The sequence below is a fragment of the Sulfitobacter sp. W027 genome (assembly GCF_025143985.1).
Classification (GTDB): domain Bacteria; phylum Pseudomonadota; class Alphaproteobacteria; order Rhodobacterales; family Rhodobacteraceae; genus Sulfitobacter.
Genome location: NZ_CP083564.1, coordinates 2716355 through 2773085, shown reverse-complemented (window position 1 = coordinate 2773085; position 56731 = coordinate 2716355). Strand labels below are relative to the sequence as shown.

At 56.6% G+C, this 56731-nt stretch carries 54 protein-coding genes and 4 pseudogenes (2 of these 58 cut by a window edge); 40 read left to right on the top strand and 18 right to left on the bottom strand.

Annotated features, from left to right (window positions below):
* Both K3759_RS13685 and K3759_RS13680 read left to right on the top strand, forming a co-directional pair.
* Positions 1 to 134: the final stretch of a benzoate/H(+) symporter BenE family transporter gene (locus tag K3759_RS13685; RefSeq protein WP_259982606.1), read on the top strand. The gene continues 1126 nt to the left of window position 1, outside the view; the window shows 134 of its 1260 coding nt (coding positions 1127-1260); its start codon lies beyond the left edge, outside the window; its stop codon occupies positions 132 to 134.
* Between the two features lie 622 nt (positions 135 to 756).
* The gene (locus K3759_RS13680) at positions 757 to 1650 is read left to right on the top strand and encodes an alpha/beta fold hydrolase (RefSeq protein WP_311199008.1); all 894 of its coding nucleotides are present in this window, start codon (positions 757 to 759) and stop codon (positions 1648 to 1650) included.
* Positions 1651 to 1879: 229 nt separating this feature from the next.
* On the opposite strand, the gene K3759_RS13675 is transcribed toward K3759_RS13680, so the two are convergent.
* Entirely contained in the window at positions 1880 to 2512 is a 633-nt protein-coding gene (locus tag K3759_RS13675; RefSeq protein ID WP_259982604.1) for a tyrosine-type recombinase/integrase, read from the bottom strand.
* Positions 2513 to 2752: 240 nt separating this feature from the next.
* Positions 2753 to 3670 carry a LysR substrate-binding domain-containing protein gene (locus tag K3759_RS13670; RefSeq protein WP_259982602.1) on the bottom strand — a complete coding sequence of 306 codons (918 nt, stop codon included), beginning with the start codon at positions 3668 to 3670 and terminating at the stop codon, positions 2753 to 2755.
* Positions 3671 to 3820: 150 nt separating this feature from the next.
* Between K3759_RS13670 and K3759_RS13665 the strand changes: the two genes are divergently transcribed.
* A complete protein-coding gene (locus K3759_RS13665; protein WP_259982600.1) occupies positions 3821 to 4096 on the top strand; it encodes a DUF4242 domain-containing protein in 276 nt (91 codons plus the stop codon).
* Between the two features lie 336 nt (positions 4097 to 4432).
* On the opposite strand, the gene K3759_RS13660 is transcribed toward K3759_RS13665, so the two are convergent.
* The 3 genes from K3759_RS13660 to K3759_RS13650 all read right to left on the bottom strand — a co-directional run bounded on the left by K3759_RS13660 (position 4433) and on the right by K3759_RS13650 (position 6935).
* A complete protein-coding gene (locus K3759_RS13660) occupies positions 4433 to 5230 on the bottom strand; it encodes a fumarylacetoacetate hydrolase family protein (protein WP_259982598.1) in 798 nt (265 codons plus the stop codon).
* 100 nt (positions 5231 to 5330) lie between these two features.
* A complete protein-coding gene (locus K3759_RS13655; protein ID WP_259982596.1) occupies positions 5331 to 6125 on the bottom strand; it encodes a cyclase family protein in 795 nt (264 codons plus the stop codon).
* 15 nt (positions 6126 to 6140) lie between these two features.
* Positions 6141 to 6935, bottom strand: a complete 795-nt coding sequence (locus K3759_RS13650; protein ID WP_259982594.1) for an alpha/beta hydrolase — start codon at positions 6933 to 6935, stop codon at positions 6141 to 6143.
* Between the two features lie 276 nt (positions 6936 to 7211).
* Between K3759_RS13650 and K3759_RS13645 the strand changes: the two genes are divergently transcribed.
* The 11 genes from K3759_RS13645 to K3759_RS13595 all read left to right on the top strand — a co-directional run bounded on the left by K3759_RS13645 (position 7212) and on the right by K3759_RS13595 (position 19141).
* Positions 7212 to 7835: a TetR/AcrR family transcriptional regulator gene (locus K3759_RS13645; protein WP_259982592.1), complete on the top strand. Its 624-nt coding sequence runs from the start codon at positions 7212 to 7214 to the stop codon at positions 7833 to 7835.
* Between the two features lie 250 nt (positions 7836 to 8085).
* Entirely contained in the window at positions 8086 to 9720 is a 1635-nt protein-coding gene (locus K3759_RS13640) for an NAD(P)/FAD-dependent oxidoreductase (protein ID WP_259982590.1), read from the top strand.
* Positions 9713 to 10603 carry a 3-hydroxyacyl-CoA dehydrogenase family protein gene (locus K3759_RS13635; protein ID WP_259982588.1) on the top strand — a complete coding sequence of 297 codons (891 nt, stop codon included), beginning with the start codon at positions 9713 to 9715 and terminating at the stop codon, positions 10601 to 10603. The genes K3759_RS13640 and K3759_RS13635 overlap by 8 nt, the downstream gene beginning before the upstream one ends.
* 9 nt (positions 10604 to 10612) lie before the next feature.
* Positions 10613 to 11788: an acyl-CoA dehydrogenase family protein gene (locus K3759_RS13630; RefSeq protein ID WP_259982587.1), complete on the top strand. Its 1176-nt coding sequence runs from the start codon at positions 10613 to 10615 to the stop codon at positions 11786 to 11788.
* Complete coding sequence (locus K3759_RS13625; RefSeq protein ID WP_259982585.1) at positions 11789 to 13330, top strand: long-chain-fatty-acid--CoA ligase; 1542 nt, start codon at positions 11789 to 11791, stop codon at positions 13328 to 13330. It begins immediately after the preceding gene.
* The gene (locus K3759_RS13620; protein ID WP_259982583.1) at positions 13327 to 14103 is read left to right on the top strand and encodes an ester cyclase; all 777 of its coding nucleotides are present in this window, start codon (positions 13327 to 13329) and stop codon (positions 14101 to 14103) included. The genes K3759_RS13625 and K3759_RS13620 overlap by 4 nt, the downstream gene beginning before the upstream one ends.
* Positions 14100 to 14876, top strand: coding sequence for a crotonase/enoyl-CoA hydratase family protein (locus K3759_RS13615; protein ID WP_259982581.1), 777 nt, complete (start codon positions 14100 to 14102; stop codon positions 14874 to 14876). The genes K3759_RS13620 and K3759_RS13615 overlap by 4 nt, the downstream gene beginning before the upstream one ends.
* 66 nt (positions 14877 to 14942) lie before the next feature.
* Positions 14943 to 16070 (top strand): C4-dicarboxylate TRAP transporter substrate-binding protein, encoded by a 1128-nt coding sequence (locus K3759_RS13610; protein WP_259982580.1) that lies wholly within the window; start codon positions 14943 to 14945, stop codon positions 16068 to 16070.
* Between the two features lie 17 nt (positions 16071 to 16087).
* Positions 16088 to 16630 carry a TRAP transporter small permease gene (locus K3759_RS13605; RefSeq protein ID WP_259982578.1) on the top strand — a complete coding sequence of 181 codons (543 nt, stop codon included), beginning with the start codon at positions 16088 to 16090 and terminating at the stop codon, positions 16628 to 16630.
* Positions 16623 to 17927 (top strand): TRAP transporter large permease, encoded by a 1305-nt coding sequence (locus tag K3759_RS13600; protein WP_259982576.1) that lies wholly within the window; start codon positions 16623 to 16625, stop codon positions 17925 to 17927. The genes K3759_RS13605 and K3759_RS13600 overlap by 8 nt, the downstream gene beginning before the upstream one ends.
* 29 nt (positions 17928 to 17956) lie before the next feature.
* On the top strand, positions 17957 to 19141 hold the full coding sequence (locus K3759_RS13595) for an acetyl-CoA C-acyltransferase (protein ID WP_259982574.1): 1185 nt from the start codon (positions 17957 to 17959) through the stop codon (positions 19139 to 19141).
* 703 nt (positions 19142 to 19844) lie between these two features.
* Here the strand turns inward: K3759_RS13595 and K3759_RS13590 are convergent.
* Positions 19845 to 20183, bottom strand: a complete 339-nt coding sequence (locus K3759_RS13590) for a hypothetical protein (RefSeq protein WP_259982572.1) — start codon at positions 20181 to 20183, stop codon at positions 19845 to 19847.
* Positions 20184 to 20390: 207 nt separating this feature from the next.
* Here K3759_RS13590 and K3759_RS13585 point away from each other — a divergent pair, with 207 nt between their 5' ends.
* Positions 20391 to 21284 carry an alpha/beta fold hydrolase gene (locus K3759_RS13585; protein WP_311199008.1) on the top strand — a complete coding sequence of 298 codons (894 nt, stop codon included), beginning with the start codon at positions 20391 to 20393 and terminating at the stop codon, positions 21282 to 21284.
* Positions 21285 to 21513: 229 nt separating this feature from the next.
* Here the strand turns inward: K3759_RS13585 and K3759_RS13580 are convergent, their stop codons facing one another.
* Positions 21514 to 22146, bottom strand: a complete 633-nt coding sequence (locus tag K3759_RS13580; protein ID WP_259982568.1) for a tyrosine-type recombinase/integrase — start codon at positions 22144 to 22146, stop codon at positions 21514 to 21516.
* A gap of 258 nt (positions 22147 to 22404) precedes the next feature.
* Here K3759_RS13580 and K3759_RS13575 point away from each other — a divergent pair, with 258 nt between their 5' ends.
* The gene (locus K3759_RS13575) at positions 22405 to 23376 is read left to right on the top strand and encodes an MBL fold metallo-hydrolase (RefSeq protein ID WP_259982567.1); all 972 of its coding nucleotides are present in this window, start codon (positions 22405 to 22407) and stop codon (positions 23374 to 23376) included.
* A gap of 57 nt (positions 23377 to 23433) precedes the next feature.
* Here K3759_RS13575 and K3759_RS13570 read toward each other — a convergent pair whose 3' ends face one another.
* From K3759_RS13570 to K3759_RS13555, 4 genes and pseudogenes are all read right to left on the bottom strand, one after another.
* Entirely contained in the window at positions 23434 to 23946 is a 513-nt protein-coding gene (locus tag K3759_RS13570; protein WP_259982565.1) for a hypothetical protein, read from the bottom strand.
* A 122-nt stretch (positions 23947 to 24068) separates the two neighbouring features.
* Entirely contained in the window at positions 24069 to 24437 is a 369-nt protein-coding gene (gene tnpB, locus K3759_RS13565; protein ID WP_259982564.1) for an IS66 family insertion sequence element accessory protein TnpB, read from the bottom strand.
* A 481-nt stretch (positions 24438 to 24918) separates the two neighbouring features.
* Positions 24919 to 25365: pseudogene (locus K3759_RS13560) on the bottom strand (electron transfer flavoprotein subunit beta/FixA family protein); the annotation flags it as partial.
* 29 nt (positions 25366 to 25394) lie between these two features.
* Positions 25395 to 26831, bottom strand: coding sequence for an aspartate ammonia-lyase (locus K3759_RS13555; protein ID WP_259982562.1), 1437 nt, complete (start codon positions 26829 to 26831; stop codon positions 25395 to 25397).
* 277 nt (positions 26832 to 27108) lie between these two features.
* Here K3759_RS13555 and K3759_RS13550 point away from each other — a divergent pair, with 277 nt between their 5' ends.
* Genes K3759_RS13550 through argE form a run of 6 tightly spaced genes read left to right on the top strand, consistent with a single transcriptional unit; the run spans position 27109 to position 34357 of the window.
* Positions 27109 to 28386, top strand: a complete 1278-nt coding sequence (locus K3759_RS13550; protein WP_259982561.1) for an NAD(P)/FAD-dependent oxidoreductase — start codon at positions 27109 to 27111, stop codon at positions 28384 to 28386.
* 15 nt (positions 28387 to 28401) lie between these two features.
* The gene (locus K3759_RS13545) at positions 28402 to 28818 is read left to right on the top strand and encodes a RidA family protein (RefSeq protein ID WP_173487692.1); all 417 of its coding nucleotides are present in this window, start codon (positions 28402 to 28404) and stop codon (positions 28816 to 28818) included.
* Positions 28815 to 29489: a DUF1028 domain-containing protein gene (locus K3759_RS13540; RefSeq protein WP_173487691.1), complete on the top strand. Its 675-nt coding sequence runs from the start codon at positions 28815 to 28817 to the stop codon at positions 29487 to 29489. Before K3759_RS13545 ends, K3759_RS13540 begins: the two co-directional genes overlap by 4 nt.
* A 14-nt stretch (positions 29490 to 29503) precedes the next feature.
* Complete coding sequence (locus K3759_RS13535) at positions 29504 to 31000, top strand: aldehyde dehydrogenase (protein WP_259982559.1); 1497 nt, start codon at positions 29504 to 29506, stop codon at positions 30998 to 31000.
* Positions 31001 to 31058: 58 nt separating this feature from the next.
* On the top strand, positions 31059 to 33128 hold the full coding sequence (locus tag K3759_RS13530; protein ID WP_259982557.1) for an FAD-dependent oxidoreductase: 2070 nt from the start codon (positions 31059 to 31061) through the stop codon (positions 33126 to 33128).
* Positions 33125 to 34357, top strand: a complete 1233-nt coding sequence (gene argE / locus K3759_RS13525) for an acetylornithine deacetylase (protein ID WP_259982555.1) — start codon at positions 33125 to 33127, stop codon at positions 34355 to 34357. The genes K3759_RS13530 and argE overlap by 4 nt, the downstream gene beginning before the upstream one ends.
* On the opposite strand, the gene K3759_RS13520 is transcribed toward argE, so the two are convergent.
* Complete coding sequence (locus tag K3759_RS13520; RefSeq protein WP_259982553.1) at positions 34292 to 35227, bottom strand: LysR family transcriptional regulator; 936 nt, start codon at positions 35225 to 35227, stop codon at positions 34292 to 34294. The two genes, argE and K3759_RS13520, sit on opposite strands and share 66 nt — an antisense overlap.
* A 346-nt stretch (positions 35228 to 35573) precedes the next feature.
* Here K3759_RS13520 and K3759_RS13515 point away from each other — a divergent pair, with 346 nt between their 5' ends.
* The 8 genes from K3759_RS13515 to purU all read left to right on the top strand — a co-directional run bounded on the left by K3759_RS13515 (position 35574) and on the right by purU (position 43733).
* A complete protein-coding gene (locus K3759_RS13515; protein WP_259982551.1) occupies positions 35574 to 36647 on the top strand; it encodes an ABC transporter ATP-binding protein in 1074 nt (357 codons plus the stop codon).
* Positions 36648 to 36742: 95 nt separating this feature from the next.
* Positions 36743 to 37567 (top strand): ABC transporter permease, encoded by an 825-nt coding sequence (locus K3759_RS13510; protein ID WP_259982550.1) that lies wholly within the window; start codon positions 36743 to 36745, stop codon positions 37565 to 37567.
* Positions 37564 to 38367 (top strand): ABC transporter permease, encoded by an 804-nt coding sequence (locus tag K3759_RS13505; RefSeq protein WP_259982548.1) that lies wholly within the window; start codon positions 37564 to 37566, stop codon positions 38365 to 38367. Before K3759_RS13510 ends, K3759_RS13505 begins: the two co-directional genes overlap by 4 nt.
* Positions 38368 to 38399: 32 nt before the next feature.
* Positions 38400 to 39416 carry an extracellular solute-binding protein gene (locus K3759_RS13500; protein ID WP_259982546.1) on the top strand — a complete coding sequence of 339 codons (1017 nt, stop codon included), beginning with the start codon at positions 38400 to 38402 and terminating at the stop codon, positions 39414 to 39416.
* Between the two features lie 50 nt (positions 39417 to 39466).
* A complete protein-coding gene (locus K3759_RS13495) occupies positions 39467 to 41116 on the top strand; it encodes an amidohydrolase (RefSeq protein WP_259982544.1) in 1650 nt (549 codons plus the stop codon).
* Positions 41100 to 41474: a GMC family oxidoreductase N-terminal domain-containing protein gene (locus tag K3759_RS13490; RefSeq protein ID WP_259982541.1), complete on the top strand. Its 375-nt coding sequence runs from the start codon at positions 41100 to 41102 to the stop codon at positions 41472 to 41474. Before K3759_RS13495 ends, K3759_RS13490 begins: the two co-directional genes overlap by 17 nt.
* Positions 41475 to 41678: 204 nt before the next feature.
* Complete coding sequence (locus K3759_RS13480) at positions 41679 to 42710, top strand: GMC family oxidoreductase (protein WP_259985643.1); 1032 nt, start codon at positions 41679 to 41681, stop codon at positions 42708 to 42710.
* 138 nt (positions 42711 to 42848) lie between these two features.
* The gene (purU, locus tag K3759_RS13475) at positions 42849 to 43733 is read left to right on the top strand and encodes a formyltetrahydrofolate deformylase (protein WP_259982538.1); all 885 of its coding nucleotides are present in this window, start codon (positions 42849 to 42851) and stop codon (positions 43731 to 43733) included.
* Between the two features lie 284 nt (positions 43734 to 44017).
* Here the strand turns inward: purU and K3759_RS13470 are convergent, their stop codons facing one another.
* Positions 44018 to 44425, bottom strand: coding sequence for a hypothetical protein (locus tag K3759_RS13470; RefSeq protein WP_259982536.1), 408 nt, complete (start codon positions 44423 to 44425; stop codon positions 44018 to 44020).
* Positions 44426 to 44446: 21 nt separating this feature from the next.
* On the opposite strand from K3759_RS13470, the pseudogene K3759_RS13465 reads away from it, so the two are divergent.
* A pseudogene (locus K3759_RS13465) lies at positions 44447 to 44719 on the top strand (transposase); the annotation flags it as partial.
* 559 nt (positions 44720 to 45278) lie between these two features.
* On the opposite strand, the gene K3759_RS13460 reads toward K3759_RS13465, so the two are convergent.
* Positions 45279 to 46190: an AraC family transcriptional regulator gene (locus K3759_RS13460; protein ID WP_259982534.1), complete on the bottom strand. Its 912-nt coding sequence runs from the start codon at positions 46188 to 46190 to the stop codon at positions 45279 to 45281.
* A 128-nt stretch (positions 46191 to 46318) separates the two neighbouring features.
* On the opposite strand from K3759_RS13460, the gene K3759_RS13455 reads away from it, so the two are divergent.
* Positions 46319 to 47152 carry a cysteine hydrolase gene (locus K3759_RS13455; protein WP_259982533.1) on the top strand — a complete coding sequence of 278 codons (834 nt, stop codon included), beginning with the start codon at positions 46319 to 46321 and terminating at the stop codon, positions 47150 to 47152.
* 400 nt (positions 47153 to 47552) lie between these two features.
* Here the strand turns inward: K3759_RS13455 and K3759_RS13450 are convergent, their stop codons facing one another.
* Positions 47553 to 47879 (bottom strand): YnfA family protein, encoded by a 327-nt coding sequence (locus K3759_RS13450; RefSeq protein ID WP_259982532.1) that lies wholly within the window; start codon positions 47877 to 47879, stop codon positions 47553 to 47555.
* Between the two features lie 109 nt (positions 47880 to 47988).
* Positions 47989 to 48408 carry a helix-turn-helix domain-containing protein gene (locus K3759_RS13445; RefSeq protein WP_173487732.1) on the bottom strand — a complete coding sequence of 140 codons (420 nt, stop codon included), beginning with the start codon at positions 48406 to 48408 and terminating at the stop codon, positions 47989 to 47991.
* A gap of 70 nt (positions 48409 to 48478) precedes the next feature.
* Between K3759_RS13445 and K3759_RS13440 the strand changes: the two genes are divergently transcribed.
* The 7 genes from K3759_RS13440 to K3759_RS13410 all read left to right on the top strand — a co-directional run bounded on the left by K3759_RS13440 (position 48479) and on the right by K3759_RS13410 (position 53567).
* Positions 48479 to 48886, top strand: a complete 408-nt coding sequence (locus K3759_RS13440; RefSeq protein ID WP_259982530.1) for a mercuric transporter MerT family protein — start codon at positions 48479 to 48481, stop codon at positions 48884 to 48886.
* Positions 48887 to 48901: 15 nt separating this feature from the next.
* The gene (locus K3759_RS13435; protein ID WP_259982529.1) at positions 48902 to 49207 is read left to right on the top strand and encodes a periplasmic mercury ion-binding protein; all 306 of its coding nucleotides are present in this window, start codon (positions 48902 to 48904) and stop codon (positions 49205 to 49207) included.
* A 370-nt stretch (positions 49208 to 49577) separates the two neighbouring features.
* Positions 49578 to 49862 (top strand): mercury resistance system transport protein MerF, encoded by a 285-nt coding sequence (locus K3759_RS20295; RefSeq protein WP_259982527.1) that lies wholly within the window; start codon positions 49578 to 49580, stop codon positions 49860 to 49862.
* Positions 49859 to 49996 carry a hypothetical protein gene (locus K3759_RS13425; protein ID WP_259982526.1) on the top strand — a complete coding sequence of 46 codons (138 nt, stop codon included), beginning with the start codon at positions 49859 to 49861 and terminating at the stop codon, positions 49994 to 49996. Before K3759_RS20295 ends, K3759_RS13425 begins: the two co-directional genes overlap by 4 nt.
* A 1-nt stretch (position 49997) precedes the next feature.
* Positions 49998 to 51428 (top strand): mercury(II) reductase, encoded by a 1431-nt coding sequence (merA, locus tag K3759_RS13420; protein WP_259982524.1) that lies wholly within the window; start codon positions 49998 to 50000, stop codon positions 51426 to 51428.
* Entirely contained in the window at positions 51418 to 52152 is a 735-nt protein-coding gene (locus tag K3759_RS13415; protein WP_259982523.1) for an alkylmercury lyase family protein, read from the top strand. Before merA ends, K3759_RS13415 begins: the two co-directional genes overlap by 11 nt.
* Before the next feature lie 56 nt (positions 52153 to 52208).
* Complete coding sequence (locus tag K3759_RS13410; RefSeq protein WP_259982521.1) at positions 52209 to 53567, top strand: NAD(P)/FAD-dependent oxidoreductase; 1359 nt, start codon at positions 52209 to 52211, stop codon at positions 53565 to 53567.
* Between the two features lie 456 nt (positions 53568 to 54023).
* Here K3759_RS13410 and tnpC read toward each other — a convergent pair.
* Both tnpC and tnpB (K3759_RS13400) read right to left on the bottom strand, forming a co-directional pair.
* Positions 54024 to 55635 (bottom strand): annotated as a pseudogene (gene tnpC, locus K3759_RS13405) (IS66 family transposase).
* A gap of 62 nt (positions 55636 to 55697) precedes the next feature.
* On the bottom strand, positions 55698 to 55946 hold the full coding sequence (gene tnpB, locus K3759_RS13400; RefSeq protein WP_409202487.1) for an IS66 family insertion sequence element accessory protein TnpB: 249 nt from the start codon (positions 55944 to 55946) through the stop codon (positions 55698 to 55700).
* Between the two features lie 356 nt (positions 55947 to 56302).
* Here tnpB (K3759_RS13400) and K3759_RS13395 point away from each other — a divergent pair.
* Positions 56303 to 56731 (top strand): annotated as a pseudogene (locus tag K3759_RS13395) (IS3 family transposase) (its annotated part continues 216 nt past the right edge of the window); the annotation flags it as partial.

The following is a 56731-nucleotide window of genomic DNA, read 5'->3' as shown; positions in this document are numbered from 1 at the left end:
TGATCGTAGCGATGTCGAACGTGTCGTTCCTCAGCATCAGTGCGCCCTTCTGGGCCCTGGTCGCAGGTGCCGCGGTGTCGATGCTGAACGAACGGGTGGTCATATCCAAGCCTGTGGCCACTCCGGCATCCTGAAGAACGATGCTATCTCGAACGAGCGATCCAAAGGGGGGGTGCCAGCGCCCCCCCCACAACTGTTTTATTGGTCGCCACCGCGATCCTGTCGAACTGGCGGCAAGGAGATAGATATTTGATTTCGTTCAGTGCGCTGGCGTTCCGATAACATGGTGCGTTAGCTTGTGTCGTCTGGTCGCAGTTCGTTGTCTTCCGCTACCCGAACGCGATGTCGAACCAATTCAGATCGGACGGCTGAGGTTTGTTCACAGCAATAGTCCAAGAGTTGCAAGGGACTTTGCCGTCGCGCATTCCGAGTTCCAAGGCTGGCTTGCAACTCTCCCAGAGCAACTTCATGTCTTTTGCAAGGGCGAGAAACGACCGCTTTCCACTCTCTGTCCCTGACGACTTTCGCATTTGCAGCGCAAATCGAGCACTCGAGCCGAACGGAAGGAAAGTCCGCACACCACCAGTTCGCCTCCGCCTTAATTTCGCGCCCGCAGCGAAGGTCCGAAATGACGGGCCGTGTCGCAGCGGAAGCAGGGCCCGGTCAAAGGCCGCAATGGGCCGTTCTTGACTGCGGCGAGACGACCGCACAGGGATCAGGAATTGATATCTGTGCGCGGGGGCGGCGGCGGCGGCGATGCGCAGGAGGACCGGAACATGCGCGTCCGCTGCATGCCGCCATCGGCACGACGACCCGTCGGTTACCAGCACAACCGGCGGAACCAGTTCCGCTGCCAAGCGTTCCTTGAGCATGGAATTGAATTGTGAACGTCACGGTGCCGGACCACCCTTGCTCCTGGTTCACGGGTTAGGTGGAAGCGTCCGGTCCTGGGACGGCATCCTGCCGATGCTTGCTCGCGAACGCGAAGTCATATTGGTCGATCTGCCTGGGCACGGGGGGTCTCCGGCTCTTTCGGGGCGCCAGACGATTGCCGCCTATGCGGATGCGCTCGAACACTTCATCGACCGGAACGGGCTCGCCGACATTGATACCGTCGGCAGTTCCGTCGGTGCGCGGCTGGTGCTGGAACTGGCACGGCGCGGCATCGGCGGCCACACGGTCGCTTATGATCCGGGTGGTTTCTGGCGCGGCTGGGAGACGGCGTGGTTCCGCTCGACGCTTGCCGCCTCGGTCCGGCTGGTGCGCCTCCTGCGGCAGCGCATTCCGGCGCTCTCGCATAGCCGTGCCGCGCGTGCCGTTCTGCTCGCGCAACTGTCGGCGAAGCCCGGTGCCCTCGATCCCCTGCTTGTCCAGAACGAACTGACGGCCATAGCCGAGACAGACGTGTTCGACGCGATGCTGCGCGAACTGGCGCGTGGTCCGTTGCAGGAGGGGACCGCCACACCTCCGGGCCGCGTGACGATTGGCTGGGGCCGTCAGGACCGTCTCCTGCTGCCGCGTCAGGCGGAGCGCGCACAAGCGGCCTTCCCCACCGCGCGGTTGCACTGGTTCGAGCGGTGTGGCCACTTCCCGCAGTGGGACCGCCCGAAGGAGGCCGCAGAGGTCATCTTGAAAACGATAACGAGATAAGGCGCGGATAGCGGATATGACCTCTCACGCGCGGTCCAGCTTCTCGAGAAACTGCATGATGAGACGGAGATAACTCGAGCGGATGCTTCCTTTGTCCGCTCCGCCGACCTTCACCTTCGAAAATGATGCGCGAGGGATGAATGGCCGATATCTTGAAGCTGCATCGCAGCGTTCGATCATCAAGGTAATGGCAGGTCTGGGCCGGCCGCGACAGACCGGCCCCTGGCGCTTAGATCTCTACCGACTCTGCAATCGGGAGCGCATCCTCCAGTTCGACGCCGAGGTAGCGCACGGTGCTGTCCATCTTTGTGTGGCCAAGCAAGAGCTGAACTGCTCTAAGATTGCCGGTCTTCCGATAAATCTGCGCAACCTTGGTGCGACGCATGGAATGGGTGCCGTAGGCGCTCGGCTCGAGACCGATGGAGGCCACCCAGTCCCGGACGAGGCGAGCATACTGCGGCGTCGAAATGTGCAGCCGTTCGTGGAACCGCCCCGGCCAGAGATGCTCCGACCCAACCATGAGCGGGGATTCGAGCCAGGCTTCGATTGCTTTCCGAGTCCCTTCGGTAATCTCGAAGCTCACGGGCCTGCTTGTCTTGCTCTGGACAATCTCAGCGCGGTGCCTGACCTGCCCCGCGGCGTAGACGTCGGCGACCTTGAGCCGCACCAGGTCGCAGCCACGCAACTTGCTATCGATGGCGAGATTGAAGAGCGCCAGTTCTCGGGTCCGATGGGCGATCTCCAATCGGACCCGGATCGCCCAGACATGCTTCGGTTGCAGCGGTCGTTTCTGGCCGACGATGCGCCCCTTGTTCCAAGCGGGACGGCAGGCACGGATTGCTGGTAGGTTGGCGGTAGGCATAGCGGTTCCTCCAATCCACCGGTCCCGCCACGTCTTCGGCGTTTCGCCGACGGCCAACTTTACAATCGATCTGCGGCGAAAGTCGGCTTCGAGCCCAAAGCGACCAATGCTGCGCGATGTCCGAATGTCAGCTCTTGGCGGAGCGGCCAAAAACATAAAAACGTTGATTCAGGTGTTGTAGGGGAGTTGTTATCCGCACAATCCGGCGGGGTCACACGCTCTCTCTTTGCGCAATCAGGATTACAAGCTTTCAAATCGCTCGATTTCGCTGCGCGTTTCGCTTGCCATGTTGCGGAGCCATGCGGCAAATCTTTGCACTTGGGGTCGCTTTGCGGCATCGGGGCGAAGCTGCATCCTGTAGGGATGCGGTGCAGTGATGTGCTGAGACCCAGGGAAGGGATTGACGATCGAACCGCTTTCTAAATCGCTCAGCACCAAAGACAGACCACACACAAAAAAGCCCACGTTCTGCCGCACCGCTTCTAATGCAACCCGGGCATTTGGATAATGAACGCCACGATCTGGGCCGCTTTCGCGATGACCGAATTTTTGAAACCACTCGACCCACCCAGGATGATTTAAACTTTCTCGCTGGACCTTCAAATGCAGGAGCGGCATTCCCTCCATCTGGAGAACAGGGTCCCAATCTGCAATACGGCGCGGGTTGTCGGGACCGGTTACTGGCAAAAAAGTGTCGGTAAATAATGGCTCACCAGACCCTTCTCCGTAGTCGATACGTATATCAGGCGCGCCTAATCTCAGAGGAACATCCCCCGCCCCGTTTATGCAGAACAGGATGTTAGGATGCGCTTCACGGAAGGCATCGATACGTGGTGCCAACCAGAGCTCGGCCCAATCCGGGTCCGCAACAATCTGTATTTCGCTAACGCGTTGGAAATCGAGCGTATCAGTCACTCGTTCGAGTGCTGCAAAGGCCAACTGCAAATCAGCAAGAGCGTGCTCAAGCTGAGGTGTCGGCTGCAATCCAGATCGCCCCCTCAGCAAGAGATCGGCACCTAGAAAGTCTTCCAATGTTCGAACGCGCTGTCCAATTGCAGCAGGCGTAATGCCCAACGTGTCTGCAGCAGCTTTTAGCGAGCCCTTACGAATAGATAACTCGACCGCTTGGAGTGATTTCAGATGTGTTAAAGTGACCATTAATAAAGTTTATCTTTAGTTCACAAAATAACAACTGCGATTACGATAGAAAACCGTTACCAGACTAAAGAAAATTGAGTTTTGATATGCGCTGACGGTCGTGCATGGTCATGGGGCGACTTCATTTCAACCAACAAAGGAGATCAAAGAATGGAACGCTTCATCATCGAACGCGACATTCCCGGCATTGGCGAGTTTTCTCTGACTGAGCTTTGCGGCGCTGCCCGCGCCTCAAATCAGGCACTGGCCACTATCGGCCCGAGCATACAGTGGCAACATTCTTATGTTGCGGCCCAGAAGACGTTCTGTGTCTATCTTGCCGAGAGCGAGGAAGAGATCAACAAACACGCCGAACTGAGCGGCATTCCCGTGTCGAACATCACAAAAGTTTCGCAGATCATCGATCCATTGACGGCAAACAACTAAACTTCGGATGATTTCGGACACACCGACGACGATTTTCGAATGGTCGACGGAACTTTTTAGCTTCGGGCCGACAGAGCCAAGCTGTTTTTCAGTTCACAACTCTTACGTTCGTGTCACTGGCAACAAACACCAACATCAACCGGCCCCGAAAGCAGCCATTGGTGCAAGTGCAGCGAATTGACGCTTCGTCCCGCACAGCTGACTTTCACCAAACGAGAGTGCTGCACGATGTTTGAATGGCCGGTCTCGGGAAGTCGCAGTGCGGCATCGAAGTCGGGCCTGAATGTCCGGTTAGGGCCGAAACCGCTCGCGCTGCCTCGGTGATCTATCCGGCTGTTACCTAGTCTTGATAATGCGGTTGCTCAGTGTGCCAATGTGCTCAATCGTCAATTCCATTAAATCCCCATCTGCCAACTGCCGCCCCAACTCTAACCCGCATCCGGTGCCAACTGTGCCAGAACCGATCACCTCACCGAGATGGAGCGTTTCGCTGGCCGAAATGTGCGCGATGATCTTTGCAAAGTCATGCCGCATGTCACGTGCGTTCCCGCCACCCCAATGCTGCCCATTTACCGAAACACACATCTCAAGTGTAGCAGGGTGAGGCACTTCGTCCGCGGTCAGAATATAAGGTCCCAGTATATTGCCCGTATCGAAGTCCTTGCCCTTGGCCGGTCCGAGTTGTCCGGCCATTTCCAGCATTTGCGCGTCTCTTGCGGTCATGTCGTTGAAAATGGTGTAGCCGAAAATGTGGTCCGGGGCGTCTTCCAGGCTGATGTCTGAACCGCCTTTGCCGATCACGATCGCCAGTTCAAGTTCGAGGTCCATATGGTTGCTATAGGCGGGCCAGCGCACATCTTCCCCGTGGCCAATCACCGAAAAGCGGTTGGATTTATAATAAATCGGCTGGTCGTACCAAACCGGCGGAATGGCAAAGTCTCGTCCGGTCATCTCACGGGCTCTTGCGAAGGCGTTGATGAGATGTTCCTCGAACACCAAGCAATCGCGCAGTTGTTCGGGGCGGGGCAGGGGCGCGAGAAATGTAACTTCTGTTTCTTCAATCCGCGGCGCGGTGTCGAGGGCGGCGCGGGCAGTTTCTAGCCCCAGTGCGCCGCTGGCAATCAGGGTCATCATATCCGGAATGCCACAAGCCGCTGTCAGGTCCACCAGCCCGCCGTCCGCAGCGGCTACTACGATTTGTCGGTCTGCGTGGACCACAGTTCCCAGACGCATCTTACTGCTCCTCGATAATCGCGACAGCGCGGGTAAACCCGGCAGATGCGCGCTTTATTTTGTAAGGGAAACAGGAGATTATAAATCCGTGGTCGGGCAATTGGTCGAGGTTTGCAAGCTTTTCCATGTGGCAATAGCCGATTTCCATCGATGCCCGATGCCCTTCCCAGATGATGCTTGGGTCCCGGTCACTCAGCCACCTTTGCGCAGTCAGACCGAATGGCGCATCCCAAGACCACGCATCGGTGCCCGTCACCCGTACTCCGCGCTCCAACAGCCATAACGTTGCGTCGCGCCCGATACCGCAGCCGGTGTGAATATAATCCTCCTTGCCGTAGTGCGTCGCGGCGGCGGTATTGACGACTACGATATCCAGTGGTGCAATCTCATGGCCAATACGCTTCAACTCCGCTTCGATATCTCCGGGAGTTGCCACATAGCCGTTCGCCAGATGGCGAAAATCCAGCTTGACCGCATTCGAAAAACACCATTCCAGCGGCACTTCATCGATGGTCGCGGCAGGTTCGCCCCCCTCCACGATCGCCCGGTTCATTGTGGAATGGTGATGATAGGGTGCATCAAGATGGGTGCCGTTATGGGTGGCGATCTGCAGACGCTCGATCGCCCAGCCTTCGCCTGCGGGCAATTGATCCTTTTTTAGGCCCTCGAAGAACGAGGCAACCTGCCCGCTGGTCTGCTCGTGATCCAGATATTCGATCTGCGGTTGAATGAGCGGGGGATCCGAGATGAGATCGGCGTCCAGCGCCACAGATATATCGATGAACTTGCGGCGCATCTCAGGATCCTTTGTTTAGGGGTGGGTGCCGAGGGCGGCCTGGAGCCGCCCACAGACAAAATTGAAAGCGGCTTCCGTAATCGGTGATACGGCAGGCAGTGACAGGAACCCGTGGATCATACCGGGAAAACATTCGCTGGTGAAATCTACCCCATGCGCGCCCAAACGCGAGGCGAGTGCCTCACCCTCATCCTTCAGAAGATCATATTCCGCCGTGGCAATCGTCGTGGAAGGCAAGCTCTCCAGATGCGCTTCATGCAGCGGCATGAACTCGGAGGCCGATTCTTGAGATGCCCCAAGGTAGCAGAACCAGAACCAGCGCATAGCCTCTTGTGTCAGCAGGGGGCCGTCGGCCAAAGCGCGTTGGCTCACGGAGGCGCAGTCGGGATCTAGCGCCGGATAGATGAGGGCGAGATGGCGCAGCGGGAAGGCATCGCGCGCTGCGAACTTAGCCACACTGACGCAAATGCCTCCCCCCGCACTATCCCCACAAAGCGCAGTATTTGCCGGATCGATGCCATAGGTATCCGCATTTGCGATGACCTCGCGAAGGACGCCGTAAGCGTCTTGGGCGGGGCCGGGGAATCGCGTCTCGGGCGCTAGTCTATAGCCGACGCTGATAACCGCTGCCCCTGTCCGGGCTGCTAATCGACGACAGATCCCGTCATGCGTTTCAATGCTGCCCCAAACAAATCCGCCACCGTGACAAAAAAGGATCGCGGGCAGCACCGGCGCCTCATGGGGGCGGTAGTGCCGAAAACGGATATCGCGCCCCGGCAAGCGAGCAACCTGATCTGTTACCGATGCCATTTGCGGCGCGTGGCCCTGCACCATGGCGGCATCTGCCGCGCGCCGCGCTTGCTCTATAAGGACATGCGGTGGGGGAGGTCGAACAATGTTGCGCGGGTCCGATAGTAGTTCTGTAAAGCAGGGATCAATCGGCATGATGTACATTTCAGTTCTGGTAAGTATCAATTGTTACCAGTAAGTATGACTGCAATCTTTGCTTCTGCAAGTAAAACCCTGTTGGGATGCGCGCGCTTGTTCCGGCGGGAGGGCCAACGTATGGCTTTGGGAGGTATGTGGATGAAAGCGAATGCGGTGCGACAAACCAGACTGAAAGTCCGCGAGGAAGTGATCGCGTTGAAGCGGCAGCGGGTGCTGGACGCCGCGACCGAGCTCTTTTACGAGAAGGGGTACACCAACACGACCTTGGATGAAATCGCCTCCCGGCTTGGGGTGACCAAACCCTTTATCTATACCAATTTCGGATCCAAATCTGATCTTCTCGTGGCGATCTGCCGGATTGGGGTGCGCAATGCCCTGGCCGAGATTGATCGGGTCCTGGAACATGGCGAGCCGTCGATCACGCTGCTAAAACGCTTCGTTCCACGATATGTCTCTTCGGTCTTGAAATCCCAAAAGAACATCGCGATCAACATTCGCGAGGAAAAAAACCTGCTGCCGGAACATGCCGAGGAATTGGCGGCGCTGCGACACAAGTTCATGGTACGAATCGAATCCTTGCTGACGACCGCGTGCAAGAACGAGGGAATCAATCTTAGGGATCCCCGAGTCACCGCCTTCGCAATAGTGGGTGCGGTCAGTTGGTCGACATTTTGGTTCAATGCGGGCGGGCCCCTGAGCGCCGATGACGTGTCAGAAAAGATGACGGATATCATTCTGAATCTGGTTAATAGCACCGTCTGATTTGACTGTTGCTGATACATATTATTGTTTCTTATCAATAAACTGCACAGCTTGAAAAACTCTGGCTGCGCTCGTATTTCGGGCTGAAGCACCTATACTTCGCCCCCCCTTCAATGCCGCGCCCTCCAAGTCAGTTTTTCGGCCCCCCCAAAAGAAAATTTTCTTGAAATATACTCATCAGTAGTATTTTCTAATTATCAGTAATCTTATGGTTCGGAAGAGTGCCAATGCCACCTGGGGAGGGGTGCAGATGATGCAGATCGAAACATTGATCGTCGGAGCGGGCCTTGCCGGCTTGCGTGCGCTGCATGCGCTTCGCGAGGCTGGGATCGATGCGAAAGTTCTGGAAGCATCAGATGAGATCGGTGGCGTTTGGAACCATAACCGCTACCCCGGTGCCCGCTGCGACGTGGAAAGCTACGACTACTCCTACAGCTTCTCCAAAGAGCTTGAGCAGGAGTGGCGATGGACCGAGCGCTATCCGACGCAGCCGGAGATCTTGCGTTATATCAACCATGTCGCTGACCGGTTTGACCTGCGCCGGGACGTGGTTCTTAATGCCCGTGTCACCGAAGCCTTCTATGACGAAGCCGCCGCGCACTGGGTTGTAAGAACGCAGGACGGTCAGACATGGCAGACGCGTTTTCTAATGTTGTGCCTGGGGCAACTTTCTGCGCCTAAATTGCCGGATTATCCCGGCCAATCCTCCTTTGAGGGGCAGGTGGTCGTCAGCGCGGAATGGCCCAAGGGCGGGGTCGATTACGCAGGCAAACGGGTTGCGATCATCGGCACGGGGTCATCCGGCATGCAGATGACACCGATCATCGCCCCCGAAGCCGCCCATCTAACTGTTTTCCAGCGCACGGCGAATTACAGTGTTCCGGCCGCCAATGCGCCGCTGACCGAGGAAGAAGACCGCGAGGTCAAGGCCAACTATGCCGTGCGTCGCGCCCTGATGCGCAATTCGCCCACTGGTCTGGGGTTCAAACCGGAAAAGATCGCGACCCTCGATGTGCCTGAAGCGGAGCGTGAGCAGGCTTTTGAGCGAGCATATCAGCGCCTTGGCTTCGGCTTTGCACTGACCTATCCGGACATTTTGCTCAACGCAGAGGCCAATAAGGTCGCTTCCGCATTCCTGCATCGCAAGATCGGCGAGCGGATCAAAGACCCGAAGACCCGCGATAAACTAATCCCCCGCACCCATCATTTCGGTACCCGCCGGCCCTCTGTGGACAGTGGCTATTTCGAGGCTTTCAATCGCGACAATGTCACGCTTGCGGATGTGAAGAAATTTCCGATCCTCGAGTTTACCGAGACCGGCATTCGCACGGCAGAGGCGTACCACGAATTCGATATCATCATCTTCGCCACCGGCTTTGATGCACTGACCGGATCACTGCTCAAGCCGGCCATCCACGGACGCCGCGGCACCTTGCTGAAAGACAAATGGGCGCAGGGCCCTCTGACACATTTAGGTGTGGCGACTGCTGACTTCCCGAACCTATTGATCGTCGCTGGTCCTGGCAGCCCGTCGGTTCTGTCGAACGTCATGGTGTCGATCGAAGAACAGGTAGATTGGTTTGTCGCGCTGCTGGCCGGAATGAAATCGCGCGGAGAGGTTGAAATCGAGGCGACTGAGCAAGCCGAACAGGACTGGACCGCCCACGTGCAGGAACGCGCACTGGAAACGCTCTATATGACGGCCGATAGTTTCTATAACGGCGGCGAGGTGGCGGGAAAGCCACGGGTGTTCATGCCATATTCTGGCGGCATCCGCAGCTACCGTCGACTGTTGGAGACCTGCGCCGCAGAGGGATACTCCGGCTTTGCCCTGCGCAAGACGCCCGCTGCGGCTCAAGATGCAGGGGTACAGCAAGATGCATGATGTAGCGCAGCACGCGGCGCAGCGGATCGGCGTAGTGGGGGGCGGCACCATGGGTGTCGGGATCGTCTATGTCTTTGCAATGGCGGGCTTTGAGGTTTTCCTGGTCGAGCCGGATGCCGGGTCCACCAAGCGTGCCCTCGCAACATTGCGTGAGACCGCCACAGGTGCCGTCAGCCGGGGCAAGATGACGGTGGCAGCCGCAGAGGCCAACCTTGCGAGGGTGATGACCTTGGACAGCACGGATGGATTGCCTGAAGCCCTTGATCTCGTCATCGAGACAGTCCCGGAGAAACGCGCACTGAAAGAAAAGGTGCTTGGCCAGATCGCGGGACGCACGCCCAAACTGATCGCCAGCAACACCTCTGCCATGTCGATTGATGAATTGGCCAGGGCGGTTCGGGATCCGGAAACCTTTCTTGGAATGCATTTTTTCAACCCCGTATGGTCGCTGAAACTGGTCGAGGTGATCCGCGGAGCACAGACAGATGAAGCCAGTGTCTCAGAGGCCTGTGCTTTCGCTGAAGCCATCGGTAAATCCTCTGCCGTCGTCACAGACACCCCCGGCTTTGCTACCAGCAGGCTGGACCTCGTTCAGGCACTCGAAGCAATCCGCATGGTCGAAACCGGCGTCGCGCGTGCCGAGGATATCGACCGAGCCATCACCACCGCCTATCGCCACCCGGTCGGCCCCCTGCGCCTGAGCGATATGGTGGGTCTCGACGTCCGGCTGGATATTGCGCGGCAACTTGCAGGCATATTGGGGGCGCATTTCGAGCCGCCTCAGCTGCTGCAAGATATGGTTGCACGGGGAGAGCTCGGTCAAAAGTCGGGTAAGGGTTTCTACGACTGGCCGCTTCCCGAAACGAATTCCAAGACAGGATAGGCATCAGATATGGCACGCGTTTTCAACTCTTCACTCGCGGATACCGCCGAACATCACCAGATGCTCCGCGACAGTGTCGGCAAACTGGCAGGCAGCTTCGGACGAAAGTACTTTCAGGACGTTACAAAGCGGAAGGGCAAACCGATCGAGCTGTGGAACGCCCTTGGGGAGGCAGGGTTTATCGGCGTACATGTTGCCGAGGAATACGGCGGCGGTGGTGGCGGCATGGCCGATTACAACGTTATCGTCGAGGAAGTTGCGGCCCAGGGCTGTCCAATTCTGTCGCTGGTCATCGGTTCCATTTGTGCGCCAATCATCCAAAACCACGCTAGCCAAGCAATGAAGGACGACTGGTTGCCCGGTCTCGCCAGCGGAAAGAAACGTCTGGCTTTCGCTATCACCGAACCCGATGCCGGGTCGAACACCCACAAAATCTCTACAGTCGTCAAGAAAGACGGGGACGGCTGGCTGCTGAACGGCGCGAAATATTGGACCTCTGCGGTGGATGAGGTCGATGCCATCATGGTCGTGGCCCGCGACGAACAATTGGATGTCGATGGGCGCGGCAAGCTGTCGTTGTTCCTTGTGCCGACTGATGCCGAAGGGATTAGCAAAACGCCGATCGAAACGGCTCTGCATGTGCCCGAAACCAGCTTCATGCTCTATTTCGACAACGTCAAAATCCCGCCGGAAGCTTTGGTGGGGACCGAAGGACATGGGCTGAAACATTTGTTTTCGGGCCTCAACCCCGAACGCATTTGCGCATCGGCGATCAACAACGGCATCGCGCGCTATGCCATCGAAAAAGGCGCGTTGCAGGCCGGGGAGCGGAAGGTTTGGGGGGTGCCCATCGGGGCCCATCAAGGCGTCGCCCATCCGCTCGCCGCCGCGTATGTCGGGGTGCAACAGGCCCGCTTAATGACAGCGCGCGCCGCGCAGCTCTACGATGAAGGGTCAGCAGAGGCCGGCGAGGTTGCCAATATGGCGAAATTTGCTGCTGCAGATTCCTCACTCGTGGCGCTGGATCAAGCCATTCAGGTCCATGGGGGCAATGGAATGGCGCTGGAATACGGGCTGGCTGACCTGTGGTTTATCGCGCGTCTTCACAAGACCGCGCCCGTCAGCCGGGAAATGGTGCTGAACTTTTTCGCCCAACATTCGCTAGGACTGCCCAAAAGTTATTGAGTGAACCGTCAGATCAGGGAGGGGAAGATCATCGACACGTTTGCAAATATCATGCGCAATCATGCGCGGGTCCGCCCCGACGCGGCGGCCCTAACCTTTGACGGCAAAACGCAAAGCTTTGGCGCGCTGGACCGGCTTAGTTCTAAATGTGCGAACGTGCTGCTGTCAAAAGGGGTGGAGCAGGGTGGCCGGGTGGCGATCCTCTCCAAGAACCGCGCTGAATATTTCGCGATGATTTTTGCGGCCAACAAGATCGGTGCCACCCTTGTCTGCCTGAACTGGCGGTTATCAACGCGCGAGATCAAAGAGATTTTGGTCGATGCCGCGCCATCTCTGCTGCTGATCGATGAGACCGGGGCCGCCGCTTTGTCCGATGGAAACTTTGAAGGTGAAACGCTCCATTTCGGCGCAACCTTCGAGGCGCTATGCGAGACAGCATCCGAGACAGACCCCGGATATGAGGGCCGTGCCGATGATGTGGCGCTTATCCTATACACTTCCGGCACAACCGGTATGCCCAAGGGCGTCATGCTGACGAACGAAGGCATGTCCTACACGCGCAATCTGGCCGAGGCTTGGGGTATGACGGACCGCAGCGTCAATCTTGTTGCCATGCCGCTTTTTCACGTTGGCGGATGTGGATACGGCAGCAGCACTATGCTTGCGGGGGGGCATACCGTCTTGATGGCCGAGGTCGACATCGCCGCGATTATCGAGCTGATCCGCCGCCATGCGGTTACACATACCTTTCTAGTCCCTGCCGTGGTCCAGTCCCTGCTCAATGCGCCTGAGGTGGCCGGAGCCGACCTGTCGAGCATGGAACTGTTGATGTATGGCGCAGCACCGATGGGCGACGTTCTGCTGCGCCGTGCGATGGAAACTCTGGGCTGCGATTTCATCCATGCCTATGGCATGACCGAAAGCTCCGGCACCGTCGTATGCCTAGGCCCCGAGTTGCACGACCCGGACGGGCCGAATGCCCATCTGCTGAAATCCTGTGGCGTGGCGATGCCCTGGGTCGAACTACGGGTTGTCGATCCGGGGACGGGGGCGAATATGCCAACCGGCGAAGTGGGGGAGGTCTGGCTCCGCAGCCCGATGATAATGAAGGGCTATTGGAGAAACGCCAAGGCAACCGCAGAGGCCATTGTGGATGGCGGTTGGTTTCGCACGGGCGACGCGGCTTATCTGGATGAAGCGGGCCACATGTTTCTCTTTGACCGGTTCAAAGACATGATCATTTCAGGCGGCGAGAATATCTACCCTGCCGAGATCGAAAACGTATTGAACGGCCATGAAGCTGTCGCTCAGGTCGGTGTTATCGGCGTTGCCCACGAGCGTTGGGGTGAAACACCGCTTGCGATCGTAGTGCCGAAAGAGGGCGCGCGTGTCACCGATGAAGAATTGCTAAGCTTCACCCGCAGCCACTTGGCCCGCTATAAATGCCCTTCACGCATCGTTTTCGCCGAAACTTTACCGCGTAACGCCTCTGGTAAATTGCTGAAAGGGGAGCTGCGGAAGACCTATGGGGGAGCGATATGACAGACACTCTGTCGCTTCTGCGCCGTTGGGTGGTCGGCTACTTTAATGGCCAGGACAAAGGCGTGGCCCGCGAGATTTGCTCCCCCGACTACGCGCTTTCGATTGGAGACGTGGTGTTTGCGGGGCGCGATGATGCCTGGCTGCCTGCCGTCGATGTGCAGATGAAGGCTTATCCGGGCATGGGCATGACCGTGCATCAGGCCCTGGTCGGCGACGATTGGGCCGCGATCTGGTTCAGCGAGCATGGATCTACAAGTGGCAAAGCGGCAGTTTGGTCGGGCGTAGGAATCTACCGCAGCGACGGGCGGGTTCTGACCGGTTGCGTCGCACAGGAAGACTACATGACCCGGCGCCGTCAGTTGAAATCCGGTCGCGCCGATCCCGTAGAATCGCCTGCAGCGGCCCCGTGGGACACAGCGCCCCAAGCCCGTAACCCGGAAGCGGAAGCAGTTGTTTTGAAATGGGTGGAAGGCGATTGGCCGCGCTTTCCTGACGCGGTTCGGTGTGATGACGATTATCTGACTGGAACGGCGCTGGCCTTCGAGGTGGCGGATACGCAAGTGGGCGAAATGCTGTCGGCGGGAGATCATGTGGCTTTTAACGTCCGCCAGACCGGCCGCTATCTGGGCGGGTTGCCCGCACCCGCCTCTGGCCCTGTTGCGGAAACATTGGACGTCAATGGGATCGTGCGGGTGGAGAATGGCCGCGTTGTCGACGGCCGCGTGATCCGGGACCGTATGGGACTTTGGGCGAGAATGAGGAAGGCGGCATGACCGATATACCGGCAGAAAAGGTGATCGTGACTCGCGAAGGCGCTTTGATGATCGTGACAGTAAACCGGCCCGACCGGCGCAACGCGATTGACCATGAAACATCCTGCGCGATTGCCGAGGCAATGGACCTTCTGGACAGCGATCCGGCGCTCTCCATCGGCGTCCTTACCGGCGCGGGCGAGCATTTCTGTGCCGGGATGGACCTCAAGGCCTTCATTGCTGGTGAGCGTGTCGAACTCGAAGGCCGTGGCCTTGCCGGACTAACACAGAGTCCGCCTTCCAAGCCGCTGATTGCTGCGGTCGAAGGCTATGCACTGGCAGGTGGTTTCGAAATCGCACTCGCCTGTGACATGATTGTAGCGTCCGAAACTGCGGTCTTCGGACTTCCTGAGGCCAAACGTGGCCTGATTGCCGGCTCTGGGGGCTTGATACGCCTGCCCGAACGGATGCCACGCCAGATCGCGATGGAATGTGCGCTGACAGGTCGGATGATCGAAGCGGTAGAGGCTGAGCGCTGGGGACTGGTGAACCGACTTTGTGCGCCCGGTGCCGCGCTTGAAACCGCCCGCGCGTTTGCAGGCCAGATTGCTGACAACGCGCCGCTTTCTTTGGCAGCGACGAAGGAAATCATCACCGATGCAGCCCGCTGGTCACACGATCAGGTCTGGGAGCGGCAGAACGAAATTCTGGAGAGGGTAATCACTTCGACAGATGCCCGCGAAGGTGCCACCGCCTTTGCAGAAAAGCGGAAACCGGTCTGGAGGGGACGGTAGTCGCGGCTCGATCGAGTCACATAACTTCGCGTGCCATTTCGGTACGCATTTAGGGAGGAACTAGGAATGAAACTTACCACACTTCTGCGGAGCACCTGCGCTGCATTCGCCATCGCCCTTTCTGCCGCCAGCGCACAGGCGCGCGACGTCAAGATCGTGGTCGGGGTGCCGCCGGGCTCGGGCGCTCACTATGGCGTTGACGCTTTTGCTGCTGATCTCGCGGCCCGGACCAAAGACGAATTGAAGGTCCGGGTTTTCCCGCCCTCGCTCCTTGATCTCGTGCAGACATTTGGCGGTATCAAAGATGGTGTCGTCGATGGCGGCTATCTGGTGTTGAACTACTTCCCGTCGGACTTGCCCGAGGCAATGCTGCCCATCGACCTGGCGATGTTGGGCAAGAACCCTTACGCGATGTCAGGCGCGATGAGCGAGTATATCCTGACCTGCGAGCCTTGCATTGCGGAACGGCTGGCCAATAATCAGGTGCCGCTGGGCAATGCCTCGACCGGCGCCTACGCGATCATCAGCACGACGCCGATTACCAATGCTGAAGAACTGAAGGGCAAGAAGATCCGCGCCGCGGGCGGGTCCTGGGTCCGCTGGGCGGGGGCCATGGGCGCCGTAGGCGTCAGTCTGCCCGGCAATGAAATTTTCGAGGCCGTGTCGCAAGGGACCATTGATGGGGCGTTCAACGCACCTTCGGAGTTGACTTCGATCCGTTTGATTGACGTGGCAACGGACGTCACCACCAACTTGCCGGGCGGAACCGTACACGGGCTGGACGTCATGAGCGTCAACCGCGATTTCTGGAAGTCGCTGACAGAGGAGCAACGCCGGGCCTATATGGATGCCGCAGCCCTGGGTAACGCCGCAACCACATGGAAATTTGCCGACGACGTTGCGACCAACCTCGCGCTGGCCAAGGAAAAGGGCATTAACGTCCACGAGGCCTCTCCTGATATGGTGGCGCTATCGGAGGCCGCCATTCAGGCCGATCTTGAAGAAGTGGTCAAAATCGCCACGGAAACCCATGGATTGAAGGACGCTGAGGCGAAGGTCGCGCGCTTTCGCGAGTTGGTGACCAAATGGGAGAGTTTGTTGCCGCTTGATCGGGAGTGGACGCCTGAGGAAATCGCCGAAGTCTACCGGGCCGAGATCTTCTCAAAGCTTGACCCTGCGACCTACGGATTGTGAGGAGAAGGCCCGTGTCCATGACCCGAAGCTGGATCTCCAGTGTTGTCCGGACCGTGGACCGGGCCTTGGTCATCATTGCCGCCATTGGGTTGGTGGCAATGATGGTTCACATCAGCCTCGATATTCTCTCGAGCCTTACCTTCAACGCGCCGATCTCTGTGACGTCCGCGATCGTCACCAATTACTATATGATCGCAGTGGCCTTCCTGCCGATCCTCGCGGCGGAATATCGCGGCAACCATATCAGCGTGAACCTTTTAACTGTCCTGTTGCCCGAGGGGGTCCGGCTTAAACTGGAAACACTGGTCATCGCGATCACTGCAGGCGTCTATCTGCTGCTGACAGCACAGTCTTGGCAACAGGCGCTGCACAAGCTGTCGATCAATGCCTCGGTGGTCGAACAAGTTGGCAAGATACCGGTCTGGCCTTCGTTCTTCTTCTTGCCATTGGCCTTTGGCACCATGGCGCTTTTGCTAATCGCTCGGGTCGTGCTGCGCCTTACTGGGCAGAACGACATTCATGCGACGGGCACCGCAGAACTGGAGACAGACCATGTCTGACGCATTGATCGGATCGCTGGGAATAATCGGTCTGCTGGTTCTGATCGCTGCGAATATGCATATCGGGATCGCGTTGATCTTGGTTTCCTACCTTGGCTTGATCGCCATCGTGGGCAGCGATGCGGCTTGGGGGATGCTTGAAGTTGTTCCCTATACCTTCATCTCGAATTGGACGCTGTCTTCCGTGCCAATGTTCGTTTTTATGGGATACATCTGTTTTAACGCGGACCTGACGCGGGGGCTTTTTGATGCCGCGCGCCTTTGGCTCGCGCGTCTTCCGGGCGGTCTGGCCATCGCCTCCGTCTTTGGCTGCTCGGGCTTTGCCGCGGTCACCGGCTCCAGTGTGGCCTGCGCGGCTGCCATGGGTAAAGTTGCTGTCCCAGAGATGCTGCGTAACAAATATGACGCCAGCCTTGCCTGTGGCACCGTGGCGGCGGCTGGCACTGTTGGGGCGCTTATCCCGCCGAGCATTTTGCTCATCGTCTTTGGCGTGATTGCGCAGGTCTCAATCACCGATCTGTTTCTTGGCGGCATTGGCGCGGGCATTGCCACGGCGCTGTCATATATCGCGGTCATTCTGCTTCGGGTCACGTTGAACCCCTCCCTTGCGCCGCGGGTGACGGAACAGGTCACATGGACCGAAAAGTTCTCCGCGTTGAAAGGCGCGCTGCCGGTCATCTTGCTGGTGGTCGCAGTGCTGGGCGGGCTTTTTGGCGGGCTCTTTACCGCTACGCAGGCAGGGGCAGTTGGGGCGTTGATGTCGATGGTCGTGGCGGCCACGCAACGCACGCTGACGTTCAAGGCGCTGAAGACCTCGGTGATCGAGACACTGGTCACCTGCGGCAGCTTGTTCATCGTGACCATCGGGGCCAGCATGTTGACCCGGTTCCTGACATTGTCGGGCGTCGGTTATATGATCTCGGACGCGGTGGCGCTTTTGGGGGCCAGCCCGGTGTTCCTGCTGATCGGCATCGCCGTCATCTACATGATCCTCGGCATGTTTCTTGAACCCATCGGTGCGATGCTGATTACCTTGCCGATCTTTCTGCCGCTGGTCGGCACGGCGGGCATCGACGCCATCTGGTTTGGGGTTTTCGTCGCCAAATTGCTCGAAGTCGGAATGATTACACCCCCGATTGGCATGAACGTCTTTGTGCTCAGTTCCACGGTGGGCAAAGCCGCGCCTGCCGCCATCGTGTTCCGCGGTGTGCTGTGGTTCTTTGTCGCCGACATCATTCTGCTGGGCCTGCTGATCTGGTTCCCCGGCATCATCACCTTCATCCCAAACATGTTCTGACGGTCCACCCGTCGATTAGGAGTAGTTCCATGAAAGAAGCTGTCATCGTCTCTACCGCTCGCACTGGCATTGGCCGCGCGTTCAAAGGAGCGTTCAACAACACCAAATCCCCAACCTTGATGGGCCACGCGATCAAACACGCGGTCGAGCGCGCCGGGGTCGACGGAGCCGAGATCGACGACGCCGTCATCGGCACGGTGCTGGCCGCAGGCACGGCGGGCCTGAACCTCGGCCGAAACGCGGTCTTTGCCGCAGGACTGCCGACCTCCGTCTCGGCCCAAACGATTGACCGGCAATGCTCCTCAGGACTGATGGCCGTGGCCACAGCGGCCAAGCAGATCATGGTCGACGGGATGAAGGTCACTATTGCAGGGGGGCAGGACAATATTTCCGCGGTCCAGGGCCCCTATTTTGAAGCCGTCATAGCCGCTACCGATCCGAATGTTACCGCGCAGGTCAAAAACGCTTACATGCCAATGTTGAAGACCGCAGAATTCGTCGCAGATAAGTACGGCATCAGCCGCGAAGCACAGGATGATTACGCGCTAAGTTCTCAACAGCGCACCGCCGCCGCACAGGACGCGGGGAAGTTCAATGATGAGATCGTGCCGATTACCGTGCAAATGGCGGTCAAAGACAAGGCCAGCGGCGAGATCTCTATGCAGGAGGTGACGTTGACCCAAGACGAAGGCAACCGCCCCTCGACCACTCTGGAATCACTCCAGTCGCTCAACCCGGTGATAGAAGGCGGTTCCGTCACTGCCGGGAACGCCAGCCAATTGTCGGATGGCGCAAGTGCAATGGTATTGATGGAAGGTGCCGAAGCCGCGCGGCGAAATGTGACCCCTCTCGGGATCTACCGCGGTATGATGGTTGCCGGATGTGCGCCCGAAGAGATGGGGATCGGCCCAGTCTACGCGGTGCCCAAACTGCTGAAGCACCACGGGTTGAAAGTTTCGGATATCGGCCTATGGGAACTGAACGAGGCATTCGCCTGTCAGGCGATCTATTGCCGCGACCATTTGGGCATTGATCCGGAAATCTTCAATGTGAACGGCGGCGCGATTTCGATTGGCCATCCCTACGGAATGACTGGGGCCCGCACGACCGGCCATGCGCTGATCGAAGGCAAAAGACGCGGTGCGAAATTTGTAGTCGTCACCATGTGTGTCGGCGGGGGAATGGGGGCTGCAGGGTTGTTTGAGGTCGCCTGAGACCCTTCAAGCCATAGCCGGAAAGGATTAGGACAGACCCGGAATAAAGGTTGGATTAGTGAAGGGCCACCGTTGACTGGTATAGTTTGGGGCGTCCCAGGGTTGCTATTGAGTGTTCGGAAAGCATTTCACAAACGAAATTACACAGTTCTCAAAATATTCTTGTCGACATAGCGACTATTCTATCTGCTTGCAGCAACGTTTAAGAAGACTGCGAACTGACGTTCGCTGCCGGCTAGGCTGATGGCAGCTATGGGTCGTTCGTGTAAGACATCCCTATCAGATGTTCGCAGGCGCATCAGTCGATCTTGGGCTTTTCCAACCCGCGAAGATTTTGCCGGGGCGATCCGGGTGGGTGGCAATTGCGGTTGGATTCCTCGGCGCGGGGAGTTGTTCCCATTTGGCGCCTACCTGACGGAACAGCCCCTCCGAGGAAGCCGCAAGGATAGTGGAGCCGTCGAATGTCAGGACGGACGGATCTGGGGAAAAGGCGAGCTGAGAGGCTGATCTTGCGATGGCTGGGGTGAAGTATGCTACGCCCGTCGCGGCGCTCCCAGTGAGTAGGACGCGCCGGCGCGACAACGCGCGTGCGGTATAGTTGGACATGATTGAAATCCTAAGAGTGAACGATCGGTTCAACGTCAGCCTGCCGACATCCGGCAGGCATGGAGAAACCAGGCCGTCACCTGGCGGGTGCGGCCGGTTAGCTTAGGATGGTGGTTCGCGGCGGGGCGGGATCAAAATCCAGATGGCGCGTTCGCACTGCGGAGTCCGCAGGCCAGGCGAGGCTGCTCGCAATTACGGCGATGGGCAGGTCCGCCATCGAGGATGCTGTGGACAAGAGCGGCGCTGTGCAGTCGAAATCACAGGCCATCTCCTCCCCGGCATCCTGAACGCAGGCTGGGCAGAGATCATCTTGCTGTTCGACACTTGACGCCGCCATGTGGATCGACATCCGGGCACCGGATACGTCGTGCAGCACCACCCCGCCCAGAAGGGCGAGCGAGAGGCAGAGCATGGCAAGGCGGACCAGACGGCGCATAGCGGTCATCTAAGAACAGAAGGAAGCGCTGTCTATACGACGGACAGGAAAATGTTCGTGACGAAAGCCAAGGATGGCTTCGTATTGCGAAGCTGACCTTCGCAGCCCAATGCGTGAAGGTCGGCTTAGGGCCGTTCTTGACTGCGGCGAGACGACCGCACAGGGATCAGGAATTGATATCTGTGCGCGGGGGCGGCGGCGGCGGCGATGCGCAGGAGGACCGGAACATGCGCGTCCGCTGCATGCCGCCATCGGCACGACGACCCGTCGGTTACCAGCACAACCGGCGGAACCAGTTCCGCTGCCAAGCGTTCCTTGAGCATGGAATTGAATTGTGAACGTCACGGTGCCGGACCACCCTTGCTCCTGGTTCACGGGTTAGGTGGAAGCGTCCGGTCCTGGGACGGCATCCTGCCGATGCTTGCTCGCGAACGCGAAGTCATATTGGTCGATCTGCCTGGGCACGGGGGGTCTCCGGCTCTTTCGGGGCGCCAGACGATTGCCGCCTATGCGGATGCGCTCGAACACTTCATCGACCGGAACGGGCTCGCCGACATTGATACCGTCGGCAGTTCCGTCGGTGCGCGGCTGGTGCTGGAACTGGCACGGCGCGGCATCGGCGGCCACACGGTCGCTTATGATCCGGGTGGTTTCTGGCGCGGCTGGGAGACGGCGTGGTTCCGCTCGACGCTTGCCGCCTCGGTCCGGCTGGTGCGCCTCCTGCGGCAGCGCATTCCGGCGCTCTCGCATAGCCGTGCCGCGCGTGCCGTTCTGCTCGCGCAACTGTCGGCGAAGCCCGGTGCCCTCGATCCCCTGCTTGTCCAGAACGAACTGACGGCCATAGCCGAGACAGACGTGTTCGACGCGATGCTGCGCGAACTGGCGCGTGGTCCGTTGCAGGAGGGGACCGCCACACCTCCGGGCCGCGTGACGATTGGCTGGGGCCGTCAGGACCGTCTCCTGCTGCCGCGTCAGGCGGAGCGCGCACAAGCGGCCTTCCCCACCGCGCGGTTGCACTGGTTCGAGCGGTGTGGCCACTTCCCGCAGTGGGACCGCCCGAAGGAGGCCGCAGAGGTCATCTTGAAAACGATAACGAGATAAGGCGCGGATAGCGGATATGACCTCTCACGCGCGGTCCAGCTTCTCGAGAAACTGCATGATGAGACGGAGATAACTCGAGCGGATGCTTCCTTTGTCCGCTCCGCCGACCTTCACCTTCGAAAATGATGCGCGAGGGATGAGTGGCCGATATCTTGAAGCTGCATCGCAGCGTTCGATCATCAAGGTAATGGCAGGTCTGGGCCGGCCGCGACAGACCGGCCCCTGGCGCTTAGATCTCTACCGACTCTGCAATCGGGAGCGCATCCTCCAGTTCGACGCCGAGGTAGCGCACGGTGCTGTCCATCTTTGTGTGGCCAAGCAAGAGCTGAACTGCTCTAAGATTGCCGGTCTTCCGATAAATCTGCGCAACCTTGGTGCGACGCATGGAATGGGTGCCGTAGGCGCTCGGCTCGAGACCGATGGAGGCCACCCAGTCCCGGACGAGGCGAGCATACTGCGGCGTCGAAATGTGCAGCCGTTCGTGGAACCGCCCCGGCCAGAGATGCTCCGACCCAACCATGAGCGGGGATTCGAGCCAGGCTTCGATTGCTTTCCGAGTCCCTTCGGTAATCTCGAAGCTCACGGGCCTGCTTGTCTTGCTCTGAACAATTGCTGCGCGGTGCTTGACCTGCCCCGCGGCGTAGACGTCGGCGACCTTGAGCCGCACCAGGTCGCAGCCACGCAACTTGCTATCGATGGCGAGGTTGAAGAGCGCCAGTTCTCGGGTCCGATGGGCGATCTCCAGTCGGACCCGGATCGCCCAGACATGCTTCGGTTGCAGCGGACGTTTCTGGCCGACGATGCGCCCTTTGTTCCAAGCGGGACGGCAGGCACGGATTGCTGGTAGGTTGGCGGTAGGCATAGCGGTTCCTCCAATCCACCGGTCCCGCCACGTCTTCGGCGTTTCGCCGACGGCCAACTTTACAATCGATCTGCGGCGAAAGTCGGCTTCGAGCCCGAGTTGTGGTGTGCCGCAAATCCGTAAGATGTCCGCTGTTCGTCCGAGGGCCGTTGGTCTGTCCATGCTCTCGGTGGGTGGTCATCTGAAATTTAGACCTATTTGATTAAAAGCATACAATACGCAGAATTGAAGTTCTGCATATGAAACAAGGAATAACTCATGACTTCTTTCGATCTTTCGCGCCGTGGATTGATTCTGGGTGCCGCGGGTGGGGCCGCCCTTCTTGCCGCCGGACGCCCACACCCCCTGCAAGCTGCGGCCCATGCAACGGCACCACTTCCAACCTTCTATGATCGTATGGTCGGCAATTTGCGCGTGACGACATTGTTGGACGGGTATTTCAAGCTCGATCAGAATCTTGTGACGAACCTCGGGGACGAGCAAATCGCGGAAGGAATGAAGGCGGCCTATCTTGACCCTGCGGATGCGATTCCGCTGGCAATCAGTACTCACGTCATTCGCCAAGGAGACCAGGTTAGCTTGGTCGATGCTGGTGCGGGCGGTGCCTTTGGACCAACAGCAGGCAGGTTGCGCACATCGCTGGAGTCGCTTGGCGTTGCACCCGAGGACGTGACGCGCATTGTGTTGACTCACATGCACCCGGATCATATCGGGGGATTGATGGGAGATAATGGCCCGGTCTTCCCGAATGCATCGTTGCATGTCAGTGAAGCCGATCATGCCTTCTGGACGGATGAGACGATCGCATCGGGTGCGCCGGAGTCTTCGCAAGGTTTCTTTGCCTTGGCACGTGCTGTCAGCGAGGCCTACACCCAGCGGACTGAAATGTTTGGCGACAATACCGATCTCGGTGGCGGCCTCACGACTTTGGCCATGCCGGGGCATACGCCTGGACACAGCGGGATCCGGGTGTCGGATGGCTCTGATCAGTTGCTCATATGGGGAGACAGCACCGCTGTCGCGTCGCTGCAGTTCAGCCACCCCGATGCCGGTATCGCCTTTGACGCAGATAGCGCGCAGGCCGCAGAGACGCGCAGCCGTGTCCTGGATATGGTGGTTGCCGACAAGATTGCCGTTGCGGGCACCCATTTGCCGTTCCCCGGTATCGGCCATGTCGAAGAAAAAGACGGGGCCTACGCCTGGGTTCCGGAAGAGTGGCGGCATATATAAAGCAGTCGTCCCGCCAAGCTGAGAGCTGATCGCGGATTTTCGGACCGGTTGTTACACTCAGATAGCTACTGAAGCACCCAGACGAAGATGACGAACCGGACACGCTACGCCTGCTGAATGACGCTGTCGGACCAATTTTGGTTTGTCCGACAGCGCTACTCGGGCGACCCCATGCTGACAACCCCCGCGATTGGTCCCGAAGGGTTCGGGCACGAGAAAATACCCTGTAAGAGATGTCAGTTTTTCAAATTCACGAAAACAAGGCAGCACATTGCGCCGCTCTTCTTCGATCCAGCCTGGATTTTCATCATCCCGTCGGATCTCAATGAGGTGTAGAGGGCCGTGCCTGGATCTAGTCATCGCCATGATCTTTTCTTTTTTAACCGGTTGCATATTGGCGAGGAAACCATTGGCATTGTCATTGACGAAGCGGACAATCGAATTGGTGACGCGAACCGCAGCTTTGTCCGCAGAACGTGAGTTCACTACCCCGGAGATTATGCGGTCACAGCGAACGGCAGATTGGACGGGCCGCGCCGCAGCATCTAAACGGTCGATGAAAGGCAGCAATGGGCCGGAAGTCCCGTGCGTACCATTGTGTATTGGCGCTACGCGCCAATACACGGGGTAACGTTTATCTGAGATAAATGTCACAGCCGGGGTCAGATGCAACGCTTACAATAGGTCGCGGGTCACCTTTCGGCGGCCTTTTTAAAGACCTTTGGGTGTTGATAGTCGGCGGATGTCACGCGGCGCCAATCGATCCCCTCGAACAGAGCCTCGAACTGGGCTTTTGTCATCGTAATCGTGCCTTCCGATAATTTCGGCCAAACAAACCCACCGCCTTCCGCGCGTTTGTAGATTAACACCAGTCCGGTGCCATCCCACATCAGGACCTTGATTTTGTCGCGACTCTTGGACCGAAACACAAAGAAGGCACCGGAAAATGGATCGAGTTCAAAGTTACTCATGACGTAGCTTGCCAATCCGTCCATTCCCTTTCGGAAATCTACCGGCATTGTGGCAAGGAAAATCTTGTAGGAATGTGATGGCGCGATCATGAACATTCCCTCGCAACGCGAACAAGCTTAAGTAGGTCGACATCTGAAATACCGGTTGGGAACTCAAAGCTGAGGCTGTTTATCACCAAGCGTGCTGTAGAATTGCTCACGTCGGCTCCAAGTGGTGCCGGAGGGGCGGCCGGAGCAGGCGGGTTCCCAGTTATGACCTCAGTGAATGCAGGTCCTTCGACCTGAACCTTCTCCCCTCGACTGCGACGGTCTGCAACAAACCACTTGCGTACAAGGCACTCATGCGCGCCGAGATCGGCCGCGACCTCGCCAGCAGATAAGCCGTCCTCTCGAATTTTGCGTGCAGCCTCGCGCTTTAGGTCATTCGGCCAGATTTTCCTACCCGACGCGCTCGTTCGCACCTCAAAACCCCAGACCATATCGTTCGACATGCCAATCCCCTTTTATGTGATCAGGCATGATTATCACTGATCAATCGGTAGGTTCAGATGCGGATCAGGGGGCTAGATGCATCGCTTACGAAAGTTCCCTGAGCCCATCCGGTTAGCGCGGCCAGCATTTGGCCGGTGGCATTCATATCGTTATCGATCGCCTGTTTTCCTGTAAGGACAAGGCTGGGCTTCTCATCGTCGATTACGGCTTTCAGTAGTTTCGCGACTGCCAGCGGTTCGATATCGCTATGTACGTCGTCAGCGGCCAGTATGAGGATCGCGCGATCAGCGCCCATTGCCAAGGCCGTGCGCAGGGTTTCTTGCGACTGTCTCACACCGATGGAAACCGCGACAACCTCTTTGGCAATACCAGCCTCTTTCAGCCGGACCGCCTCTTCGACGGCAATTTCGTCGAAAGGGTTCATGGACATTTTGACATTGGAAAGGTCAACGCCGCTCCCGTCCGCTTTAACGCGTACCTTAACGTTGTAGTCAATTACCCGTTTGACGGATACAAGCACCTTCATAAACTGTTGCTCCTTTGTATTTAGGCATTTTAAGGGGTTTCTTTCTGACGAATTGCACGGCTCAACATCGCCTCTGCCGTGAGCAGAGAGGAAATGTCCGAGGCTTCGATTGCCCCGGTTTGAACCGCGACCTCGGCAACCGTACTGTTGGTTCGATGGGCAATTTTGGCTATTTCAGTGGCGCGTTCGTAGCCGATCAAGGGGGCAAGCGCCGTCGCAAGGACCAGGGACCTCTCCAGTAGCTCCTGACAGCGCTCAGTATTAGCTTCGATGCCGTTGACGCAGCGGTCTGTTAAGACTTGGAAGGCGCGTGTCAGCATTCGGATGGATTGGAGTACGTTCAAGATTAGCACCGGTTCCATTGCGTTTAACTGCAACTGGCCTGCCTCGGCTGCCAGCGTCACTGTGAGGTCATTCCCAATCACCTGGTAGACGACTTGGTTTACGACCTCGGGAATTACCGGGTTCACTTTGCCCGGCATGATCGACGAACCTGCCTGAACCGGCGGAAGGGAAATTTCTCCCAAGCCTGCACGCGGTCCACTGCTAAGAAGGCGGAGGTCGTTACAGATTTTAGATATTTTTACAGCGATGCGTTTAAGCGTGCTGGAGAACATGACGAAGGCACCAAGGTCCGAAGAGGCCTCAATGCGGTTCTTTGCGGCAATAAGGTTGTGACCAGAGATAGCCGCGAGATTGTCGATCGCACGCTCTGCATAGCCTGACGGTGCATTTACGCCCGTTCCGACTGCGGTACCCCCGAGGTTCACTTCTTTCAAAAGCTCAGAGGCCTGCTGAAGCCTTTCGATATCTTCGTCAACCGTGTCAGCGAAGGAGGCAAATTCCATCCCGAGGGTGATCGGCACCGCATCCTGCATCTGCGTACGGCCGACTTTCATGACCGCCTCAAAGGCCTGCGCTCGCTCCGCGAAAGCCGCGCTCAGCCGTTTTTGTTGTACCAAGAGAGGCGCACATGCCGACAATACTGCCAACCGAAGTGCCGTGGGATAAACGTCATTCGTAGATTGGGAACGGTTTACATGATCGTTAGGATGTAGATTCCGGTAGTCACCATAGTTGTGCCCCAAACGCTCTAACGTGAGGTTTGCAATAACTTCATTCGCGTTCATGTTTGTTGACGTGCCTGCTCCCCCTTGGACCATATCGACGACAAAGTTTTTATGGTGCTGTCCAGCGCAAATCTCGTCGCATGTCGTGATGATGGCCCGCGCGAGATCTGGTGCGAGATCGCCAACCTCGCAATTGGCCATAGCAGCGGCTTTCTTGACCATCGCGAGGGCGCCGACAAGTTCCGGAAAGTGGCTGAGCGGCACGCCAGAGATCGGGAAGTTGCAAAGCGCACGTGCGGTATGAATGCCGTACACGCAGTTTGCTGGAAGCTGCATCTCCCCGATCGTATCTTCTTCGAGCCTCATGGCGTCGTCGGGGGTAAGATAGCCATCCATTTTTTGCCTCATGCAGGGAGCTGAATTGCGCTTTGTGTGGCGCAGCAAAGGTGCTGGCAAAACCATTCTTTAGTTACGCTTAGCTACGGAAATTCCTAAGTAGTTCAGCGTGGAAGGTGGTTTTGCTGTCGCCATCAAAGGACTTTCGAGTTCGGGTTAGGCTGTTCCTTATATCTGGTGCGACTTTCCGTTATTTTAGTTGCATCCCATTTCTCTTATTTCTCGTTGCAGGGTCCCACTGTGGACGATGTTTCGGTTCATGGAAGGAAGTGCTGAGATGCCCGTAGAGAAGATCGATACCCTCGTTGTTGGTGGAGGGCAGGCCGGGATCGCCATGAGCGAGCATCTGCGAAATGCGGAAGTTCCTCACATCGTGCTTGAAAAGAAACGAACTGCTGAGGCATGGCGCACTGGTCGGTGGGATAATCTTGTAGCCAACGGACCTGCTTGGCATGATCGCTTCCCAGGTCTTGCGTTCGAAGAGGCCAAGCCGGACGAATTCGTCTCGAAAGATCGTCTTGCTCAATATCTGGTGGATTACGCCGCGATGATTAAGGCCCCAATTCGAGAAGGGGTCGAGGTTAAAGAAGCGCACAGGTTATCCGGTACCGGTGGCTTTCTTGTCCGAACAAGTTCGGGCGATATCGAAGCTCGTCGTATCGTTGCTGCTACTGGTGCTTTCCAGCATCCCGTAATCCCGCCGATCGTGCCAAAGGAAGCGCCTGTCCAACAAATTCACTCCTTTCATTACAAAAACCCCGAAGCACTTCCCGCCGGGGCAGTGATGGTTGTCGGGGCGGGCTCTTCGGGCGCGCAGATCGCGGACGAATTGAACCGTGCTGGCCGCAAGGTGTTTCTTTCGGTCGGACCGCATGATCGCCCGCCTCGTCGCTATCGGGGGCGCGACAATGTTTGGTGGCTTGGTGTCTTGGGGCTCTGGGATATGGCTGCACCCGCGCCAGGGACAGAGCATGTGACTATTTCTGTAAGTGGCGCCCACGGTGGTCGTACGATGGACTTCCGCCGCCTTGGGGGCGAGGGGGTCATACTGACAGGTTTGACCAGCGGCTATAGCGACGGCGAACTGAGTTTTGCGGATGATTTGCAGCAGAATATCGCGGCAGGCGACGCAAACTATCTTGAAGTGTTGGACTTAGCCGATGCCTATGTTGCCCGCACGGGTTTGAATTTGCCGGAAGAACCCGAAGCGCGGCAGATGTATCCAGACCCGCAATGCTTGACGCAGCCGATACGCTCTGTCGCTCTCCAGAACGAGGGGATCTCGACAATCATCTGGGCTACCGGCTTTCGACAGGATTTTAGTTGGCTAAAAGTCGATGCGTTCGACGACAGAGGAGCACCACTTCATAACCGCGGTGTCTCAGTGGAGCCGGATATCTACTTCCTGGGTCTGCCATGGCAATCCCGACGCGGTTCGTCTTTCATCTGGGGGGTTTGGCATGATGCCAAACATATTGCCGACCAGATAGAGATCCAGCGCAGCTATGAAAAATATGAAGGTCAGGCCGCCATCGTGCAGGCCGCCGCGGAATAGTCCAAGGAATAGATCATGGCACATACCCGAATTCGCAAATTTAACACTTCGGACACTTATCCCGAACAGAACCTAGACAACGATCTATGCCAGGCTGTCGTGACCGAAGGAGGCAAGATTGTCTGGTTGCGCGGCCAATGCCCGCAGAATCTCGATGACGCAAAAAACATCGAGAGCCACGATCCTGTAGAGCAGACGCATAAGGTCATGCAGAACATCAAGCAACTAATTGAAGAAGCCGGAGGTCAGATGGAGCATCTGGTAAAAGTTGTCGTCTACATCACCGATGTTCGTCATCGCGAGGCCGTCTACCGAACCATGGGCGAGTACATCAAGGGCGTGCATCCGGTCTCTACCGGGCTTGTCGTGCAAGCGCTGGCCCGTCCAGACTGGTTGGTGGAGATCGACGGCACAGCGGTGATCCCGCAATGACGTTTTCATTGGTAGCTCGTTGCCCCGACACCGGCATGTTCGGCGTGGCGATTTCCTCGTCCTCTCCAGCGGTGGCAGCGCGTTGTTCATTCGCCCGGGCTGCTGTGGGCGCTGTTGCCACTCAGAATGTCACTGACCCATCACTGGGGCCAGCGACGCTTGATCTGATGCAAGATGGCCTGACGGCAGTTGAGGCAATCGCACGAATGCAGGAAGAAGCGTCTTTTCTGGAGTATCGACAGGTGCTTGCCGTGGACACGGCAGGGCGAACGGCCATTCACTCCGGCCCCAAATCTCTTGGTATCTGGACTGATGCGCAGGCTGAAAATGTCGCTTCTGGCGGCAATCTGCTGGCCAACGACCGCGTCCCGCAGGCCATTGTAGACGGCTATTTGACGGCTACAGGTCACATCGGCGACCGATTGATTGCCGCAATGCGCGCAGGTTTGGCCGCGGGCGGGGAAGCGGGGCCAGTACATTCTGCAGGCATGAAGATCGTCGATAAAGTCAGCTGGCCGGTCGCCGATCTGCGCTGCGATTGGACTGAAGAGTGCCCCATCGAAAACATCGCGACGGCTTGGGACATCTATAAGCCGCAGCTCGACGCCTACATCCAGCGCGCACTAGACCCTCGGGAAGCGCCTTCTTACGGCGTACCGGGCGATCAATAACCAAAGGACATCTCATGCTCGATTATACCCGCAAGGACTGGGCGACACGCGCGGCCAATTTGGACATCCGCAGTAAAGCGTTTATTGACGGTGCTTTCGTTGATGCCGTTTCCGGTAGGACCTTTGAAAGTACTAATCCAGCCACCGGCGCAGTGTTGGCGCTGGTTGCTGAATGCGACGCCGCCGATGTCGATCTGGCGGTGGCAGCCGGCCGCCGCGCCTTTGAGGATGGCCGCTGGTCGCGCATGGCACCGGGCGACCGCAAAGCGGTTCTGCTGAAACTGGCAGATTTAATCCGCGAAAATCTCGCGGAAATGGCTTTGTTGGACAGCTTGGACATGGGCAAAACGATCACTGATGCCACCACTGTAGACGCCCCCGGCTCGGCTCATTTCTTCCAATGGTATGCTGAGGCGATCGACAAGCTCTATGACGAGGTTGCTCCAACCGGGCCCGGTGATTTGGCACTGGTCCGGCGTGTGCCCTTGGGAGTCGTAGGGGCCGTGGTGCCGTGGAACTTCCCGCTTGATATGGCGACATGGAAATCGGCGGCCGCCTTGGCTGCTGGCAACTCAGTGGTTCTAAAACCGGCTGAGCAATCGCCGCTGTCGGCGCTGCGTCTAGCCGAGTTGGCCTCTGAGGCGGGGCTACCCGATGGTGTGCTTAACGTTGTGCCGGGTTATGGCGCAACGGCTGGAAAGGCGCTTGGCCTGCATATGGATGTGGATTGCCTCGCCTTCACCGGATCGACAGCTACGGGCAAGCTTTTCATGCAATACTCCGGTCAATCCAACCTTAAACAGGTTTGGCCGGAGACAGGGGGCAAAAGCCCCAATCTTGTGTTTGCGGATTGTGAAGATCTCGACGCCGCCGCCGACATGGCCGCCTTCGGCATTTTCTTTAATCAGGGCGAGGTCTGCTCTGCCAACTCGCGTCTTTATGTCGAACGCTCGATCAAAGACGCGCTGGTTGAGAAGCTGGTCGCTCGCGCGGAGAATATGCAACCCGGCGATCCGCTGGACCCCGCTGCGAAGATGGGTGCCATTGTCGATGAGAAGCAGACACAAGGGATCATGGGGTTTGTAGAAGCTGGCCAAAAGACCGCTGATCTTGTGACTGGGGGGAGGCGGGTGCAGGTCGACGGGAAGGGCTGTTTCGTACAGCCGACGATCTTTACAGATGTCGCGCATGATGATCCGCTGGCCCGTGATGAAATCTTTGGCCCGGTCTTGTCGGTGATCTCCTTTGATCGCGAAGAGGATGCCGTCGCTATGGCCAATGATTCAATCTACGGTCTGGCGGCTTCGGTCTGGACAGACAACCTTTCGCGCGCCTGCCGGGTAGCAGACCGTCTGAATGTTGGTACGGTTTCCGTCAATACGGTCGATGCGCTATCGGCCCAGACCCCATTCGGGGGCGTGAAGCAATCCGGTTTTGGGCGCGACTTGTCTCTGCATTCGCTGGACAAATACACCGCGCTGAAAACCACTTGGATCAAATACAAAACCTGATCATGCCGGGCGTCCGAGTTGGACGCCTCTGACACGACCTTCCTTTTTGGAGATTAAAATGCGCGACCCTCGTTACGACATTCTGTTCGAACCCCTTCAGATTGGCCCGCTGACCGCCAAGAACCGGTTTTATCAAGTCCCACATTGTAACGGTGGCGGGTACAGAGATCCTTCTGCCGCGGCGGAGATGCGCGGAATCAAGTCCCAAGGTGGTTGGGCGGTAATTTTCACCGAACAATGCGAAATGCACCACACATCCGAGATTACGCCGTTCATTGAGTTGCGGCTGTGGGAAGACAAAGACATTCCGCAGCTACGACGTATGTCGGAAAAGATGAAAGAGCATGGGGCGCTGGCCGGCATTCAGCTTGCCTATTCGGGTATCAATGGCCCGAACCTCTATTCAAAGGAAGTGCCGCTGGCGCCCTCCGCGCTGCCGATCCGCACATTTACTAACGATCCGGTGCAGGCCCGCGCGTTGTCCAAGACCGAGATTAAGGATCTGCGCCGCTGGTTCGTGAACGCGGCCAAACGGTCACGAGAGGCAGGGTTTGATCTCATCAATCTCTACGGCGCACATGGGTTCGGCATTTTTCAGCACTTCCTCAGTCGCGCAACCAACCACCGCACAGACGAGTATGGTGGCTCACTAGAGAACCGTGCCCGTTTCGCAAATGAGGTGATCGGTGATATCCGGGACGCAGTGGGGGACACGATGGCCATCGCACTCCGCGTATCTCTTGATGAGACGATCGGCGAGCTGGGCTTTTCGAATGCCGAAGTCCGAGATTTTGTCGAGATGAACCGCAATTTGCCTGACATCTGGGATCTGGCACAGGGGACTTGGGAGGATTGCTCAGGCCCATCGCGTTTCAAGGAGGAGGCTGCCCAGGAACAATTGGTGAAGGGCATTCAAGACCTGACCGATAAGCCGATTGTCGGTGTTGGCCGCTTCACCTCACCTGATGTTATGGCCAAGATGATCAAATCCGGCACGCTTGACATGATCGGCTGTGCGCGGCCTTCCATCGCGGACCCGTTCCTGCCTAAGAAGATTGAAGAAGGACGGATAGAGGATATTCGCGAATGTATTGGCTGCAATATCTGCATCACTGGCGACATGACCATGTCCATTAGCCGCTGCACACAGAACCCGACTTTTATGGAGGAATGGCGTAAAGGTTGGCACCCGGAAACAATGAACTCTAAGGGCACCAGCGAGAATGTGCTGGTTATCGGATCGGGCCCCGCTGGACTGGAAGCGGCCTGGGCGCTGTGCCGCCGTGGCTATGACGTGGCGGTGGCTGAAGCCCGCGACGTCATTGGAGGCCGCGTCACCCGCGAACGTGCATTGCCTGGCCTCTCAGCCTGGGGGCGTGTCGTGGATTATCGCGACTACCAGCTTTCTCAGCGCCCGAATGTAGAGATTTACCGTGCCAGCGAATTGGATGCAGAAAGCGTGTTGGAGTTTGGCTTCCAGAACGTCGCGATCGCGACTGGTTCCACGTGGCGGCGCGACGGTGTAGCGCGCCAGCATGTTGTGCCGATGCCGATTGCGGAGGGTGCGAAGGTATACACGCCCGATGATTTAATGGGTGGCACTGTGCCGGGTGGCAATGTCGTGATTTATGATGACGATCACTACTATATGGGCGGCGTCTTGGCCGAGCTTTTGGTCAAACAGGGCGCGAAAGTCACTTTGGTCACGCCGTCGGCCTATGTCTCTGACTGGACCAACAACACGCTGGAGCAGGCCACCATTCATGCGAAGCTTGACAATCTTGGTGTCGAAATCGTGTTGAACCGTGGCATCACCGAAGTAGGCGCGGGCCATGTGGTCAGCAATTGCGTCTATACTGGCAAAACACGCAGCTATGAGTGTGACGCGGTCGTCATGGTTGCCTCGCGGATCGGCAACGACCAACTGTTTCATGACCTTGCGGCACGACAAGACGAATGGGCAGATGCGGGTATCCGGTCGGTAAAACTGTTTGGTGATGCGGAAGCCTCCGGTCCGATTGCATGGGCCACTTACGCAGGCCATCGCTATGCCCGCGAACTTGATGGAGAGGATATCGGGGACGAGTTGCCATTCCGCCGCGAGATCACGGAGTTGGCCGCAGAATGAAGCCCCACGCGACGACGCTGGATATCCTTGACCAGTTGATCGCCTTTCCAACGGTCAGCGCTCAGAGCAATCTGGCGCTGATCGACTATGTTGACGATCTGCTGAGCAATGCTGGTTTTGTCACGCAGCGCATCCCCGATCCGGAGGGCGAGAAATCCGGCCTCGTCGCGCGGATCGGCCCTGAGAGACCGGGTGGGGTGCTCCTGTCGGCGCATAGCGACGTTGTGCCTGTTGCGGGCCAGGAGTGGACATACCCACCTTTCAAGTTGACCCGTGACGGCGATAGGCTTTACGGGCGCGGCACCACCGACATGAAAGGCTTTCTCGCTTCAATGTTGTCGTTTGCACTGCGCGTAGCCGACACGCCGTTGGCAGAACCATTGATGTTGGTGATCTCCTATGACGAAGAAGTCGGCTGTCAGGGCATCCGCAAAATGCTGCCCGGGCTAGAAAATCTGGGCTGGTCACCAGACTTGTGTATCGTTGGGGAGCCTACTTTAATGGTTCCCGCAACCGGACATAAAGGTAAGGCGGCGTTGCTAGCAAGTTGTCGCGGTATAGCGGGGCATTCGGCCCTTGCGCCGTACTATGTAAATGCACTTCATCTGGCCGCCGATTTTATTGGCGCACTCAGGGACATCCAGAAGGGATATGCCGGAGGAACCGGACAGGACAGCGCTTATGATATTCCTTATTCTACTGTACATGCGGGAAAGCTGACAGGCGGTACGGCGCTGAATATTGTGCCGGAGAAAGCTGATATCGAATTTGAGTTGCGACACCTCCCACATGACGACCTGCAACATTTCCTGGATTTACTCGACAAGGCTAGGGCGCAGATTGTTGCTGCGCATAGCGCAATGGCAAGTGACGTCGGAATCGACATAACCGTGACCACGACCTATCCGGGTTTGGAGATCGACCACGACAGCGCAGTAGTGCAGCGCGTGGTGGACCTCGTTCAAAGCGATAGTCTCACGAAAGTGCCTTTCGGTACCGAGGCAGGTTTTTTCGCAAATCTCGGAATTCCTACGATCGTCTGCGGGCCGGGAAACATGGAGGGTCAAGGGCATAAGGCTGATGAATTTCTTAAGCTCGACCAGCTTGGTACCTGCGATCTGATGATGGACCGTCTGCTTAAGCGGATGACCAAAGGTTCAGTCTCAAGCAGACTTAATCCCAAGCAGGGCGTCCGCACGTCCTTCAATCCAGCTTTCGGCATGCGCTAAGAATGTCTTGAGCAATTGCGTTCGATCCGTATCGCTGCCTGTCAAGAAACCAAGCTTCATAGGACGTTGATCGCCTGCAAGGGGCACAAAGCGCAGCGGTTTGCCATCTGGTGCAAGGTCGTTAGCAGGTCTGAAATTTACAATGGAGAACCCAAAGCCGTTGGCCACGAGGCCGCGCATGACCGCCATGTCACGGGTGCGTTCGGCGATGTTCGCACGCAGACCTTTGGTTGCGAAGAAGGACAGAAAGTAATCTGAACTATGAGGCAGGTCCAATAACACCATTGGATGTGACGCCAGTTCTTCAACGGTGATCTCTGACAGCTCCGCTAGCGGATGGGTTTCATTCAAGGCGACGAGCGGCGGTAGTTCTAGGATCGGGAGGAAATGGAGGTCCCGCGGCAGGCTCAAATCGTAGGTCAGTGCGACGTCGATCTTTGCCTGGCGAAGTAGGCTGAAGAGTTCTGATTGATCGGCCTCTATTTGAGTGATGCGGACGTCTTCATATTGACTAACAAAACTCTGACGCAGGCCGGGCAACACGGTTTGAGCGAAAGTACTAAGGCAGCCGATCGACAATGGGCCGCGTATAAAACCCGAAAGATCGCCGGCGAGATCTTGTATTTCCGCTGCTTGGCGCAGGACGTATTTCGCCTGTTCAAGCAATTGGCGTCCGGCCGCAGTCGGCGTGAGGCCTTGTGCATGGCGACGAACGAATAGTTTGACCCCAAGTTCATCCTCTAGCTGCGAAACACCCGCGGATATAGAAGGGGAAGAGACATTCACAAGATGAGATGCCGCCGCGATACTGCCAGTTTCACCAACGGCGACGAAATATTCCAACTGTCTGAACGTATATCGAAGTGGCATTGGTTGTACCCGCTATAGTGATCGGTGCGTCCGGCATACCTAAACGATAAAAACTTGCTGCGTAAGCGGTACTTCAACTGTGCCTAATCAATTGGCCGGATTGATCAATATTTACGCAGGCAGGAGCATACTCCCTGGTCGTAGGCTATAGATTTCTTGCTGACATCGCCTTATTTCATAGGCGTTTTGCCCGAATATCTCCGCGGATTAGGAATAGGCTAAGCATACCTTCCAGAAGTGCTCATTGATCGGTTCCGGAACTTGCCGTCTACATAGCTAAATACCGTCACATCTGCTTGTGAAATGGCAGGTCGGGCGGCGTGAACTTGCAACTTGGGGAAGCCGGATGAACCAGCAAAACGCAGTCGAAGTCAACGCGGTATCCAAGAACTTTGGATCTTACCAAGCGCTCCGTTCCGTTAGCTTTAATATCCGCGAAAATGAGTTCTTCACAATGCTAGGGCCTTCGGGCTGCGGAAAAACCACACTGTTGCGCATGATGGCGGGATTCGAGACGCCAGACACCGGCAGTATCAGACTGCATGGTCGCGATATCGTTGATATCCCGCCCCATAAGCGCCGGGTGAATACCGTGTTTCAAAGTTACGCGTTGTTTCCCCATATGACCCTCTCGCAGAATGTTGCCTTTGGGTTGGAAAACCTCGGTTGGGACAAAGCAAAAATTCGTAGCCGTGTGGGCGAGATGCTTGAGCGGGTGCATATGGACGCCTTTGCAAACCGCAAGCCGGCTCAATTGTCCGGCGGGCAGCGACAGCGGATCGCGTTGGCGCGCGCTCTCGCACCAGACCCGGAAGTGCTGCTCCTGGACGAACCGCTCTCGGCGTTGGATTTGAAGCTGCGTCAGGCGATGCGCAACGAGTTACGCAGTCTACAGCGCGACACCGGTATCACATTCGTTTTCGTGACCCATGATCAAGAAGAGGCGCTGGACATGTCAGACCGTATCGCGGTGCTGGGTAGCGGTGAAATCCAGCAACTTGGCGCACCGTCGGAAATCTACGAAGACCCAGCCAACCGCTTTGTCGCCGATTTCATCGGCGAGACGAATTTCCTTGATGTTGAGGTTTTGAAAACCGCTTCGAAAACAGCAACCGTCCGTACACCCTTCGGACAGGTTATCACTGTGCCTTCGACGGCGGCAATCGGACTGGGAAAAGCGACCCTGTCGATCCGGCCTGAAAAGCTCAATTTGGGCGACCAAGCTGAAGGGATTGATTTCGAAGCTAAGGTGTTAAGCAAGCAATACTTGGGCGGATATACGCATTACCTCCTTTCAGCGGGGGGAGCTGAAATACGGGCTTCGCGCCGCAATGCATCCCGAGAGGGGGACGTGATCCCGGTAGGCGGTATCGTCAATGTCGGTTTTGTTGAAACTTCGGCGCGGGTATTAGCTGCATGACTGATATCGCATCGCATCATAGCCCCCTTTTGCCACGAGCCCGTCGCCGTGGAATCAAACTCCCCTATCTTGGGCTACTCCCCGCTTGGCTAATCATGGGTTTCGCTCTGATCCTGCCCATCTTCATCGTTGGGGCTGTTTCCGTTGCGACACGTGGGGCTTACGGAGGGTTCGATTGGGGATTCGATCTTACTGGCTATCGCCAAATCATGTTCAACGAAGGCTGGACTGGCGAGATGGAATTTACGGCGCAATATCTAATCATCATCTTTCGTACCATTCTGTTGGCAGCTATCACGACGGTCCTTTGTCTAATCCTCGCAGTTCCAGTGGCCTATTGGATTGCAAGCCAACCTGGGCATCGCAAATCAATTCTCGTTTTTCTGGTCACTCTGCCGTTCTGGATGTCAATGATCCTGCGGGTCTATGCCTGGATGATCATTCTCGGGAAGGGCGGCCCGCTCCCGCGGTTCCTCGGCCTTTTCGGAGCGCCAGAGGGGATGACGCTAATGTATAACGATGGCGCAACGCTGGCAGCGATGGTCTATACCTATATCCCGCTAATGGTGCTGCCTGTTTTTGCCTCCATTGAAAAGCTCGACGGCACACTGATCGAAGCGGCGCATGATCTCTACGGCAACCGTTGGGTTACCCTGCGCCGCGTTATCCTGCCGCTCACCGCTCCCGGCATCGCCTCGGGTGCCATTCTCGTCTTCGTGCCAGCCCTTGGGGCGGTGCTGGAACCGATCTTAATGGGCGGTGGCAAACAGATGATGATGGGGTCGCTCATCCAGCTTCAGTTCGGGGGCGGGCGCAATTGGCCCTTTGGGGCGGCAATTGCCATCACCCTTTTGACGGTCGTGATGCTGGTGCTGATTGCCATTGCGATCCGCAGCGCCCGTAGGGAGATGAAGCAATGAATAGGCACCATAACGTTAAACGCTACCCTGGGTTGGGGCTGCTCAGCATCGCTTTCTTTGCTTATCTCTATGCGCCCCTTTTGATCGTCGTACTCTATTCATTCAACGCGAACCGTATAACCAGTGTTTGGACCGAATTTTCCTTTAAGTGGTACGGCTCTGCAATGAACAACAGCGCGCTAATGGCTGCGCTCAAAACCTCGCTTATAGTTGCGGGAATTGCGACCGTGGTGGCCACAACGATTGCCTTGCTTGCAGCGCTGGCAATCATTCGTGGCAAAGGCGTGCGCTTTCGCAAGCTATCGGAAACTGTGGTCAACCTGCCGCTGCTGCTGCCCGAGATTGTCTTGGCCGTCGCGACGTTGATCCTATTCTCGCTGATAGGGTTGCAAAACGGCCTGCTCAAGCTTGTCATTGCGCATTCTGCCTTCTGCACCCCATTCGCTTTCCTCCCGATACGGGCGCGCCTTCAGGGCATGTCACTGGACCTCGAAGAGGCCGGGATGGACCTCTATGCCACCCGTTGGACAGTGTTCCGCCGAGTGACATTACCTCTGATTTTTCCGGGGCTGTTCTCGGGGGCTATGCTGGCGTTTTTGATTTCGATGGATGATTTCATCACTTCAAACCTCCTTAGTTCGGGCGGCACGACCACGTTGCCGGTCTATATCTTTTCTCTCATTCGGGCCGGAACGTCACCGGAACTGAATGCAATCGCGACCATGCTAATTATCGGTTCGATCCTGCTTGCAACGATTGCCCTGTCCGTGGCTGCTCACGGTCAGAACAACAATGACTGACGCTTCATAACTAAGTCTAACTGGAGAATGACATGAACAAACTTTATTCAGCCACGGCCATCGCGCTCTGCTTTGGCACCTTAGCGGCGGCCGAAGGTAAGCTAAATCTCTACGTCTGGTCTGAGTCGATCGCGCCTGAACTCATCGAAAAATTCTCCCAGGAATATGACGTTGATGTCAGTGTAGATGGCTATACCTCTAACGAAGACCTGCTAACCAAGCTGCAGGCAGGCGCCTCTGGCTACGATTTGGCGGCACCTTCCCAGCACTTTTTGCGCATCATGATCGACGAGGAGCTGATCGAAGACTTTGGGGCCAGTGAACTCGATGCCTATGACGCCATTGACGAGCGCTGGCGCAACCAATGGTGGGACGAAACGCAGGAGTATTCGATCCCGTTAGCCTACGGCTCTGCTGGTTTCGCCGTAAACACCGCAGAATACGACGGCCCGACCGACAGTCTCAAATATTTCTTCGAGCCGGAAAGCGATCTAGCAGGCAAAATCGCTATGTTGTCCTACCCAGACGAGGTTATTGGCGCCGCACAGCTCTATCTCGGGATACCCTTCTGCTCGGAAGACCCAGATGAGATGAAGCGGGTGCTGGACTTGCTCATGGCACAGAAAGAACACGTAGCAGCATATTCATCTGACAACATCGAAGGACGCCTCAGTTCTGGTGAAGTTGCCGCGCATTTCTGGTGGGACGGTGAAGTGGTTCGCGCAAAAGGCGACGGGGCACCGGTTGAATACGCGATGACTAAGGAAGGCTTGGTGGGTTGGATCGACAGTCTCGTGATCCCCAAAGGCGCGCCGAACCGCGACAACGCCATTAAGTTCATCGAATTCATTTCGACGCCGGAGAATGCTACCGCGCAAATGAACTACTACGCACATTCATCGCCGCTTGAGGTCGTCGAAGCCGATAAAAAATACACCAAAGAAAATGCGCCTGCCCTCTATCCCGAGGTGCCGGTCGAGATGTCTCGCAGTTGCTCGCCCGCCGCGCAGGATTTGGTGACCCGGGTCTGGACCCAGCTTCTGCAGTAACAAATTTTCGGAGGGCCATCGGCCCTCCAATCCACGTCAGGGGGCAGTTCATGTCGGTCGATCTCTGTATCTTCAACGTGAAAATTCGGTCAATCTTTGCGCCCCCCGGGACCACTGCGCTGGCCATAAAATCAGGTCAGATCGTTGCGCGGGGAACGGACGCTGACATCTGTGCTCAGGCAGGGACTGCGACCCGAATGATCGACGCCCAAGGTCGTGAGCTGTTGCCGGGCTTTATCGAAAGTCACCTGCATCTTTTTATGGGCGGCGCGACGCTTTCAATGCTGAATTTGACCGATGTATTTGGGTTTGACGCGTTGAATGCGGCTTTTCAGGCATTCATCAAGAAAAATCCTGGCAAGGGTATCTTGACCGGTTTTTCTGCAAATTACACAATCGTCGGTGATAACGCGCGCCCTGACCGGCACCTTTTAGATAGAATTTCCCCGAACCGGCCGATCTGCATGCTGGCAGTTGACCTGCATTGTGCTTGGGCTAACACCCGTGCTCTTGAACTCGCTGGTATTTTGCATGGTGCCGACGTCGGGCAGGGGGCCGAAGTAGTCATGGGGAACGACGGGCTGGCCACGGGCGAATTGCGCGAATTCGAAGCCATGCGCTATATCCAAAACCTGACGGATTTGCAGGGGCGAGACAGCCTCGACAATACTGGTATAGAACCAGTTGCTGAGGAAAGCCGCGCCCATGATCAGGCCTTAATTCGGCGGGCTGGGCTCTATTGCGCACAGCATGGTATCACCTCAGCTGTGAATATGGACGGCAACCCCTATCAGGCCGGACTAATGCGCGACTTGGCACAGGCAGGGGAGATGCCTGTGCGGGTCAGCTTACCTTTAAAACTGGTTGAGAAGGATGGCCCTGAAGGGGTCGACCGCATTGATCTCTTCGGTGAGGAGGTGCGGGGCTGGCTGCATTTTGGTCGTATCAAATTGTTCCTTGATGGCGTTTACGACACTTGGACTGCCCTAACTGTGTCCGATTATCCTGAACGGGCTGGCTTTCGGTCCGAACCATTGATCGCACCAGAAGTATTTAACGCCATCTGCGTTGCGGCGGATAAACGAGGAATTCAGATGGCGACCCATGCGGTAGGGGACGGCGCAGTGCGCGCAACTATTGATGGCTACGAAGCTGCACAAAAGAAAAATGGCAAGCGAGACAGCCGCCATCGCATTGAACATATCGACACTATTACTTCCCCTGATCTGGATCGGCTTAAACCGCTTGGTATTGTCGCATCAATGCAGCCGGTCCATCCGCCGGGTTCTGCTGGATTGCCGTTGGAGCCGACGACAACGATCATGGGGCGCGGGCGGTGGGATACGGCCTTCCCATGGAGGATGATCCGCGACCGCGATATCCCGCTTGCTTTTGGAACAGATTGGCCTGTCTCTCCCCTATCTCCGCTTTACGCAATCCATTGTGCGCTTGCCCGTAAGCCTTGGGGGCCAGACACGCCAGATCAGAGGATCAGTCTTGAAGAATGCCTTTTGGCCTACACCACCGGTGGTGCCTATGCGGACTTCACGGAGGATTGTCGGGGGGCGCTGCAAGAAGGGTTCGTGGCGGATCTGGTCTTGATAGATGGCAGCCTCGACGATCTGGCGCAGGACAAAGACGCCGCGCGCATCTCTCTAACAATTTGTGACGGAAAAATTACCCATGACGCAGAGCTTTGACTACATCATTATTGGCGCCGGATCGGCAGGATGCGTCTTGGCAAACCGTCTGTCCGTTCAATCCAAGACGCGTGTCTTAGTGGTGGAAGCGGGCGGCGGACAAAGCGATCCTCGCGTCAAACTTCCTGCTGGTATCCTTGCGATGTATGGCCGCAAGCGCTTTGATTACGGATATGTCGGTACGCCACAGCCCGAATTAAACGACAGGCGTATTCCAGTTAATCGGGGCAAGATGCTCGGCGGATCGTCCTCCATGAACTCGATGCTCTATATTCGCGGCGCGGCGCAAGACTATGACGAGTGGCGCGACCTTGGCTGCGAGGGATGGGGGGTGGAACGACGTACTGCCGATCTTTAAAGACCTTGAGTGCAACACCATAGGACAATCGACGGACTTTCATGGCAGTAATGGCGAACGGCACGTCAGCAACCCTACCGACCCGAACCCTGTCTGCGATCAGTTCATTAGGGCGGGGGAGACGCTACAGTTGCCGCATAACATGGACTTCAACGGACCTTCTCAGCTCGGTCTTGGAATATATAACGTTACCAAAAAAACGGACTGCGCTTCTCGTCCTACAATGCTTTTCTCCAACCCGTCCTACACCGGAAGAATCTGGAAGTGTGGACAGGAACCGAACTGACGAAGCTTGTGATCAAAGATGGGCGGGTGACCGGCGTCGCGCTTAAGCGGAACGACAAAATTGTTGAGGTTACCTGCGCGGGCGAAGTGATCTTGAGCGCAGGCGCTATTGGTACGCCGATGGCTTTGATGCAATCCGGAATCGGGCCTGCTGACGTGCTAAAGGGAGCAGGTGTGGAGGTTCTACACGATCTGCCGGGGGTTGGTCGCAACCTACGCGATCACGTAGATGGGATGATCACCGTGCGTAGTCCATCAGCGCGCACTCTGGGGCTTTCGTTTGCGAACTGGCGGCGACTAATAAGTGCGCCATTTGCCTTTGGTAGCAAACGGAAGGGCGAGCTTTCGACCAACTATGTCGTCGCGGGCGGGTTTGCCAAAACCCCTCTCGCTGATGAACTACCGGACGTGCAGTTCCATTTCGTTCCTGGCTATCGCAGTCACCGCGGGCGACTGATTGAGTGGGGGCATGGATTTGCAGTTCATACCTGCGTCCTTCGGCCCCAGTCCGTCGGACAGATTACAGTTGGACGGGAACAAGGCGAACTGGTGCCCTTAATTGACCATCGTTTTTTTTCTCACAGTCGAGATGCGGAAGTCTTGGTCGAAGGTATTAAATTGGCGCGCCGTATTTTTGCGGCGGGGCCAATGGCTGATCTTGAAGGGAGTGAAATACTACCCGGATCCGATGTCAAAAACGATGCTGATATTCTTGCCTATCTGCGCGCGGAGGCCTTAACCGTGTACCATCCTGTTGGCACCGCGAAGATGGGACATGACGCAATGGCAGTGGTTAATTCCGATACCCTCAAGGTTTACGGTTTGGCCAACCTCCGGATCGGTGATGCTTCGGTCATGCCCATGTTGATCGGCGGCAATACCAACGCGCCTTCAATGATGATCGGTGAGAAATGCGCGCGCATGATAACTTCGGACTGGCGGGCGGCTTGAGGGGGTGTTGCCTAAGGTCGATTTCGCTCTCGCCGTTGCCATGCTACGTGACCCAGCAGCGGAAGGAATGCAGACAGGGCTATCGCCGTCTTACCTCCGTCGCTTATTCCCTGCTATTGAAAACCAAGAGTTGAGCCCGTGACCCAGTTTTGTTTGACTGTTAGTTGCCCTTCTAAACGCGGAATTGTTGCAGCAATCGCAAATTATATCGCGCAGAATGGCTGTAATATTACCGACAGCACCCAGTTTGACGATGCTGATAACGGGCAATTTTTTATGCGCATCAGCGCGGAAGCCGAAACCGGTGCTATGCTCGCAGACATTAGCGAGGGCTTTAACGACGTGGCAGGTCGCTTCGACATGTCCTACGAGTTTCATGATCAAGGTAAACCGATGAAGGTCGTCGTAATGGTTTCACGTTTCGGCCATTGTCTTAACGATCTTTTGTACCGGGTGCGCATTGGAGCCCTACCGATTGAGATCGTTTCGGTAATCTCAAACCATATGGATTATCAGAAGGTCGTGGTGAACCATGATATTCCATTTCACTACATAAAGGTGACCAAAGAAAATAAACCCGAAGCTGAGGCGCGGATCATGGCCGTGGTCGAAGAAGTAGGCGGAGAATTGATCGTGCTCGCCCGCTATATGCAGGTTCTCTCTGATGCCATGTGCCAGAAGATGAGCGGTCGAATTAACAACATTCATCATTCTTTTCTGCCTTCGTTCAAAGGAGCGAACCCCTACAAGCAAGCCTATGAACGTGGCGTAAAGCTTATTGGCGCGACTTCGCATTATGTGACCGCTGATCTGGATGAGGGTCCGATTATTGAGCAGGATACCGTGCGAGTTACCCATGCGCAGAATGGGTCGGATTATGTTTCGCTAGGGCGGGACGTAGAAGCCAGCGTGTTGGCTCGAGCTGTCCATGCTCATGCTAACTACCGCGTGTTTCTAATCGGGAATAAGACTGTAGTGCTTCCCGCATCGCCTGGTAGCTACAGCTCAAAACGTATGGGATGAAAAGTACATCGTCGGACCAAGCGCAGCGGTCCCGCCTGCGCCAAAAGTATTGGGGGCGTCCGCATACCGTGTGGGCCGCTATGCGGAAACTTCCCGCCGTTCGTTGCGGGCGCTCAGTTTTCGCTGCGGTTGCGAGGACTCCGACACGAAGGGCGGGAAGCAGACATTCGCTGCAGCGCAGCAGGGCGTTTTATCAACGACCAGAGCGGAAATTCGGATATCGAACTTCTGTTCGTGCGCCGGCTCTAAATAAACGTATAATTTCAAACCTAAACCTGAAAGCTTCAGTCCGAACTCGACATGATATAGGCGAGAAGGCCCATCGCGTTGTGGAGTTGGCTTCGTTTAATCTGCCCGCCGAGACAGACTCGGATCGCTTCGGCGGGATTGCCAGAAACAGTGAAGGCGTCTGACGGCATGATCCCCACTCCTGTGCCTGCCATGCGCCCGATCATTTCGGTGCGCGTGATGCCTTTGGGCAGGTGAAGCCAGACATTGAAGGCATGTGGGGTCGATTCAAAGCGGAACCCGTTCAAGGCTTGAGAAGCTATCGCCTGACGTGCGAGTGTTTCCTCGCGGACAAAGCGGCGGATGCCGTCCGCCGTGCCGTCGATAATCCAACGTGTTGTGTCTGACGTCAGCACCCATGGGACAGATTTGTTGATTTGAATAAGGGAGGATTTCTGGTTCATCTTATCGATTAGGAGATCGAGATGACAAAGAAACCCCAGACGTCGAAAGACGCCGCCGAGAAGGTGGTCAAAAATATCCGGCGTAAGACCCGGCAGACATATTCAGCTGAAGAAAAGATCCGCATTGTCTTGGCAGGCTTGCGTGGCGAGGAAAGCATCTCGGTGCTGTGCCGCCGTGAGGGTATTGCTGAGAGCCTGTATTACAGCTGGTCGAAAGAATTTCTGGAGGCAGGCAAAAGGCGTCTGTCTGGGGACACTGCGCGTCAGGCGACGTCGGCAACAGTGACGCCGCTACCGTTCGCTGCGACGACATAGAACGGCAACGCCATCAGGGTCGCGCCGCCCAGCCACTGGGACTGGAGGAACAACCGGAATCGGCTATCACTCCTCAGGACATGCCAACCGCAGCTGAGCGTGCGGCTGTATAGCTCCGCTTCAGGATTCGAATGTACGCTTTCAAGACGGACCTCGGCGGTTTCATGCAATAGGTAGAAGTGCCGAGGACAAGACCTATTCTCGAGCGGCTATCTCCAAGTTAATTGCCGTTTTGACCGAAATCTTGAAAGGCGGTTAGATCCGCCCAGCAGACCTTGATGCTCGTCGTAGCTAAAGTCAGCCGTGATCCCAAATTAGTCGCCGCGGAGATGGCTATTTTTGCACTCGCAGCATCAGCGCGCCCGGCGATACTGGCCCAGAGCGGACCTTCATGCGTGCCGCATCGGAGGTTTGGTTCGCAACCAAACTACCTGGATGCTGCGACGTGACCAAATGTTAACTAACAATACTTGTGCCACAATCTGGAACAACCCTTTTAAGTGGAGAGTCGAATTGGGATTTGCACCAATCCGAATTGTTACCTCCTAAGTAAAGATGCTCGGAACGCCCGAGGCGGTTGACCGGTCGTTGTCTCAAACGCACGACTAAATGCACTGCGGGATGTAAATCCAACCATTTCGGCAACTCGTTTTACGGGTAAGTCTGTATCACGTAACAATGCACCTGCGCGTCGCATCCGCAGGTCGCGCAACAACTCTATCGGACCAGATCCATACGCGCTGGAAAATCGCTTGGCAAATGCCGCCCTGCTCATACCGACACTGTCTGCCAATCTTTCGACCGTATGATTGTCTCCGGGTTCATCGAGCATGGCGCGCAACGCTTTCCATACCGTTGGATCCGCCAAGGCAGCCATCCAATGCAATGCGTTATCGGATACGGCCAGCCGTTTACGGAGCATTTCGATCATACATTGCGTCAGTAGGGCACGGATCATAGCCCGGCTGCCAAGACTCGGATTAGCTATTTCATACAGCAAGGTTTGTAAGGCCGGGTGCATCCGGTTGGGTGCCGAAACATTTTCGATCAACGGCTCACGTATCAGATCAATGATGTCTGCGACCCCACGCAGGCCAACATCGACATGGGCACAAAGGGCAATCAATTGCCCCTCTCCGCCACAATCAGATGTTGCCATGAGATGTCCAAGGCGCAAAGCGGCGGGTTTGCACTTTGGCACCGGGTTGCTCGTCACGCCAAAACTGTGGAGTCCATGGCTTTGCAGCGCAGGGATAAGTACAAGCGAACCACGATATACCTTAAAGGGTGCGCGAGACCGAAGGGTGATTTCACCTTCACCTGATAGGATGTAGTGCAACGTTGCAGAAGCATCGCGCTCAAGACCAAGATTGCTGGTACCTTGCAATTCGCAAATGGCGAAGGGGTTTGTCGTGATTTCAAGCTCGTCAAAGATATGTTCAAATTCCATGAACTAGTTTTGGCCGTTATCTGGACGAAAAAACACCTATTTTCTACCCACCGAGCAAATTCAAGACGAATAGGCACATGCGGCATCGTATTTAATGGATACATCCAACCAACATAAGGAATTCTAAGATGTGTAATTGCGATGATCCAAACCACAACCACGGCACAATCTCTCGTCGCGCCGCCCTTCGCGGAGGGTTGGCGGTAACTGCGGCAGCTGCAACAACAGTAGCAGGTGCAACAGCGGCATCTGCCCAGACTGCAGACCCCTATGCCGATCCAGAAAATTCCGTTCTGCCACCTTCTAATATGAAACTGGATCTCAGTCGCGCTGCTTTGGTTGTTACTGATCCTCAGATCGATTTTCTAAGCCCTGATGGCGTGACGTGGGGCGTGGTAGGTGCATCGGTGACAGAGAACAACACTGTCGAAAACATCGAAACCTTGTTCAAAGCTGCAAAAGCTGCGGACATTACAGTTGCTGTGTCGCCGCACTATTACTACCCAACCGATCATGGTTGGAAGTTCGAGGGCGCGCTGGAAAAGCTAATGCACAAAATCGGTATGTTTGACCGGCCAGGCCCATTGAACCTTGAAGGTTTTGACGGGTCTGGTGCTGACTGGATGCCACAGTACAAGAAATACATCAACGATGGCAAAACAATCGTGACGTCTCCGCACAAGGTTTACGGAAACGACACGAATGATCTGTCACTGCAATTGCGTAAGCAAGGTGTTGATCAAGTCATCTTATCGGGTATGTCAGCAAACTTGTGCACTGAATCCCATATGCGTGAACTGATAGAGCAAGGTTTTGAAGTTGCTGTTGTTAAAGACGCGACCGCTGCTGCGATTATCCCAGATGGCGATGGCTACTTAGCCGCTTTGACCAACTTCCGCTTTATCGCGAACGCTGTGTGGAGCACGCAAGAAGCGGTGGCAATGATCAAAGCAGCCAGCTGATAAAGTTGGGAAGCCCGCACTAATTTTTAGTGTGGGCTTTTTCGGCTGTGTTGGCCATTTCGAAACCTGCGCTATTGGAGCAATATGCAAGGGAGACACCTAACCGTCTACAACCAGAAAGTGGAAGCAAACATTGGTGCAAGTGCTGCGAAACCCCTTTTTGTCCGCTCAGAACACCCCAGTGTTTGTTGCAGCTAACGTCGGCAAGGAGTCCAAATTTCTATATGCTGCAGAACACCTAAATGGCAGCTTTCGAAGTCAGTGAGCGAAACAGACCGTCACCGCAATTTTAATACCCGATTACAATACGAAGCTTTCTGATTTGCTGAATCGTTAAACCAGCTAAGCAGACAAGTTGGCACAGTGTTTGAAGCTGTTTAAGTTGCCACAGGAGCATCCTTCACATACTGCGCGGAGCCCAAAGGATTACGCTTGCACCGGCAAGGCAAATGATGGCTCCGATGACGTCCCAATGGTCAGGCCTGTGACCCTCGACAACCCAGAGCCAGAGCAGGGACGATACAATGTATACCCCACCATAAATGGCATAAGCGCGTCCTGCCTGATCGGCGGGACTGAAGGTCAACAGCCAGGCGAATGCCCCGAGAAGCAACATCCCTGGCACCAACCAGAACACGCTTTTGTCCAATCGAAACCAAGCCCAGAAGGCGAAACATCCCGCAATTTCGGCCAGCGCCGCTAAGAAATAAATTAGAACCGTCTGCATTTGTGAGTTACCCATTTCAGAGAGAAGTCAATCAATTTGCGCCCACTCATCCGCTAATAACGGAGCGCTTCCGATCAACCACTCTGTTACCTCACAAACACTCGTCCACCTATGTTTCGAGAAGCGCGTCGATGACGGCACATTCGGGGGCAGCATCACCGGTGCAGCGCGCAACGGTCTCTGACAGGACGCGCTCGATCCGCTTCAGGTCGGCGATCTTTTCCTGCACATCTTGAAGATGGCTCTCGGCAACAGTTTGAACCTGGGCGCAGGTCTGGGTCCGGTCATCGACCAATCCCAACAATCCCCTGATCTCCTCCAATGAAAAACCAAGATCACGGGAGCGCATGACGAATTTCAACCGTCTGACATGGATTTCGTCATAACATCTGTGACCTTTTGCGCTGCGCGGCGGGTCCGGCATGATGCCAACCGTTTCATAATAGCGGATGGTTTCAAGGTTACAGCCCGTTGCTCTGGCGACGTCAACACGCCGCAACGGCTTCACGCTTATGTTATCAACTTTCATGAGAAACTCCTTGTGCCTGTACTTCCTACAGACCGTAGAACGGTGGAAAGAATAGGACAAGGGCGATTCGATGGACCAAGCTATTTCTGACCAGACATCCGACCAGACCCGACAGGCCGGCGATGATACCAAGAAAGGCTGGGGTGCGACTGGCTTTGGCGTTCTCGGCGCGCTGGCAATGACTTCGTGCTGTATCCTGCCGCTTGTGCTGGTGAGCTTCGGCGTGACTGGCGTCTTCATCGCGCAGCTTGGCGCGCTCTATGCCTACAAGTGGGTCACGTTCACGTTGAGTGCCGCGTTTATCGGATATGGGTTTTACAAGGCCTACAAGCCGGTGAGCCCGGACGCTTGTGCCGATGGCACTTGTGCCCGCCCGATCAACAGGACTGTCATGCGGGTGACCCTTTGGGCAGCCGCCGCAATTGTCGCCGTGGCGATGGCGTTTCCCTACATCACACCCCTCATTCTCAAATTCTGAGCAAGGAACAAAATCATGAAACACATATTGCTATCGTCAGCGCTGGCCATTGCTGCATTTACCTCCGCAGCCTTCGCCGAAGAGCGCACAGTCGAGATCGCGGTCAGTGAGCTGACCTGTCCCTCCTGTTCATTCATCGTTGCCAGTTCGATGCGCGGCGTTCCATCGGTCAGTATTGAAGAGTTTGTCGAAGGGCCAGAAGCTGGACACGGTGTTTACAGTGTCACCTTCGACGATGCTGAAACCAGCGTGGAGAACATCATCGATGCCGTCACAGACAACGGCTATCCCGCCTCGGCTTTGCCGGACTCTGAGTCCTAACTTCAGAGAATTCCGAACCCGTAAACACCCTGATGGGCGGGCCGCTGGCGTTTGGAATTGCGACCCCGGTCGTGATCATGTGCTGCGGAGGCGGCACGGCTCTGCTGGCTGCAACGGTCGGTGGGATTGGAGCCTGGCTGTCAGGTTTTGGTGGGCTTTCCATCGCCCTCTTAGCAGCGCTCGCCTTACTCGTCCTTTGCGAAGTCCAACGATCTGCCAAACGCCGTGCCTCGAATTCTAATAATTTTCAGACAGAAAGAGTGTTACTTGACCCAGAATACTGAAAACCCCGACCGCATGCTTAAATGGGGGTTGGGCGGCGCGCTTTTTGCTGCCCTGTGCTGCTTCACCCCCCCTCTTGGTCATCGCCGTGACCGGTGTCGGACTGTCGGCTTTGACCGGCTGGCTCGACTACGCGCTGTTTCCCCTGCTGTTCTTTTGCCTCGCCGTTGTGTCGCAGGCGCTCTGGCTACGTGCGGGCAAGCCGGGCCCGGCTCCAAAAATCTGGGCCTCTGCAATTGCCGCTGCTCTGTCGATCCTCATCATCTGGATCGAGTTCCGCTTTGCTCTGCGGATCACGGTTGGCGCTTTCGTGGCTGTCGGCGTCTACGCCCTTCTCCTCAACAGAGCGAAATCAAAAGGAGCTGCACAATGATGATGGGGTCTTGCACTGCGGTTGGCATGTTCTTCGGAATTCTTGGCATGCTGACACCGCTTATGGCCATTGGTGCGATCATTTATTTGGTCGCTGCCAAACGAAAGAACTCTAATCTGGACGAGGCACGCTGAAATGAAAGATATCAACATGAATGACGACGGTAACGGAAGCTATGATCTGATTGTCATCGGCGCAGGCTCGGCGGGTTTCTCCGCATCCATTTCAGCCTCCGATGCTGGCAAGCGTGTTGCACTGGTCGGACATGGCACCATCGGCGGTACTTGCGTGAACTTCGGGTGCGTGCCGTCCAAGGCGATGATCCGCGCGGCAGAGGCGATCCACGGCGCACAGGCGGCCAAGCGGTTCCCCGGTGTATCAGGACAGGCCCAAGTTGATGACTGGCGCACCTTGGTGGAGTCAAAGGACGACTTGGTCGCAACCATGCGGCAGAAGAAATACGCAGACCTGTTACCGGAGTATCCAGGTGTCGATTACATCGACGCTGGCCCGGCAAAACTGATCAAGGGCGGCGTGACAATTGGAAGCCGCACCCTGACTGCGCCCAAGATCATCATCGCGACGGGTGGCCACTCTATCTTGCCAACCATCGAAGGTATTGCGGATGTAGGTGCTTTGGACAGCAAGAGCATGCTTGAGCTGAAAACCTTGCCCGAAAGCCTGATCTTCTTGGGGGCGGGCTACATCGGTGCGGAGCTGGCGCAAATGATGAGCCGGATGGGCGTGAAGGTTACGGTCGTCGCGCGCTCGCATCTGTTGCCGGGTGCCGAACCGGAAGTGTCTGAGGCTTTAGCAGATGCGTTCATGGCCGAGGGGATCACGCTGCTGACCGGCCTGAGCTATGAGAACGTCAGACGTGACGCGTCGGGCGTAACCTTGCATGTCATGCAGAGCGGCAAGCCTGTCGAGGTCACCGCGGATCATCTTGTCTCCACCGCTGGCAGACGCGCCAATACCGAAGGAATGGGCTTGGAAGAGGTCGGCGTAGAAACCGACACGCTTGGGTCCATCGTCATCGGCGACGACATGCAGACGTCAGTGCCCGGCATCTATGCGGCGGGCGACGTGACCGACCGCGACCAGTTCGTCTATATGGCAGCCTACGGGGCAAAGTTGGCTGTGAAAAACGCGGTTCTGGGCGATGATCAACGCTATGAGAATGCCGCCATGCCCTGGGTCGTGTTCTCCGATCCGCAGGTTGCCGGCGTCGGCCTCAGCGAACAGCAGGCGCGGGATGCGGGTTTCGACGTGAAGACCTCTGTCGTGCCGCTCGATCAGGTGCCGCGCGCACTTGCCGCCCGTGACACACGTGGCTTGATCAAACTGGTGGCGGATAGGGCTACAGATAAGCTGCTGGGCGGCCAGATCATCGCGCCCGAAGGGTCCGACACCATCCAGACACTGGTTATGGCGTTGAAGTTCGGCATGACGACCAAAGACCTCGGCGCAACGATCTTTCCGTATCTGACCACCGTAGAAGGCCTGAAGCTCGCGGCCCAGACCTTCGATATGGATGTCGCAAAACTGAGCTGCTGTGCAGGATAAAGGACAAAAAGTTATGACCAATGATCCTCACACAATGAGCTTGGATATGTCAGTCGTGACCGATCCCGATGTTGCGAATGCCCTGCCGCAGTTGCTGACCGAATGGCGCGCACGCAAGCAATGGGACACAATGTCCGTGCCAGCACGTGACCTGCATCTGGCGATCTTGAAGGCATTTTTGAACCACGGCCAACCGCCAAAGGTTGACCCGCAAGATAAGGCGTTGCTTGACGACCTTGAGGCGCGGGATCTGATCGTCATGGACGGTGAAACCATCCAGCACGCCTATCCTTTCTCCAACAGTGACATGCCGCATAGTGTGACAATAGCCGGCATAACCAATCATACGGTCTGCGCGATCGATGCGTTTGGCGCATCTGCGATGGTGGGCCTTCCGGGGGAGGTACGGTTCGACTGCGGCGCGTGCGGCGATTCCGTTTCAGTCAAGATCGGGGATCAGGGGCTGACCCTGTTGGAGGTCGAACCGAAGGATGCACGGATATGGGCGGGTATAGTTGAGGATGGCGGATGTGCAGCCTCCAGTCAGTGTCAGTCAATGATCGGGTTTTGCAGTGAAGCTCACCTTGAGAGCTGGCGGGGCCAACAGAGTGGCGACACCAATGGCTTTTCGTTCAGTGCGGCACAGGCGCTGCAAGCGGGCTCAGCGACATTCCGACCGTTCATGGCAAGAGATGCTAAGCCGATCCTGCAGCCAAGGGAATAAGATGCCTGTCGTGTTGCGCAAACACTTGAGATGCCCTTTAGCGAAAGAGACTAACCATGAATAATTCAGATAAATACGACTTGATCGTCATCGGCGCAGGCATGGCTGGCGTCGCGGCCGCGAATAAATGCGGCGCGGCAGGCTGGCGTGTGGCTATCGTTGATGCGTTGCCCTACGGCGGCACCTGCGCTTTGCGAGGCTGTGATCCCAAGAAAATCTTGCGGCGCGGCGCTGAAATCGTCGATGCCGCGCGGCTTATGGAGGGCAAAGGGATCGATCCCAGCGGGCTGAAGATCAACTGGTTGGATCTGATGGCCCACAAGCGCGGCTTTACCGATCCAGTTCCAGATAAGATGGAAAAGGGTCTGACCGGAAACGGTGTCGAAACATTGTACGGTGCTGCGCGGTTTACCGGTGCCAACACGCTCGAAGTTGACGGGCAGCGCTATCAGTCAAAACGTTTCCTTATCGCCGCTGGTGCGATTCCGAGACCGGTTAGCTTCACCGGTGCCGATTTGATGATCGACAGCACGGATTTTTTGAACCTCGAAACCTTGCCCAAGCGTATCTTGTTTGTCGGGGGTGGGTTCGTATCTTTTGAGTTTGCACATATCGCCGCACGTGCTGGGGCCGAGCCTATCATCATAGATCGCGGGGCCCGCCCGCTGAGCGCTTTTGACCCCGATCTGGTCGAGATGCTCATCGCGCGCAGTGCCGCTGTTGGTGTGGACTTGCGGCGCGAAACCGAGATCGTCTCGATCACAGCATCTGATGCGGGCTTTGCCGTTGAAGTGAAAACAGGCGACAAGACGACGACCATTGAGACCGATCTGGTCGTGCATGGCGCGGGTCGCATCGCAGCCCTTGCCGATCTGAACCTTGAGGCCGCTGATGTCGCTTATGGAGAGAAGGGCATTGTCGTGGCCCCGCATCTGCAAAGTACGACGAACGACGCCGTGTTTGCCGCCGGAGATTCCGCCGACACGAAGGGCATGCCGCTGACGCCCGTTGCCGTAATCGAGGGCAAGGTCGCCGCATCGAACATGCTCAAGGAGCAGAAGATCGTGCCGGACTATTCGGGCATTCCAACGGCAGTGTTTACGGTGCCCGAACTTGCCCGCGTCGGCATGTTAGAGGCCGAGGCCAAAGAGGCCGGTCACGATGTCGACGTCCGATTCACTGATACTGGCGGCTGGTATTCGAACTACCGGATTGGTGAAACCTCTGCGGCTGCGAAGGTTTTAGTCGACAAGTCGAACGGTAAGATCTTGGGCGCACACCTTTTTGGACCGGAATATGGCGAGTTGATCAACTTTTTTGGGCTGGCGATCAAAATGGGCCTGACTGCAAAACAGCTCAAGTCGATGACAGCGGTCTATCCCAGCGTTGGATCTGATTTAGGATCACTTATTTGAACTGGGATGGTATAGCCTTCCCACGTCTTGAAGGCCGCACATCCGCGCCTGAGTTCCTCAAAGCATACCTTGGCATTTGGAAGGCCAAGGTCAGTTTTTGTCCGCGCTGCGGTCTCTCAGTCGCCGAAATTGCTGCACGATGCACGAACGGCCGGTCTGGGGAAGCCGCGCTGCGGCATTGGAAGGCTGGTTCAATGGCCGCAATGGGCCGTTCGCTACCTACCCCTATGAAAACTGACTGAGTAGCCTCAAATATCGAGTTCCTAATAACTTAAGAGAAGTTACGCGAGATCGAAGTAACTTGTGGTAACTTTAATCGTTAGGTTGCTTTAGGGTTGCTATGGTGAACTATTAGTTTTGCGCACGCCGACTTCTAAGGTGGTCACGAAAAAGGTGCATTCCGACTTGATCAGATCAATCTCATATTCATCGTAACCGAACCATTGATACCGCAGCTTATGCAGCTTGACTGTTCTCGGCATCGGCTGGTGTCCAGTTCCAAGGCAGCAACTCGTCCAGTCGGTTGATCTTGTGATCGTGGATGCGGTCGAGGACGTCGGCAAGATATGCCTGCGGATCAAGGCCGTTCAGTTTGGCGGTTTCGATGATGGTCATGGCGCGGGAGAGAGTTTCTGCGCCTGTGTCGGCCCCCGCGAAGAGCCAGTTTTTCCGTCCTATTCCAATTGGGCGCAGGGCCCGCTCGGCGGGATTGTTGTCTAATGCTACACGTCCGTCGGTTAGGAACAGGCTGAAGGCGTCTCGACGGCTCAGGCCATACCAAAACGCTTTAGCCAAATCACTCTTGCCCGGAATGCGTAGGAGTTGCTCTTCTGACCAAGCAAAGAAAGCCGTTACCTTGGGTTGGCTCAGCTTTTGACGCGCCACATGTCGCGCGTTCGCAGGCTGGCCGTTAATGTCACGCTCGATATCATAGAGCTTTCCGATCCGGGCGAGCGCCTCGCGGGCGAGCTCGGACTTGGTTGATGTCCAGAAGTCGTGGAAGTCGCGCCGCAGGTGAGCCCAGCAGGCAGCCTCCCGCAAACGCTGCCTGCCATCATTATCAGGCACGCAAAGCTTGCCATAGCCTTTGTAACCGTCAGCTTGTAGAATACCGCGGACGTTGGCCAGATGGCTCAGGACGTTCTCTTCCTTCCAGTTCGGTGCGAATCGATAGACTGCACCGGGTGGTGATGCCCCTGCCCAAGGCCGTTAGTCGCGCACATAGGCCCGGGTCCGGCCTTGCTTGACCCCTTTGCCAAGACCCTTGTCACGCTTTGAGCGGTCCAGCACCCGGATCGGTGTGTCATCTGCGTGCAGCAGGTCGCTGCCCATGATGTCAGCCTCAATCCGTTCAATCAGCGGCGACAAGGTCTTCATGGAGCGTCCGCACCAGCCGACCAGCGTGCTTTCGGGAATGTCGGCCCCCATACGCGCAAAGATCTCGTGCTGGCGATACAAAGGCAGGAGATCATCGAACTTCGACACCAGCACATGCGCCAGCAGGTTTGGCCCTGCCATGCTGCCGGGGATCGGACGACTGGGTGCTGGTTCCAGAACCATCTTCTCACAACGACGACAGGATTTCTTGATACGCGCGATCTGGATGACCTTCATCTGCGCAGCGATCATATCCAGCAGTTCGCTGACATCCTCACCCGCTACGCGCAGATCACCGCCACAGTCCGGGCAGCAGCTAGCGGGGTCCAGTTCGCGGCGTTCGCGCGGGTCTCATCTGAGACACGTGGCCGACGGCGCAAAGCGGGCGCATCGGCAGTGTCTGGTGATGGTTCATCATGCCCTTCGTCGATGAGGCCATCGTCCCCTTCGGCAACAGCTACAAGCAGGTCTTCCAGTGCCAGTTCCAGCTGCTCAATTTCACGTTCGATCTTTTCCGAAGATCGCCAAAGGCCAGTTTCTGCAACTTGGCAATCCGCAAGCGCAACGCCTGAACCAGCTAGTCATGGACCCGTAAAGTAGCCGATATCTTGGCATTCTCAGCTTGCAAAGCAGCGATCATCGCCTTCAAAACGGTAGGGTCATCAGGGAGGTTTTGCGTATCAATGGACATGGATAAAACTACCATACCCAGTGTCTTGGCACCATAAAAACAAAGCTAATCAGACGTGTAATTCACCCGACGCGAGCCGGTGGTGCGCCCCAGTCCGGCCTCCGCCAATCCATGCCTTCCCACAACATAGCCAACTGCGCCGATGTCAGTCGTGTCGCACCCTCTGTCCCGTTTGGCCAAGTAAAGCGGCCCCGTTCAAGCACTTTGTAATAGAGGCAAAAGCCCTGACCATCCCAGAACAGTAGCTTGATCCGATCACCCCTGCGCCCGCGGAAGGCAAACACTGCGCCACTGGTCGGCTTCTGGCGCAAAACGTCCTGCGTCAGCGCCGACAGGCCCGCGATGCCCCTCCCTCATATCCGTGACACCGCAAGCGAAATACACACGAACGCCAGTCCCAGGACCGATCATGCCGCCTCCACCGCACGGATCAACTGCGTAAGCGCGCCCGGGTCCATTGTGCTGTCAAAGCGGAGGCAGCGCCCACTGCGCAAACGCAATTCTACTGGTGGGGGCTCTGATAGGCTGGGTGCCAGATCAGAGATGGCAGGAACGCAAGGATCAGGCGCAACATCCAAAGGAATAAAGAGCGCTCCATCGTCTGGAGACCAAAGCCCTTTCTTCTTCAGATCATGTCGCCAGGCATAAAGCTGTTGGCGGGTTACATTACCGTGAGGAAGGGCTTTCAGTGAAGCGGAGACGTGGTCGCAAGCGGGCCCAAGGCACGCGCACTCCTATGCCGCAGGCGGTGCGCCCCAATGCACGGTGGACGCTGGACTTTCTCTCCGACAGCTTCGGGGCTTCACGTAAGTTCCGTATTCTGGCGGTGATCGACGACTGCAGCCGCGAGAACTTGGGCCTAATTGCAGACACCAGCATCTCCGGCGCGCGTGTCGCTCGGGAACTGGACGCGCTGGTGCGGATCTACGGAAAACCCGCTTGTATTGTCAGCGACAACGGGACCGAGTTCACCAGTAGGGCCATCCTGCGATGGGCCGACCAGAACGCCATTCTATGGCATTACATCGATCCCGGCAGGCCGCAGCAGAACGCCTTCATCGAGTCATTCAACGGCAGCCTGCGCGATGAACTTCTG

What these genes read in the sequence shown, in the direction of transcription:
- K3759_RS13680 (WP_311199008.1), top strand. Translation starts at nt 757, where the DNA reads ATGCGCAGGAGGACCGGAACATGCGCGTCCGCTGCATGCCGCCATCGG.
- K3759_RS13675 (WP_259982604.1), bottom strand. Translation starts at nt 2,512, where the DNA reads ATGCCTACCGCCAACCTACCAGCAATCCGTGCCTGCCGTCCCGCTTGG.
- K3759_RS13670 (WP_259982602.1), bottom strand. Translation starts at nt 3,670, where the DNA reads ATGGTCACTTTAACACATCTGAAATCACTCCAAGCGGTCGAGTTATCT.
- K3759_RS13665 (WP_259982600.1), top strand. Translation starts at nt 3,821, where the DNA reads ATGGAACGCTTCATCATCGAACGCGACATTCCCGGCATTGGCGAGTTT.
- K3759_RS13660 (WP_259982598.1), bottom strand. Translation starts at nt 5,230, where the DNA reads ATGATGACCCTGATTGCCAGCGGCGCACTGGGGCTAGAAACTGCCCGC.
- K3759_RS13655 (WP_259982596.1), bottom strand. Translation starts at nt 6,125, where the DNA reads ATGCGCCGCAAGTTCATCGATATATCTGTGGCGCTGGACGCCGATCTC.
- K3759_RS13650 (WP_259982594.1), bottom strand. Translation starts at nt 6,935, where the DNA reads ATGGCATCGGTAACAGATCAGGTTGCTCGCTTGCCGGGGCGCGATATC.
- K3759_RS13645 (WP_259982592.1), top strand. Translation starts at nt 7,212, where the DNA reads ATGAAAGCGAATGCGGTGCGACAAACCAGACTGAAAGTCCGCGAGGAA.
- K3759_RS13640 (WP_259982590.1), top strand. Translation starts at nt 8,086, where the DNA reads ATGATGCAGATCGAAACATTGATCGTCGGAGCGGGCCTTGCCGGCTTG.
- K3759_RS13635 (WP_259982588.1), top strand. Translation starts at nt 9,713, where the DNA reads ATGCATGATGTAGCGCAGCACGCGGCGCAGCGGATCGGCGTAGTGGGG.
- K3759_RS13630 (WP_259982587.1), top strand. Translation starts at nt 10,613, where the DNA reads ATGGCACGCGTTTTCAACTCTTCACTCGCGGATACCGCCGAACATCAC.
- K3759_RS13620 (WP_259982583.1), top strand. Translation starts at nt 13,327, where the DNA reads ATGACAGACACTCTGTCGCTTCTGCGCCGTTGGGTGGTCGGCTACTTT.
- K3759_RS13615 (WP_259982581.1), top strand. Translation starts at nt 14,100, where the DNA reads ATGACCGATATACCGGCAGAAAAGGTGATCGTGACTCGCGAAGGCGCT.
- K3759_RS13610 (WP_259982580.1), top strand. Translation starts at nt 14,943, where the DNA reads ATGAAACTTACCACACTTCTGCGGAGCACCTGCGCTGCATTCGCCATC.
- K3759_RS13605 (WP_259982578.1), top strand. Translation starts at nt 16,088, where the DNA reads ATGACCCGAAGCTGGATCTCCAGTGTTGTCCGGACCGTGGACCGGGCC.
- K3759_RS13600 (WP_259982576.1), top strand. Translation starts at nt 16,623, where the DNA reads ATGTCTGACGCATTGATCGGATCGCTGGGAATAATCGGTCTGCTGGTT.
- K3759_RS13595 (WP_259982574.1), top strand. Translation starts at nt 17,957, where the DNA reads ATGAAAGAAGCTGTCATCGTCTCTACCGCTCGCACTGGCATTGGCCGC.
- K3759_RS13590 (WP_259982572.1), bottom strand. Translation starts at nt 20,183, where the DNA reads ATGCGCCGTCTGGTCCGCCTTGCCATGCTCTGCCTCTCGCTCGCCCTT.
- K3759_RS13585 (WP_311199008.1), top strand. Translation starts at nt 20,391, where the DNA reads ATGCGCAGGAGGACCGGAACATGCGCGTCCGCTGCATGCCGCCATCGG.
- K3759_RS13580 (WP_259982568.1), bottom strand. Translation starts at nt 22,146, where the DNA reads ATGCCTACCGCCAACCTACCAGCAATCCGTGCCTGCCGTCCCGCTTGG.
- K3759_RS13575 (WP_259982567.1), top strand. Translation starts at nt 22,405, where the DNA reads ATGACTTCTTTCGATCTTTCGCGCCGTGGATTGATTCTGGGTGCCGCG.
- tnpB (WP_259982564.1), bottom strand. Translation starts at nt 24,437, where the DNA reads ATGATCGCGCCATCACATTCCTACAAGATTTTCCTTGCCACAATGCCG.
- K3759_RS13555 (WP_259982562.1), bottom strand. Translation starts at nt 26,831, where the DNA reads ATGGATGGCTATCTTACCCCCGACGACGCCATGAGGCTCGAAGAAGAT.
- K3759_RS13550 (WP_259982561.1), top strand. Translation starts at nt 27,109, where the DNA reads ATGCCCGTAGAGAAGATCGATACCCTCGTTGTTGGTGGAGGGCAGGCC.
- K3759_RS13545 (WP_173487692.1), top strand. Translation starts at nt 28,402, where the DNA reads ATGGCACATACCCGAATTCGCAAATTTAACACTTCGGACACTTATCCC.
- K3759_RS13540 (WP_173487691.1), top strand. Translation starts at nt 28,815, where the DNA reads ATGACGTTTTCATTGGTAGCTCGTTGCCCCGACACCGGCATGTTCGGC.
- K3759_RS13535 (WP_259982559.1), top strand. Translation starts at nt 29,504, where the DNA reads ATGCTCGATTATACCCGCAAGGACTGGGCGACACGCGCGGCCAATTTG.
- K3759_RS13530 (WP_259982557.1), top strand. Translation starts at nt 31,059, where the DNA reads ATGCGCGACCCTCGTTACGACATTCTGTTCGAACCCCTTCAGATTGGC.
- argE (WP_259982555.1), top strand. Translation starts at nt 33,125, where the DNA reads ATGAAGCCCCACGCGACGACGCTGGATATCCTTGACCAGTTGATCGCC.
- K3759_RS13520 (WP_259982553.1), bottom strand. Translation starts at nt 35,227, where the DNA reads ATGCCACTTCGATATACGTTCAGACAGTTGGAATATTTCGTCGCCGTT.
- K3759_RS13515 (WP_259982551.1), top strand. Translation starts at nt 35,574, where the DNA reads ATGAACCAGCAAAACGCAGTCGAAGTCAACGCGGTATCCAAGAACTTT.
- K3759_RS13510 (WP_259982550.1), top strand. Translation starts at nt 36,743, where the DNA reads ATGGGTTTCGCTCTGATCCTGCCCATCTTCATCGTTGGGGCTGTTTCC.
- K3759_RS13505 (WP_259982548.1), top strand. Translation starts at nt 37,564, where the DNA reads ATGAATAGGCACCATAACGTTAAACGCTACCCTGGGTTGGGGCTGCTC.
- K3759_RS13500 (WP_259982546.1), top strand. Translation starts at nt 38,400, where the DNA reads ATGAACAAACTTTATTCAGCCACGGCCATCGCGCTCTGCTTTGGCACC.
- K3759_RS13495 (WP_259982544.1), top strand. Translation starts at nt 39,467, where the DNA reads ATGTCGGTCGATCTCTGTATCTTCAACGTGAAAATTCGGTCAATCTTT.
- K3759_RS13490 (WP_259982541.1), top strand. Translation starts at nt 41,100, where the DNA reads ATGACGCAGAGCTTTGACTACATCATTATTGGCGCCGGATCGGCAGGA.
- K3759_RS13470 (WP_259982536.1), bottom strand. Translation starts at nt 44,425, where the DNA reads ATGAACCAGAAATCCTCCCTTATTCAAATCAACAAATCTGTCCCATGG.
- K3759_RS13460 (WP_259982534.1), bottom strand. Translation starts at nt 46,190, where the DNA reads ATGGAATTTGAACATATCTTTGACGAGCTTGAAATCACGACAAACCCC.
- K3759_RS13455 (WP_259982533.1), top strand. Translation starts at nt 46,319, where the DNA reads ATGTGTAATTGCGATGATCCAAACCACAACCACGGCACAATCTCTCGT.
- K3759_RS13450 (WP_259982532.1), bottom strand. Translation starts at nt 47,879, where the DNA reads ATGCAGACGGTTCTAATTTATTTCTTAGCGGCGCTGGCCGAAATTGCG.
- K3759_RS13445 (WP_173487732.1), bottom strand. Translation starts at nt 48,408, where the DNA reads ATGAAAGTTGATAACATAAGCGTGAAGCCGTTGCGGCGTGTTGACGTC.
- K3759_RS13440 (WP_259982530.1), top strand. Translation starts at nt 48,479, where the DNA reads ATGGACCAAGCTATTTCTGACCAGACATCCGACCAGACCCGACAGGCC.
- K3759_RS13435 (WP_259982529.1), top strand. Translation starts at nt 48,902, where the DNA reads ATGAAACACATATTGCTATCGTCAGCGCTGGCCATTGCTGCATTTACC.
- K3759_RS13425 (WP_259982526.1), top strand. Translation starts at nt 49,859, where the DNA reads ATGATGATGGGGTCTTGCACTGCGGTTGGCATGTTCTTCGGAATTCTT.
- merA (WP_259982524.1), top strand. Translation starts at nt 49,998, where the DNA reads ATGAAAGATATCAACATGAATGACGACGGTAACGGAAGCTATGATCTG.
- K3759_RS13410 (WP_259982521.1), top strand. Translation starts at nt 52,209, where the DNA reads ATGAATAATTCAGATAAATACGACTTGATCGTCATCGGCGCAGGCATG.